At 68.1% G+C, this 55632-nt stretch carries 59 protein-coding genes and 1 tRNA gene (1 of these 60 only partly in view); 20 read left to right on the top strand and 40 right to left on the bottom strand.

All coding sequences use genetic code 11. From position 1 onward, the window contains the following. Together IU459_RS25320 and IU459_RS25315 are read left to right on the top strand one after the other, a co-directional pair. A protein-coding gene (locus tag IU459_RS25320) for an aminotransferase class V-fold PLP-dependent enzyme (protein ID WP_195132066.1) crosses the window boundary here: on the top strand, positions 1 to 20 show its end. The gene continues 1171 nt to the left of window position 1, outside the view; only the last 20 of its 1191 coding nucleotides appear in the window; the start codon falls outside the window, past its left edge; it ends in the stop codon at positions 18 to 20. Between the two features lie 197 nt (positions 21 to 217). Then, a complete protein-coding gene (locus IU459_RS25315; RefSeq protein ID WP_195132065.1) occupies positions 218 to 1870 on the top strand; it encodes a fatty acyl-AMP ligase in 1653 nt (550 codons plus the stop codon). A 3-nt stretch (positions 1871 to 1873) separates the two neighbouring features. On the opposite strand, the gene IU459_RS25310 is transcribed toward IU459_RS25315, so the two are convergent. Both IU459_RS25310 and IU459_RS25305 read right to left on the bottom strand, forming a co-directional pair. Beyond that, positions 1874 to 2377 carry a MarR family winged helix-turn-helix transcriptional regulator gene (locus tag IU459_RS25310; RefSeq protein ID WP_195132064.1) on the bottom strand — a complete coding sequence of 168 codons (504 nt, stop codon included), beginning with the start codon at positions 2375 to 2377 and terminating at the stop codon, positions 1874 to 1876. Positions 2378 to 2567: 190 nt separating this feature from the next. Beyond that, the gene (locus IU459_RS25305) at positions 2568 to 3320 is read right to left on the bottom strand and encodes an alpha/beta fold hydrolase (RefSeq protein WP_195132063.1); all 753 of its coding nucleotides are present in this window, start codon (positions 3318 to 3320) and stop codon (positions 2568 to 2570) included. Between the two features lie 165 nt (positions 3321 to 3485). Between IU459_RS25305 and IU459_RS25300 the strand changes: the two genes are divergently transcribed. Next, on the top strand, positions 3486 to 3722 hold the full coding sequence (locus IU459_RS25300) for a hypothetical protein (RefSeq protein ID WP_195132062.1): 237 nt from the start codon (positions 3486 to 3488) through the stop codon (positions 3720 to 3722). Positions 3723 to 3915: 193 nt separating this feature from the next. On the opposite strand, the gene pth is transcribed toward IU459_RS25300, so the two are convergent. Next, positions 3916 to 4467: an aminoacyl-tRNA hydrolase gene (gene pth / locus IU459_RS25295; RefSeq protein WP_324199015.1), complete on the bottom strand. Its 552-nt coding sequence runs from the start codon at positions 4465 to 4467 to the stop codon at positions 3916 to 3918. Between the two features lie 52 nt (positions 4468 to 4519). Beyond that, a complete protein-coding gene (locus IU459_RS25290) occupies positions 4520 to 5116 on the bottom strand; it encodes a 50S ribosomal protein L25/general stress protein Ctc (protein ID WP_195132061.1) in 597 nt (198 codons plus the stop codon). A 308-nt stretch (positions 5117 to 5424) separates the two neighbouring features. Between IU459_RS25290 and IU459_RS25285 the strand changes: the two genes are divergently transcribed. Further along, the gene (locus IU459_RS25285; RefSeq protein WP_195132060.1) at positions 5425 to 7068 is read left to right on the top strand and encodes a peptide chain release factor 3; all 1644 of its coding nucleotides are present in this window, start codon (positions 5425 to 5427) and stop codon (positions 7066 to 7068) included. Position 7069: 1 nt separating this feature from the next. Here IU459_RS25285 and IU459_RS25280 read toward each other — a convergent pair whose 3' ends face one another. Then, positions 7070 to 7600: a nuclear transport factor 2 family protein gene (locus IU459_RS25280; RefSeq protein WP_195132142.1), complete on the bottom strand. Its 531-nt coding sequence runs from the start codon at positions 7598 to 7600 to the stop codon at positions 7070 to 7072. A 454-nt stretch (positions 7601 to 8054) separates the two neighbouring features. Beyond that, on the bottom strand, positions 8055 to 8927 hold the full coding sequence (locus IU459_RS38690; protein ID WP_324199014.1) for an Abi-alpha family protein: 873 nt from the start codon (positions 8925 to 8927) through the stop codon (positions 8055 to 8057). Positions 8928 to 9121: 194 nt separating this feature from the next. Here IU459_RS38690 and IU459_RS25270 point away from each other — a divergent pair, with 194 nt between their 5' ends. Beyond that, a complete protein-coding gene (locus IU459_RS25270; RefSeq protein ID WP_195132059.1) occupies positions 9122 to 10444 on the top strand; it encodes a DUF445 domain-containing protein in 1323 nt (440 codons plus the stop codon). After that, positions 10435 to 11328 carry an Abi-alpha family protein gene (locus IU459_RS25265; RefSeq protein WP_195132058.1) on the top strand — a complete coding sequence of 298 codons (894 nt, stop codon included), beginning with the start codon at positions 10435 to 10437 and terminating at the stop codon, positions 11326 to 11328. Before IU459_RS25270 ends, IU459_RS25265 begins: the two co-directional genes overlap by 10 nt. On the opposite strand, the gene IU459_RS25260 is transcribed toward IU459_RS25265, so the two are convergent. Continuing rightward, positions 11325 to 11918, bottom strand: coding sequence for a TetR/AcrR family transcriptional regulator (locus IU459_RS25260; protein ID WP_195132057.1), 594 nt, complete (start codon positions 11916 to 11918; stop codon positions 11325 to 11327). The genes IU459_RS25265 and IU459_RS25260 overlap by 4 nt on opposite strands. 77 nt (positions 11919 to 11995) lie before the next feature. On the opposite strand from IU459_RS25260, the gene IU459_RS25255 reads away from it, so the two are divergent. Both IU459_RS25255 and IU459_RS25250 read left to right on the top strand, forming a co-directional pair. Further along, positions 11996 to 12748 carry an SDR family oxidoreductase gene (locus tag IU459_RS25255; RefSeq protein ID WP_195132056.1) on the top strand — a complete coding sequence of 251 codons (753 nt, stop codon included), beginning with the start codon at positions 11996 to 11998 and terminating at the stop codon, positions 12746 to 12748. Between the two features lie 213 nt (positions 12749 to 12961). After that, a complete protein-coding gene (locus tag IU459_RS25250) occupies positions 12962 to 13897 on the top strand; it encodes a 4-(cytidine 5'-diphospho)-2-C-methyl-D-erythritol kinase (RefSeq protein WP_195132055.1) in 936 nt (311 codons plus the stop codon). Between the two features lie 296 nt (positions 13898 to 14193). Here the strand turns inward: IU459_RS25250 and IU459_RS25245 are convergent, their stop codons facing one another. Further along, positions 14194 to 15042, bottom strand: coding sequence for an LLM class flavin-dependent oxidoreductase (locus IU459_RS25245; protein WP_195132054.1), 849 nt, complete (start codon positions 15040 to 15042; stop codon positions 14194 to 14196). 272 nt (positions 15043 to 15314) lie between these two features. Here IU459_RS25245 and IU459_RS25240 point away from each other — a divergent pair, with 272 nt between their 5' ends. Then, complete coding sequence (locus tag IU459_RS25240; protein ID WP_195132053.1) at positions 15315 to 17126, top strand: ABC-F family ATP-binding cassette domain-containing protein; 1812 nt, start codon at positions 15315 to 15317, stop codon at positions 17124 to 17126. Positions 17127 to 17225: 99 nt separating this feature from the next. Next, positions 17226 to 17432, top strand: coding sequence for a heavy-metal-associated domain-containing protein (locus tag IU459_RS25235; RefSeq protein WP_195132052.1), 207 nt, complete (start codon positions 17226 to 17228; stop codon positions 17430 to 17432). 57 nt (positions 17433 to 17489) lie between these two features. On the opposite strand, the gene rsmA is transcribed toward IU459_RS25235, so the two are convergent. The 3 genes from rsmA to IU459_RS25220 form a co-directional block, all read right to left on the bottom strand. Beyond that, complete coding sequence (gene rsmA, locus IU459_RS25230; RefSeq protein ID WP_195132051.1) at positions 17490 to 18371, bottom strand: 16S rRNA (adenine(1518)-N(6)/adenine(1519)-N(6))-dimethyltransferase RsmA; 882 nt, start codon at positions 18369 to 18371, stop codon at positions 17490 to 17492. Positions 18372 to 18432: 61 nt separating this feature from the next. Next, positions 18433 to 19560 (bottom strand): resuscitation-promoting factor, encoded by a 1128-nt coding sequence (locus IU459_RS25225; protein ID WP_228838484.1) that lies wholly within the window; start codon positions 19558 to 19560, stop codon positions 18433 to 18435. A 176-nt stretch (positions 19561 to 19736) separates the two neighbouring features. Further along, positions 19737 to 20564: a TatD family hydrolase gene (locus IU459_RS25220; protein WP_195132050.1), complete on the bottom strand. Its 828-nt coding sequence runs from the start codon at positions 20562 to 20564 to the stop codon at positions 19737 to 19739. A 102-nt stretch (positions 20565 to 20666) separates the two neighbouring features. Between IU459_RS25220 and metG the strand changes: the two genes are divergently transcribed. After that, entirely contained in the window at positions 20667 to 22226 is a 1560-nt protein-coding gene (metG, locus tag IU459_RS25215; RefSeq protein ID WP_195132049.1) for a methionine--tRNA ligase, read from the top strand. 213 nt (positions 22227 to 22439) lie between these two features. Beyond that, on the top strand, positions 22440 to 23108 hold the full coding sequence (locus tag IU459_RS25210; RefSeq protein ID WP_195132048.1) for a TetR/AcrR family transcriptional regulator: 669 nt from the start codon (positions 22440 to 22442) through the stop codon (positions 23106 to 23108). A gap of 9 nt (positions 23109 to 23117) precedes the next feature. On the opposite strand, the gene IU459_RS25205 is transcribed toward IU459_RS25210, so the two are convergent. Together IU459_RS25205 and rsmI are read right to left on the bottom strand one after the other, a co-directional pair. Beyond that, on the bottom strand, positions 23118 to 23870 hold the full coding sequence (locus IU459_RS25205) for an isocitrate lyase/PEP mutase family protein (RefSeq protein WP_195132047.1): 753 nt from the start codon (positions 23868 to 23870) through the stop codon (positions 23118 to 23120). Positions 23871 to 24096: 226 nt separating this feature from the next. Then, the gene (rsmI, locus tag IU459_RS25200; protein WP_195132046.1) at positions 24097 to 24963 is read right to left on the bottom strand and encodes a 16S rRNA (cytidine(1402)-2'-O)-methyltransferase; all 867 of its coding nucleotides are present in this window, start codon (positions 24961 to 24963) and stop codon (positions 24097 to 24099) included. A 231-nt stretch (positions 24964 to 25194) separates the two neighbouring features. Here rsmI and IU459_RS25195 point away from each other — a divergent pair, with 231 nt between their 5' ends. Next, positions 25195 to 26820, top strand: coding sequence for a phospholipid carrier-dependent glycosyltransferase (locus IU459_RS25195; RefSeq protein WP_195132045.1), 1626 nt, complete (start codon positions 25195 to 25197; stop codon positions 26818 to 26820). Position 26821: 1 nt separating this feature from the next. Here IU459_RS25195 and IU459_RS25190 read toward each other — a convergent pair whose 3' ends face one another. Both IU459_RS25190 and arcA read right to left on the bottom strand, forming a co-directional pair. Next, positions 26822 to 27181: a GntR family transcriptional regulator gene (locus IU459_RS25190; RefSeq protein WP_195132044.1), complete on the bottom strand. Its 360-nt coding sequence runs from the start codon at positions 27179 to 27181 to the stop codon at positions 26822 to 26824. A 7-nt stretch (positions 27182 to 27188) separates the two neighbouring features. Next, the gene (arcA, locus tag IU459_RS25185) at positions 27189 to 28478 is read right to left on the bottom strand and encodes an arginine deiminase (RefSeq protein WP_228838483.1); all 1290 of its coding nucleotides are present in this window, start codon (positions 28476 to 28478) and stop codon (positions 27189 to 27191) included. A 145-nt stretch (positions 28479 to 28623) separates the two neighbouring features. Here arcA and soxR point away from each other — a divergent pair, with 145 nt between their 5' ends. Next, complete coding sequence (gene soxR / locus IU459_RS25180; protein ID WP_195132043.1) at positions 28624 to 29109, top strand: redox-sensitive transcriptional activator SoxR; 486 nt, start codon at positions 28624 to 28626, stop codon at positions 29107 to 29109. A 28-nt stretch (positions 29110 to 29137) separates the two neighbouring features. Here the strand turns inward: soxR and IU459_RS25175 are convergent, their stop codons facing one another. The 6 genes from IU459_RS25175 to IU459_RS25150 all read right to left on the bottom strand — a co-directional run bounded on the left by IU459_RS25175 (position 29138) and on the right by IU459_RS25150 (position 36299). Further along, on the bottom strand, positions 29138 to 30265 hold the full coding sequence (locus IU459_RS25175) for a glycosyltransferase (protein WP_195132042.1): 1128 nt from the start codon (positions 30263 to 30265) through the stop codon (positions 29138 to 29140). A 126-nt stretch (positions 30266 to 30391) separates the two neighbouring features. Beyond that, complete coding sequence (locus IU459_RS25170) at positions 30392 to 32233, bottom strand: putative bifunctional diguanylate cyclase/phosphodiesterase (RefSeq protein ID WP_324199021.1); 1842 nt, start codon at positions 32231 to 32233, stop codon at positions 30392 to 30394. Positions 32234 to 32276: 43 nt separating this feature from the next. Then, entirely contained in the window at positions 32277 to 34412 is a 2136-nt protein-coding gene (locus IU459_RS25165) for an Rv1355c family protein (protein ID WP_195132137.1), read from the bottom strand. After that, positions 34402 to 35175, bottom strand: a complete 774-nt coding sequence (locus IU459_RS25160; RefSeq protein ID WP_195132041.1) for a hypothetical protein — start codon at positions 35173 to 35175, stop codon at positions 34402 to 34404. The genes IU459_RS25165 and IU459_RS25160 overlap by 11 nt, the downstream gene beginning before the upstream one ends. Before the next feature lie 249 nt (positions 35176 to 35424). After that, positions 35425 to 35859 (bottom strand): effector binding domain-containing protein, encoded by a 435-nt coding sequence (locus tag IU459_RS25155; protein WP_195132040.1) that lies wholly within the window; start codon positions 35857 to 35859, stop codon positions 35425 to 35427. Further along, positions 35856 to 36299: a GyrI-like domain-containing protein gene (locus tag IU459_RS25150; protein ID WP_067476762.1), complete on the bottom strand. Its 444-nt coding sequence runs from the start codon at positions 36297 to 36299 to the stop codon at positions 35856 to 35858. The genes IU459_RS25155 and IU459_RS25150 overlap by 4 nt, the downstream gene beginning before the upstream one ends. A 219-nt stretch (positions 36300 to 36518) precedes the next feature. Between IU459_RS25150 and IU459_RS25145 the strand changes: the two genes are divergently transcribed. Next, complete coding sequence (locus IU459_RS25145) at positions 36519 to 37283, top strand: uracil-DNA glycosylase (protein ID WP_195132039.1); 765 nt, start codon at positions 36519 to 36521, stop codon at positions 37281 to 37283. Between the two features lie 115 nt (positions 37284 to 37398). On the opposite strand, the gene IU459_RS25140 is transcribed toward IU459_RS25145, so the two are convergent. The 4 genes from IU459_RS25140 to IU459_RS25125 form a co-directional block, all read right to left on the bottom strand. After that, the gene (locus IU459_RS25140) at positions 37399 to 37632 is read right to left on the bottom strand and encodes a hypothetical protein (RefSeq protein WP_040782682.1); all 234 of its coding nucleotides are present in this window, start codon (positions 37630 to 37632) and stop codon (positions 37399 to 37401) included. A 145-nt stretch (positions 37633 to 37777) separates the two neighbouring features. Then, on the bottom strand, positions 37778 to 37963 hold the full coding sequence (locus IU459_RS25135) for a ferredoxin (RefSeq protein WP_195132038.1): 186 nt from the start codon (positions 37961 to 37963) through the stop codon (positions 37778 to 37780). Continuing rightward, positions 37960 to 39429, bottom strand: a complete 1470-nt coding sequence (locus IU459_RS25130; protein WP_195132037.1) for a cytochrome P450 — start codon at positions 39427 to 39429, stop codon at positions 37960 to 37962. Before IU459_RS25130 ends, IU459_RS25135 begins: the two co-directional genes overlap by 4 nt. A gap of 46 nt (positions 39430 to 39475) precedes the next feature. After that, positions 39476 to 40123 (bottom strand): TetR/AcrR family transcriptional regulator, encoded by a 648-nt coding sequence (locus IU459_RS25125; protein WP_195132036.1) that lies wholly within the window; start codon positions 40121 to 40123, stop codon positions 39476 to 39478. 215 nt (positions 40124 to 40338) lie between these two features. On the opposite strand from IU459_RS25125, the gene IU459_RS25120 reads away from it, so the two are divergent. Continuing rightward, positions 40339 to 40482 carry a hypothetical protein gene (locus tag IU459_RS25120; RefSeq protein ID WP_195132035.1) on the top strand — a complete coding sequence of 48 codons (144 nt, stop codon included), beginning with the start codon at positions 40339 to 40341 and terminating at the stop codon, positions 40480 to 40482. Positions 40483 to 40499: 17 nt separating this feature from the next. On the opposite strand, the gene IU459_RS25115 is transcribed toward IU459_RS25120, so the two are convergent. The 8 genes from IU459_RS25115 to IU459_RS25080 all read right to left on the bottom strand — a co-directional run bounded on the left by IU459_RS25115 (position 40500) and on the right by IU459_RS25080 (position 46344). Continuing rightward, positions 40500 to 41012, bottom strand: coding sequence for a carboxymuconolactone decarboxylase family protein (locus tag IU459_RS25115; protein ID WP_228838482.1), 513 nt, complete (start codon positions 41010 to 41012; stop codon positions 40500 to 40502). 21 nt (positions 41013 to 41033) lie between these two features. Further along, complete coding sequence (locus tag IU459_RS25110) at positions 41034 to 41570, bottom strand: VOC family protein (protein ID WP_195132034.1); 537 nt, start codon at positions 41568 to 41570, stop codon at positions 41034 to 41036. 13 nt (positions 41571 to 41583) lie between these two features. Next, on the bottom strand, positions 41584 to 42231 hold the full coding sequence (locus IU459_RS25105) for a TetR/AcrR family transcriptional regulator (RefSeq protein ID WP_195132033.1): 648 nt from the start codon (positions 42229 to 42231) through the stop codon (positions 41584 to 41586). A gap of 81 nt (positions 42232 to 42312) precedes the next feature. Beyond that, a complete protein-coding gene (locus IU459_RS25100) occupies positions 42313 to 43392 on the bottom strand; it encodes a hypothetical protein (RefSeq protein ID WP_195132032.1) in 1080 nt (359 codons plus the stop codon). Between the two features lie 172 nt (positions 43393 to 43564). Beyond that, positions 43565 to 44044, bottom strand: a complete 480-nt coding sequence (locus IU459_RS25095) for an SRPBCC family protein (RefSeq protein WP_195132031.1) — start codon at positions 44042 to 44044, stop codon at positions 43565 to 43567. Then, positions 44041 to 44370: an ArsR/SmtB family transcription factor gene (locus IU459_RS25090; protein ID WP_195132030.1), complete on the bottom strand. Its 330-nt coding sequence runs from the start codon at positions 44368 to 44370 to the stop codon at positions 44041 to 44043. Before IU459_RS25090 ends, IU459_RS25095 begins: the two co-directional genes overlap by 4 nt. A gap of 278 nt (positions 44371 to 44648) precedes the next feature. Beyond that, positions 44649 to 45413: a glucose 1-dehydrogenase gene (locus IU459_RS25085; protein ID WP_195132029.1), complete on the bottom strand. Its 765-nt coding sequence runs from the start codon at positions 45411 to 45413 to the stop codon at positions 44649 to 44651. A gap of 85 nt (positions 45414 to 45498) precedes the next feature. Continuing rightward, a complete protein-coding gene (locus IU459_RS25080) occupies positions 45499 to 46344 on the bottom strand; it encodes a helix-turn-helix transcriptional regulator (protein ID WP_195132028.1) in 846 nt (281 codons plus the stop codon). A 175-nt stretch (positions 46345 to 46519) separates the two neighbouring features. Between IU459_RS25080 and IU459_RS25075 the strand changes: the two genes are divergently transcribed. After that, complete coding sequence (locus IU459_RS25075; RefSeq protein WP_195132027.1) at positions 46520 to 47668, top strand: phage tail tip lysozyme; 1149 nt, start codon at positions 46520 to 46522, stop codon at positions 47666 to 47668. A gap of 416 nt (positions 47669 to 48084) precedes the next feature. Here the strand turns inward: IU459_RS25075 and IU459_RS25070 are convergent. The 5 genes from IU459_RS25070 to IU459_RS25050 all read right to left on the bottom strand — a co-directional run bounded on the left by IU459_RS25070 (position 48085) and on the right by IU459_RS25050 (position 52649). Next, positions 48085 to 48157, bottom strand: a tRNA-Ala gene (locus IU459_RS25070). 91 nt (positions 48158 to 48248) lie between these two features. Beyond that, positions 48249 to 49361, bottom strand: coding sequence for a divisome protein SepX/GlpR (sepX, locus tag IU459_RS25065; RefSeq protein ID WP_195132026.1), 1113 nt, complete (start codon positions 49359 to 49361; stop codon positions 48249 to 48251). 260 nt (positions 49362 to 49621) lie between these two features. After that, complete coding sequence (locus IU459_RS25060; protein WP_195132025.1) at positions 49622 to 50272, bottom strand: GNAT family N-acetyltransferase; 651 nt, start codon at positions 50270 to 50272, stop codon at positions 49622 to 49624. Positions 50273 to 50284: 12 nt separating this feature from the next. Continuing rightward, the gene (gene glp / locus IU459_RS25055) at positions 50285 to 51541 is read right to left on the bottom strand and encodes a molybdotransferase-like divisome protein Glp (protein WP_195132024.1); all 1257 of its coding nucleotides are present in this window, start codon (positions 51539 to 51541) and stop codon (positions 50285 to 50287) included. A 151-nt stretch (positions 51542 to 51692) separates the two neighbouring features. Further along, positions 51693 to 52649: a UTP--glucose-1-phosphate uridylyltransferase gene (locus IU459_RS25050; RefSeq protein ID WP_067476722.1), complete on the bottom strand. Its 957-nt coding sequence runs from the start codon at positions 52647 to 52649 to the stop codon at positions 51693 to 51695. A gap of 68 nt (positions 52650 to 52717) precedes the next feature. Here IU459_RS25050 and IU459_RS25045 point away from each other — a divergent pair, with 68 nt between their 5' ends. From IU459_RS25045 to IU459_RS25035, 3 genes are all read left to right on the top strand, one after another. Continuing rightward, complete coding sequence (locus IU459_RS25045) at positions 52718 to 53323, top strand: 5-formyltetrahydrofolate cyclo-ligase (RefSeq protein ID WP_195132023.1); 606 nt, start codon at positions 52718 to 52720, stop codon at positions 53321 to 53323. A 69-nt stretch (positions 53324 to 53392) separates the two neighbouring features. After that, positions 53393 to 53683: an FmdB family zinc ribbon protein gene (locus IU459_RS25040; protein ID WP_195132022.1), complete on the top strand. Its 291-nt coding sequence runs from the start codon at positions 53393 to 53395 to the stop codon at positions 53681 to 53683. A gap of 87 nt (positions 53684 to 53770) precedes the next feature. Beyond that, positions 53771 to 54436 (top strand): SAF domain-containing protein, encoded by a 666-nt coding sequence (locus tag IU459_RS25035; protein ID WP_195132021.1) that lies wholly within the window; start codon positions 53771 to 53773, stop codon positions 54434 to 54436. A 336-nt stretch (positions 54437 to 54772) separates the two neighbouring features. Here the strand turns inward: IU459_RS25035 and IU459_RS25030 are convergent, their stop codons facing one another. After that, complete coding sequence (locus tag IU459_RS25030; RefSeq protein WP_195132020.1) at positions 54773 to 55441, bottom strand: MspA family porin; 669 nt, start codon at positions 55439 to 55441, stop codon at positions 54773 to 54775. A 66-nt stretch (positions 55442 to 55507) separates the two neighbouring features. Further along, positions 55508 to 55632 (bottom strand): MspA family porin (locus IU459_RS25025; protein ID WP_195132019.1); only part of this gene is annotated, 125 nt, incomplete at its 5' end.

Here is a 55632-nt window from a genome sequence, read left to right as displayed (position 1 = left end):
TGGCCGAGATCCGGGCCTGAGCCACCGGCGAGCTGATGCGCGAGCTGGCCACACGCTCGGGCCGACGCTATGTCGATCGCTGCGCGGCAACCTTCCAGACAGCCTCTTCGCGTCCCTGACCTGCGCCCCTGGAAATGGGGTTAACGCTGCGTCACTATGGCGTGATAGTTGGGGGAGGCCGGTTCCCGGCGACGGTTGGTGCAGAGGAGTTGGGCTTTTGAGCAGGTTCACCGACGAGATGTATGCCACGGCGCGGACCTCCGAGCGGGGTCTGGTTACCGGCGAGCCGGCTGCTCCGATGCGGCGTACCTGGGCGGAAATCCATCGAATCGCCCGGCGGATGGCGGGCGGGCTGGCCGAGGCGGGCATCGGGCACGGCGACGCCGTCGGGGTGCTGGCGGGCATGCCGGTCGATATCGCCCCGGCTTGCCAGGCCATCTGGATGCGCGGCGCGTCGATCACCATGCTGCATCAACCCACCCCGCGCACCGATCTGGTGATCTGGGCCCGGGACACCGAGACCGTGCTGACCATGATCGAGGCGCGCGCGGTCGTGCTCGGCGCGCCGTTCGAGGCGGCCGAGCCGCTGCTGCGCGAACGCGGCATCACCGTGGTGCGCATCGACCAGCTGCCCGAAGGCCCCGACATCGACCCGGTGCCCACCGGCGAGGACGATATCGCGCTGCAGCAGTTGACCTCCGGCTCCACCGGGTCGCCCAAGGCGGTGCGGATCACGCACGCGAACTTCTTCGTCAACGCCTATGCGATGTTCGACCGGGTGAAGTTCCAGCTCGACGGCGACGTGATGGTCAGCTGGCTGCCACTGTTCCACGACATGGGCATGGTCGGATTCCTCAGCGTGCCTATGCAATTCGGTGCCGAAGTGGTGTGCGTGACGCCGCTGGACTTCCTGACCAGGCCACTGCTGTGGGCGGAGCTGATCAGCAAGTATCGCGGAACCGTCACCGCGGCACCCAATTTCGCGTACTCGCTGCTGGCCCGCAGGCTGCGGCAGGCCGACGACGGCGCGTTCGACCTGAGCAGCGTGCGCTACATGTGGAACGGCGCGGAACCGGTGGACCCGGACACCATGGACGCCTTGGCCGCGGCCGGAAAACGCTTCGGGCTCAACCCGATGGCGCTCACCCCGGTCTACGGCATGGCCGAGACCACCCTCGCCGTCTCGGTCCCGGACCCCGGCCACGGCCAGGTGCTCGACGTGATCGACGCCGATCTGCTCGAGGCGCTGGGCAAGGCGGTGCCGGTGCCGGAAGAGCACGGGCACCCGGCCAACATCCGCAGGCTGCCGACGCTGGGCTACCTGGTCGACAACTTGGAGGGCCGGGTCGTCGACAGCGAACGCCAGCCGCTGCCGCCCCGGTCGGTGGGTGTCATCGAATTGCGTGGCCCCGCAGTAACTTCGGGCTACGTGACGATGGACGGATTCCGCCCCGCCCAGGACGCCGACGGCTGGCTGGACACCGGCGATATCGGCTACTTCACCGATGAGGGCCTGATCGTGGTGTGCGGCCGGATCAAGGACGTGATCATCATGGGCGGCCGCAACATCTATCCCACCGACATCGAGCGCGCGGCGACCAGCGTGCCCGGCGTCCGGGCAGGCAACGCGGTCGCGGTGCGCTTGGACGCGGGCCAGAAGCGCGAGACCTTCGCCGTGGTAGTGGAGAGCAACAGCCACCAGAACCCCGAGGAAGTCAAGCGCATCCAGCACGAGATCGTGCACGCGGTCTTCACGGAGGTGGGCGTGCGACCACGCACCGTCGCGGTGCTCGGCCCCGGCGCACTGCCGAAAACCTCCTCCGGCAAGCTGCGCAGGTCCGCCAGCGCGATACATCTGCCGCGCGGGTGACGCTCAGCGGGGTTCGGATGGTTGCCGCAAGGCAGTACCGACTCGATCGCCGCGATGGTGTGCACGCCGTTCGACCGCTTGGACCGCGGGGAATCGGTCGGCGAAACCACGGAGTAGCACGAGTGTGTCGGTCATGGGTTTACCGTCCGTGAGGTCATCGATTGTGCGGTACAACCGCTCTTCGACCTCGGCGACGCGGGTGGAGAGCTGCTCTCCGGCCGACGTGAGCGAGAGCGTAATCCGCCGGCGATCGTCCGCGGCGGATTCTCGCTTGACGAGATCCATGGCGACAAGGCGATCGACGAGCCGGCTGGGACTTCCACCGGTCTCGCAGACCAGCAGCTCGCCGAGGCCGGCCAGGGTCAGCGGTTGATGGTCGGCCAGCACCCGCAGAACCTCAGCCTGGGACGGAGTCAGCCCCAAGGGTCGCAGGTCGGCAGCGAGGATTCGATTGCCTTCGCGCTGGACGGCCAACACGAGATAACGCAACTCTTCGGCCGGCCGCATCGCAAGTCTCCTTCACCCTCCGATATTGATGTCGTGTAATCAAATCACACGGCATTCAGCGATGGGATCAGACCCCGCTATGGCCGTCGTTACGCCGGTCCGCAATGGCCCGCCCGTACCGTCCGCCGGGCCGGCCCAGCCCTGGTAGTGCTCCGCGCGCGCGAAGCACTACCCATCGCTCACTTCTGGCTCATGCGGGTGTCGGGCTAAAGCTCGGCCGGGTGAGGCCGACATCCTGGAGGAAATTTTCGATGGTCTCCGCATAGGTCCGCGGATGCGAGAAACGGAACATGTGTCCAGTGCGGTCCAAGATGACCTCACGGGCATCCGGGATGCCTTCACGCAAAACTGTCGCAGCCTCCTCGCCGATCAGCACGTCGTGCGAAGGGGTGAGAATCAACGTCGGCACCGAGACCTGACCGAGGCGAGAAGTGTAATCGGCGTTCAATGCCGCCACCGCGCGAGCGCCGAACGAGGAGGCGGGCGTGTTCTCCAGGAAGAGCTGGCGACTGTGGCTTTCACTCCACGGAATCTGCCCTTCGCCGTCATGCGGCGAGGCCAGATTGTGGGCGTGCGCACGAAGCGCCATCTGCCGATAGAGCGGGCCGCGCATCTTTCCCATCACACGCATGGCCGCCTTCAGAGCCGGTGACGAAATGGGATTGGCCGCGAATCCCCCCGACAGCACCAAGCCCTGCAGGCCCCGCGGTCGGCGAACCGCAAGAGCCAGGGCGACATTGGCGCCGAAGGAATCGCCGACCAGCACGAACGCGTCCAGATCCGCGACTTCGGCGGCGACCGCGTCGGCATAGGTTTCCATGTCGTTCACGGCTTCGGGCAACCGCATCGTGCGCATCGGCCGACCGGCCAGCGGGGTGAGTTGCTCGAGCTCCCACGGGGCACCGGAGAAACAAGGGACGAAAACAAGGGTTGAAGTGGTCATGCCATTAGATTACACGACATACATGTCGTGTAATCTAATAGGTGAGGCGCATCACACTCCAACGCGGCGCTGGACGCTAGTTGTCATATCTTCTAATTACACGACATCTAAATGGGCCGAGGTCAGCTGCTCGAAAAATGCTGATGACCAGCGAAGGAACAGACAATGATCGATGCGCCGCCGCAACAGATCCTCGCGGTGCTGCTCGACCCGCTCACCCTGCCCGAGTGGAACGCGGCATTGACCACCGTTGCGGGGGCTCGCGTCGCCTTAATGGATGGGGACTATCGGATCACGGTCCTGAGCTTGCCGGGGCATCTCACTTATCGATCGATCCGGTCGCGGATGGTCCGCATCGCGTGGCAGGTAGCGGGTTTCGCGAGATCGGCGACTGGACCCTGACGCCGCAGGGATCCGGGATATTAGTTCGGGGGGAGGCTTCACGCATGAATGGCCACCGACGATTGTCGTTCCACATGCGTACCGCGGCGTGGCGCGGCTGAGACTCGAGCGATCGCCCCAGCGAATCAACATGGCAGGTCGTCGGTAGCCCGATCAGGCTGTGCCGGGGCTGCACATCGAGAGCCCTTGCGGCTCAGTGCAATTGGTTCTGGGCGGTTTCCAGGCCGACGCGCAGCAGCAGTTCCACCGCGTCGGCGGCCTGCTCGACGATCACGGGCACTTCTTTGCGCTCCGGAGCCGAGAACGGCTTCAGCACGTAGTCGGCCGGGTCCTGCCGGCCCGGCGGGCGGCCGATGCCGATCCGGGTGCGCAGGTACTCCTTGGTGGTCAGGGCACTGGAGACGGAGCGAAGCCCGTTGTGCCCGCCCTCGCCGCCGCCGCGCTTGAGGCGGACCGCGCCGAACGGCAGGTCGAGTTCGTCGTGCACGACGATCACCTCCGTCGGCGGCACGGAGAAGAACTTGGCCAGCGCGGCCACCGGCCGCCCGGACAGGTTCATGAACGATCGCGGCTTGGCGATCAGCACTTGACGGCCGTCCAGCCGCGCTTGCAGCAGGTCCGCGCCGGACTTCTTGTGCACGCCGAAACGACCGCCGACGCGCTGCGCGAGCACGTCGGCGACCAGGAAACCGACATTGTGCCTGGTGCGCTCGTATTCCGGGCCGGGATTACCCAGTCCGACCACGAGCGCGGGCCCGGCGGACGAATCGGTGTTGTTCAGCGCTCTGGCTTCCGGGTTATTCGGCGGTCTCGCCCTCGGCCTCACCCTCGCCCGGGGCGGGCTCGCCGGCCGGCGCGGCCAGGACGTTGACGATCAGGGTTTCCGGATCGGCGGCCAGGGTGACACCGGCGGGCAGCGGCACCGCGCCCGCGGTGATCTGGGTGCCCGGCTCGGCGCCCTCGACGGAGACCTCGATCGCCTCGGGGAGGTTCAGCGCCTCGGCCTCGATGGAGATGGTGGTGGCCTCCTGGGTGACCAGGGTGCCCGCGGCGGCGTCGCCGACGACCGTGACGGCCACATCGGCGGTGACCTTCTCGCCACGCTTGACGATGAGCAGGTCGGCGTGCTCGATGTAGCGGCGGATCGGGTGCACCACAACGGATTTGGTCAGCGCGAGCTGCTTCTTGCCGTCGATGACGAGGTTCAGCACCGCGTTGGTGCCGTGCTCGCGCAGAATGGCGGCGAAGGCCTGAGCGTTGACCGACAGGTGCTGCGGATCGGTCTGGTGGCCGTACAGCACGGCCGGAACGTTGCCGGCGCGGCGGGTGCGGCGGGCGGCGCCCTTGCCGAACTCGGTGCGTACGGAGGCTTCGAGAAGGTTGACGTCGGACATGACTGGATCTACTCCTACGGCTCTTCCATGGCGGTCAGCGTTAACCCGTCAGGGGTTGCTCACGCCTGACCGGGGTGGTCTACTCGTCGGGGCGAAGACCGAACGAGGACGGCAGGAAGCCGCGCCGCGTCGATCACGGTGTCGCAAATCTGGTCTGCGGTCACCCTCGCCGAGACAACCCGAACACCATACCCCAGCTCGGAGATGCTCTTTGAATCGGGTGGTCAGCGCCGCGTCGACTCCGGTTCGCGCCGGTCGCGTACGCTGGCGTGGTTGCCGATCGGTCGTCTGCGAAAGGTTGTTTTGCGTTGAGCGCCTCCCCTGAGGGTGTCGTCGCGCCCGCGCCGCGCGGGTTGTCCGCCGAAGTCGCCCGGCGGCGCACGTTCGCGGTGATCTCCCATCCCGACGCGGGCAAGTCCACGCTCACCGAGGCGCTCGCCCTGCACGCCAGGATGATCTCCGAAGCCGGCGCGATCCACGGCAAGGCCGGGCGCAAGTCCACCGTCTCGGACTGGATGGAGATGGAGAAGGCGCGCGGCATCTCGGTCAGCTCGACCGCGCTGCAGTTCAACTACCGCGCCGAGGGCTCCGATGTCGACAGCGTCATCAACCTGGTCGACACGCCCGGTCACTCCGATTTCTCGGAGGACACCTACCGGGTGCTCACCGCCGTCGACGCCGCGGTGATGCTGATCGATGCGGCCAAGGGGTTGGAGCCGCAGACGTTGAAGCTGTTCCAGGTGTGCCGCCACCGCGGCATCCCGGTGATCACGGTGATCAACAAGTGGGATAGGCCGGGCCGGGCGCCGCTGGAACTGCTCGACGAGATCAATGATCGGATCGGCCTCACCCCCACCCCGCTGTTCCTCCCGGTCGGCATCGCGGGCGATTTCCGCGGCCTGCTGCGCCGCGGGCCGGACGGCGTCCCGCTGGAATACATCCACTTCACTCGCACCGCGGGCGGCGCGACCATCGCGCCGGAGGAGTCGATCACCCCGGAGGCCGCCGAGGTGCGCGAAGGCGAGCCGTGGAACACCGCCGCCGAGGAGAGCGAACTGCTCTCGGCCACCGGCCAGGACCACGACCAGGAACTGTTCCTCGCCGGGCAGACCTCACCGGTGATCTACGCCTCCGCGATGCTGAACTTCGGTGTGCGGCAGCTGCTGGAGACCCTGGTCGCGCTCGCGCCGGCTCCCGCCGCACGTCCGGACGTCGGCGGCACACCGCGCGAGACCAGCGAGCCGTTCAGCGCGGTGGTGTTCAAGGTGCAGGCGGGCATGGACGCCGCCCATCGCGACCGCCTCGCGTTCATGCGGATCGTGTCCGGCGAGTTCGAGCGCGGCATGGTGGTCACCCACGCGCAGACCGGACGACCGTTCGCCACCAAGTACGCGCTGACCGTGTTCGGCCGCGAGCGCGCCACCGTCGACACCGCCTACCCGGGCGACGTGGTCGGCCTGGTCAACGCGACCGCGCTGGCCCCGGGCCACACGCTGTACGTGGACAAGAAGGTGGAGTTCCCGCCGATCCCGTCGTTCGCGCCGGAGCATTTCGCGGTGCTGCGCGCGCAGAGCGCGGGCAAATACAAGCAGTTCCGCAAGGCCATCGACCAGCTCGACTCCGAGGGCGTCGTACAGGTACTGCGCAACGACCTGCGCGGCGACGCCTCCCCCGTGCTGGCCGCCGTCGGCCCGATGCAGTTCGAGGTGGTCACCGCGCGCATGCTCACCGAGTTCAACGTGGAGACCACGATGGACCACCTCGGCTACACGCTGGCCCGGCGCACCGACGCGGCCTCCGCGGAGGAACTCGGGCGGCAGCGCGGGGTGGAGGTCTTCACCCGCTCAGACGGTGTGCTGCTCGCGCTGTTCAGCGACAAGTGGCGGCTGCAATACATCGAGAAGGAACACCCGGCGCTCACGTTGGAGCCCCTGGTGGCCACCGCCGACTGAGTCAGCCGGCGGCCTCGGGCTCGGTCCGCAGCGTCGGGCCGGTGGGTTCGCGCTCGACCGACTCGATGCCCTCTTCCCGGGCGATCAGACCCCAGCGGCTGGAGGTCAGCCGCAGGCTCGGCAGATCGCTGAGCGACAGCACCACCTCGTAGGTGCGCTCGTAGCCGGTGTGGGAGATCCGCCAGCGTCCGTCGTCGCAGCGGACATAGCGGTCGTTGTAGAAGGCCGCGCCGCGCAGCAGCATGTTGTGGCCCGGGATGAGCACCGTGTCCGCGAGGTACCAGGTGCCGCTGGCGTTGTCGCCGTCGACATCGATCTCCGGGTGGTCGCATCGGTGCTCGGTGATCACGTGCGGACCGAGCGTGTTCCGCATGAACGCGATGAATGCCTCACGCGACTCGAACTGGAGATATTCGCTGTAGGTCGCGGTCGCCTCGGGGATCATGGTGTCCGCGAACTCGTCCCACGATTTGGTGTCGAGCGTGCGAAGGTACCGGTATTTCAGCCGGCTGATCGCCGCTACGTCGTCCACCTCCCGCTCTTCTTCGCGGCGTCGCGTCCCTCTCGGATCGCCGCGCACCTGCCCGAAGTCGATTGGCCCCGCGTCGAAGCGCAACCGCCCGCCCGCGCGCCGATCGCCGCGGGTCTCCTCACCGGTGCTCGTCCCGCGGCCGCCGCGATCCGATCTGCCTTGGTCGACGTCCTGAGGCGCCCGCTCCGGTATACCGGGATCGATTCCCACACTGCCGCGCTGTTGCCGGCCCGGGTGGAATCCCGGGTCGTCGCGCCCCTGCCCACCGGAGCCCGCGCCCCGGCCAGTACGCACTTGCGCAGCGACGCCCACAGCGGGGTCGCCGCGCCCCTGCCCGCCGGTTCCCTGATCCATACCCTCAACAATCCCACCCCGAGTCGGGAATTGGGAGGGTTGTATCAGATTGCTATCACCGTTAGGGCAACATTCTGGCGAATATATCGACGGGCGGGGGTCAGCTTCCGATCGTGAAGCAGGTGCGGCAGAAATCCTCGCCGAACTCGGTGAGCCGAAGGCTCTTGCGGACGATCTTCGGCGCCCGGCCCGCCTTCTTCAGCGCCGCCTCCACCACGGGCTGCACCTCGAGCACCATGTACCGGCTCAGCACTACCGGATCATCGGAGGTCAGCGTCAGTCCGAGACGGTTGAGGTTGATCAGGTACATCCGCGCGCGGTCCGGGTAGCGCACACCCGCCTGCTCGGGCACCGAGGTGAGATCGCCCTGCACGAGTTCCGAACCGATCCCCAGTGGACGGTTGGTGCGGACGTCCACCGACGGCTGCGGGCCGTTGAGCGCCATGAAGCGCAGGATGCGCGCCTCGTCGGGCGCGAGCTCGTCGAGGATGCGGTCGTAGGCCGGGTGCACGTCCTCGGTGAAGTAGACATCCGCGGACCTGGCCAGCAGCGCGTCACCGCGGCGGCGCAGTTCCTCGGTGGTAGCCGAATGGAGGTGCGAGCCGACCGCGAGCGCCTGCTGCGTGCCATTGGACGTCGGGACGTAGCTGACGATCTCCCGCACCGAGCCCTCGGTGACGCCGAGAGCGCTGCGGGCGATGGAACGCAACGCGTTTCCGGTCCGCTCGGCGATCTCGGCCGAGGACTCGCCGTCCAGCGCCGCCTGGGCGATCTCCTTGGTGACCTCGAAGGTGGTGCCCGCGGCCCACTGGCTTCCGCGCACGACGGTACCCGCGGCCAGCCCTGCCGCGCGGAATACGCCGCGGATCAGCCGCGCTTCGTTGCTGATCTGCCGCTGTTCGACATCCGAACTGCGCTCGACGGCGCGGTAACCGGGCCGGGCCACGTCCCGTCCGGTCCTGTCGTCTGTCACGTTTTCTCCGATATCGCCGGGTGAACGAATCCGCCCCACAGATTACTTCCCCTTGTGTCGCGGGTCATTCGCAACGCCCTGACTCGGACAGTGCGACCGGCGCGCGGCGCACAATAGGGTTTCTTTGCCGAGCGGGTGCTAGTTTTGGGTGCCCGGTGAGGCGGCGATCACCGGGGTGTCGGCAGGAGGGTGTCGTGTTGGAGAGCGTATTCGGAATCCACCCCACGATCCTGCTCGAACTTGTCACCATACCGCTGTTCACCGGTGTGATCGGCTACATCACCAACTGGACCGGCGTGCTGATGCTGTTCAAGCCGGTCGCCTTCCACGGCTTCCGAGTTCCTGGTCTACGCGCGCTGTACCCATTCCTGCCCAAGCGAATTCAAGTTCTCCCGCTGCTCAGTTACGACGGCCGATTCGGCTGGCAGGGCATCGTTCCCTCGCGCGCGGACAAGATGGCCAGCATCGCGGTCGACAAAGGCCTGGCCAAACTCGGCAGCGTCGCCGACTTCTACCGCGAGCTCGAACCGGACAAGCTGGCCGAGCATCTCGCGAGCATCGCCGACACGCAGATCAAGGACATCGTCGAGGAGATCCTGCGGCGCGAGCATCCGCAGCTCTGGTACAACCTGCCCGCGCAGGTGCGCGACGTGGTGCACGAGCGGGTGCGCCAGCAGTTGCCGGAGATCCTGCGCGAGCTCACCGAGGAATTGGGCGCGAATATCGATCAGCTGCTGGACGTGAAGCAGATGGTGATCCGCTACTTCCAGGCCCGTCCGCATCTGCTCAACACGCTGTTCCAGGTGCTCGGCGCCAAGGAATTGCGTTTCATGCAGAACTTCGGTTTCTACTTCGGCGCCCCCATGGGAGCGGTGCTGGTCGCCGTCCTGCATCTGACCGGATGGTCGAGCCTGGTCGTGCTCCCGATCGGCGGCGTGATCATCGGCTGGGTGGTCAACTGGATCGGCATCAATATGATCTTCGCGCCCGCCTATCCGAAGTGGTGGTGCCCGTGGCGGCAGGGCCTGCTGATCAAACGCAAGTCCGAAATCACCGACGGCTACGCGGAATTGGTTTCCAGCCAGGTGATCACGGTGGCGAATATCGGCGACGAGTTGCTCAACGGTCCGCGCTCGGATCGCACCATGCAGATGCTGGAGGACACGCTGCGTCCGGCCGCCGACCGCGCGCTCGGGCCGGCGCGGCCAGCGGTCAAGTTCGTGCTCGGCAGTCGCGAATACGACTCGCTGCAGGCGACGTTGACCACCGAAGCCATGGCCATCGCGCCGATCGCGTTCGCCGACCCGGAGTTCAACATCCGCCAGGGCCGCCAGATCAACGAGTACATCGCCAGGCAGATGTCGGCGTTGTCGCCACCGGACTTCGTCGACATGCTGCGCGCCGCGATCAAGCAGGATGAATGGCTGCTTTTCGTCCATGGCGGTGTGCTGGGGCTGTTCGCCGGATACGCTCATATTCTGATCTTCGGAACGGGAGTGGCGACATCATGGCTGTAGCGGGTCCGGACGACGGCGATCTCGAGGCCGTCGAGCACCGCGACGCGACGGAGGCGAATGCCGAGCCGTCGCAGGAAATCGCCCGGCGGCCTGCTTCCGACATCACTCGCGCCGACGAATCAGCCCGGCTGGTAACGGTTCCCGTGGCCACCGTGCGGGCCGCGACCGGCGTCGCGCGGGTCGCGTGGAGCGCCGTCACGGGCGTGACCGCCTGGGGAGTCGGCACCGCGGTCGGTGTCACCTCGACCGTCGTGCGACGCAGTATCGAGGGCGCACCGCCCCGAGAAGTACTCGCCGAGGCCGAGTCCGAGATCCGTGCCGCGATGCGCCGGGCGCTCGGCATCCCGGCAGCCGCGCAACCGCCCGCCGGCGAGAGCGTGCCGACGCTGCGCGAGCAGGGTGCCGCACTGCTGCGATTGTCGGCCAGCCCGCACGGCGAGGACGAGAACCACCCGGCCTTCGCGGGCATGCTGGCCGAGCTGACCCCGGACGAGGCTCGCATCCTGCGCTTCCTGCACTTGGACGGACCACAGCCCTCGATCGACATCCGCACCGGACGCCCGCGCGCGCTCGGCGTGGAACGCGTCGGCTCGATGCTCACGCTGATCGGCGAGCACGCCGGTCTGCGCTTTCCGAACCGGATTCAGCAGTACCTCACCAACCTGCGCAGGCTCGGATTGGTCGAGCACGCGCGCGAGCCGGTCGGCAACCCGAACCGCTACCAGCTGCTGGAGGCGCAGTCGGCGGTGCGAGAGATGCTGAAGCGTTCCGGGTTCGGCACCAAGGTGATCTACCGCAGCGTGATACTCACCGACTTCGGCGCCGAATTCGTACGCAGCTGCCTGCCGGTGGTCGTGCAGGACGGGCGCGCCTCCGGGCACTAGGTCGCCCACCCCCGCATCGCCAGCTCGGCCACCCGCTCGAGTTCCGCCCGGCTCGCGCCGTCCCTGGCCGCCTGGGACATGCCCTGCATGACCGTGCCGACATAGCGGGCAAGCATGCGCGCGTCCAGATGTCGCGGTAACACGCCCGCGTCGATGTCGGCCTGGATGCGGGCGGCGAAAGTGTCGATGTTCCGGTTGCGCTTGTCGCGGAGCAGCTCACCGATCTCGGCGTTGGTGGTGTTGGCGTCCGCGCTGATCATCAGGCAACCGCGCGGGCAATCCGGCTGGGTGTACTCGGTGGCCGCCTCGCGCAGGATGCGCCGAACCGCCGCCTCGGCGGTCTCCTCCTCGGCCAGCGCCCGGGTGACGAATCCGCCGTAGCGAGCGCCGAAACTTCGCACCGCCTCGGCGAACAGCGTCTTCTTGTCACCGAATGCCGCATACAGGCTCGGCGCGCCGATGCCCATGGCCGCGGTCAGGTCGCTGATCGAGGTGGCCTCGTACCCGCGCGCCCAGAACAGCCGCATGGCCTGTTCCAGCGCCGCGTCCTGATCGAAGGATCGGGGTCGTCCCCGGGGCGTCGTACCCATACCGAGAATTTTATAGCGGTCACTAGAAAATGTGTTACTTTGATTTTTGTAGCGACCGCTAGAGAAAGGGGCCCGGCATGGGCACGCTCACAGGGAAGACGGCATTGGTCACCGGAGCCAGCCGGGGCATCGGACGGGCCATCGCCGAACGACTCGGGCGCGACGGCGCGCGGGTCGCGGTCCACTACAACGGCAATGAGCAGGCGGCGAAGGCGACCGTCGCGGCGATCGAGGCCGCGGGCGGCGAAGCGTTCGCGATCCGCGCCGAACTGGGTGTGCCCGGCGACGCCGCCACACTGTGGGCCACTTTCGACGCACACGCCGACGGGCTGGACATCCTGGTGAACAACGCGGGCATCGATGGCATCCGCGAGCCGATCGCCGGCACCGACGAGGCGGCGTTCGACCGCGTCTTCGCGGTGAACGCCAAGGCACCGTTCTTCATCACCCGTCTCGGGCTGGACCGGTTGCGCGCCGGCGGCCGGATCGTCAACATCTCCACCGGCCTCACGCACGGCGCGCACATGCCGCAGCTGATCGCCTACACCATGACCAAAGCCGCGATCGACAGTTTCACCAGCGTGCTGGCCAAAGAGGTCGGCGCGCGCGGCATCACGGTGAACGCGGTCGCGCCCGGCGTGATCGACACCGATATGAACGCGAGCTGGCTGGCCGATCGTCGAGTCGCGGCGACGGTGGCGGCGATGTCACCCTTCCATCGGGTGGGGCAGTCCGCCGACGTGGCCGACGTGGTGGGTTTCCTCGCCTCCGACGACGCCCGGTGGGTCACCGGACAGTGGATCGATGTCACCGGCGGAGCGCTGCTGTAACGAGCTGAAGCCGCTGCCTCGCCTTCGCTCGGCCCAGCGCAGGCTGCGGACCGGCCTCGCCCTTATGCGGCTGCCTCGGCCTCCGCTCGGCCCGGCGAGGTCTGCGAACGGACTTCGCCTGACTGCGCCCTTATGCGGCTGCTCAGCCTTCGTTGGGCCCAGCGCGGGCTTCGGACGGACTTCGTCCGGCTGCGCCCATTAGGCTTGAGCACCGTGTTGTCCGTAGTGCCGAGTCCCGTCACCGTGCGCGCGCCGTCGAAGGTGAACCTCCATCTCGGAGTCGGCGACCTGCGCGCCGATGGCTATCACGACCTGACCACGGTATTCCAGGCGCTGTCGCTGAGCGACGATCTGCAGATCGCGCCTGCGGCGACGCTCGCGGTCCGAGTCACCGGCGAGGGCGCCACGGAGGTGCCGACCGACCGGACGAACCTGGTGTGGAAGGCGGCCGTCCGGCTCGCGCACCTCGGCGGCCGGGCGCCGCTGGTGGAAATCGCGATCAGCAAAGGCATCCCGGTGGCAGGCGGGATGGCGGGCGGCAGCGCGGACGCCGCCGCGGCGCTGGTCGGCCTGAACGAGCTGTGGGATCTGGGCCTGTCCCGGGACGAGCTCGCCGCGGTGGCCGCCGAACTCGGCAGCGACGTCCCCTTCGCATTACACGGCGGCACCGCGCTGGGCACCGGCCGCGGGGAACGCCTGCTGCCGGTGCTGTCCCGCAACACGTTTCACTGGGTGCTCGCCTTCGCGAAGGGCGGCCTGGCCACTCCGGCCGTTTTCGCCGAACTCGATCGGCTCCGCGAACACGGCGCGCCCCCTCGACTCGGCGAGCCGCAACTGCTGATGCAGGCACTGGCCTCCGGCGATCCACACCAGCTCGCGCCCCTGCTCGGCAACGATTTGCAGGCGGCGGCGCTGTCGCTGAAGCCGGAGCTGCGCCGCACCCTGCGCGCTGGCGTGACCGCGGGCGCGCTGGCCGGGCTGGTGTCCGGCTCCGGGCCCACCTGCGCGTTCCTATGCGAGAGCGAGGAATCCGCGATATCGGTGGCGGCCGAACTCGCGGGCGCGGGCGTGTGCCGCAGTGTTCGGACGGCCAGCGGCCCGGTGCCGGGGGCGCGCATTCTGACCGCCGACACGTCCGGGAAGCACTGAATCGCCGCCGCGCCTGCTCGGACCGCTCGAGCGCTACATCCTGTGCGGCTCAGCGGCGCCCACATCTGCGTGGGCTCCGCTCGGACTCGGCCCGGCTCGAACGGGCTGCCACCTTCTCCAAACGGGCGCATTCATCCGGAGCCAGTGCGCCTTGGGCGAGGACGCCGTGAAGGCTAACGCCCGGCTCGCACGTCGGGCAACCGCGTTTCGCCCGCTCCGGACTGCGACGATTGTGGAGTGCGGTTGCCCCACGAGCGCCCGGCTCGGATTCCGAACGGCCCGGGCAACGACTTCCATCAGGAGACGACGTCGGCCAGCCGATCGACCTGGTCCACATCGCGTCCGTAGCAGTAGAGCATCACCTCGTCGGCGCCGAGATCCTCGAATCGGTCCACAGCGGTGCGGATTTCGTCCGCCGTGGTGAGCATTCCGGAGACCATGGACTCGGCGCGGTCGGTGAACCGGTAGTAGGCGCCCATCGCGGCGCGGGCGTCCTCGATGACCTGCTGCGGTCCGAGCGCCGCGTTCACCTGGGCGACGATCCGGGGCGCGCCGGACCTGCCGTGGTCCTTCCAGGAACGGCGCACGGTGTCGAACAGGCCACCCGCCCACGACGGCGGCGCGGCGGCGAGAAAACCTCCGCCCCAACGGCCCACTCGCTCGAGTGCCGCGGGCTGGAAACCGCCGAACAGGATTTCGGGGCCTTCCGGCCGCAGCGGCGCGGGGCCGACCGGACCGCACTCGTCGCTGTAGGGCGCGCCGGACCACAGGCGGCGCATGAGTGCGAGCTGCTCGTCGAGGCGGCGGCCACGGGTGCGCAGGTCGGTGCCGGAGGCATGGTGGTCGTCGGCGCGTCCGCCGACGCCGAGGCCGAGCACCAGGCGACCGCCGGACATCCGGTCCAGCGTCGCGACCTGTTTGGCGAGCAGCACCGGGTCACGCAGCGGTGCGAGCAGCACTTCGGTCTGGACTTTGATCCTGGTGGTCGCGCCGGCGATCGCCGCGAGCGCGATCAGCGGTTCGGGGTTGTCGTACACCAACCGGTCGAGCAGGCCGAGCGTGCGGAAAGGGCCCGCGTCGGCGCGCCGGGCCCAGTCGAGCAGGGCGGCGGAATCGGAGATGGGCAGGCCGAGGCCGACATGCATGAGGAATCCTCCAGAGGAGCAAAGCGGAATGGGAACGGTGCCGCCAGCCGAACACCCCGAAGCGACGAGGTGGGGCTCCCATTCTGCGGCTGTACTTCTGGGGAGCGCCGGATCGGTTCCTTGGAACGAACATTGTTCGTCGAGACGAATTTAGACGAACGCTGTTCGTTCCGCAAGCGCCCCCGCTCTCCGGGACGGCACCACCTCCACGCTGGTCGGTACGCTGGCCCGGGGTAATCATCGGCCCGCCGCGGCAAGACACGGAAGGATCCATGTCCAACCTGATCAATCTCGAACAGGTCCACAAGAGCTTCGGGATCAAGCCGTTGCTGGACAACGTGTCGCTCGGCGTCCACGCGGGCGAACGGATCGGGGTCGTCGGCCTCAACGGAGGCGGCAAGACCACCCTGCTCGAGGTGCTCACCGGCATCGAGGAGCCGGACAGCGGCCGGGTCAGCAGGGTCGGCGGCTTGCGCATGGCCGTGGTCACCCAGCGCGGCACGCTGCCGGAGGGCGCGACGGTGGGCTCGGTGGTCCTGGCCGGTCTCGCCGACGACGCGATGACCGACGGCGTCGCCGAACACGAATGGGCCGCGAACCCGCGCATTCGCTCGGTGCTGGAGGGCATCGGCATCGCCGATCTCGGCATGGACGCCCTCGTCGACAACCTCTCCGGAGGCGAGCGGCGCCGGGTGGCGCTCGCCGCCGCCTTGGTGCGCGAGCTCGACCTGCTGGTACTGGACGAGCCGACCAACCACCTCGACGTGGAGGGCGTGCAGTGGCTGGCCGCACATTTGCTGAGCCGCCGCAGCGCGCTGGTCGTGGTGACCCACGACCGCTGGTTCCTCGACACCGTCGCCACCAACACCTGGGAAGTGGTCGGCGGCAAGGTGGAGAGCTACGAGGGCGGTTACGGCGACTGGATCTTCGCCCGCGCCGAACGCGCCCGTCAGGCGGACGCCTCCGAGGCGCGGCGGCGCAACCTGGCCCGCAAAGAACTGGCCTGGCTGCGGCGCGGCCCGCAGGCCCGCACCTCCAAGCCGCGCTACCGGGTCGAGGCCGCCGAAGCCTTGATCGCGGACGTGCCGCCGCCGCGCGACAGCGTCTCGCTGGCCGCGTTCGCGCGAAAGCGTCTCGGGCGCGTCGTGGTCGAACTCGAAGACGCCACGCTCGCCACTCCCGACGGCCGGGAACTGGTGCGCGATCTGACCTGGCGGCTGGCGCCGGGCGAACGCGTCGGTCTGGTCGGCGTCAACGGTTCGGGCAAGACGACGCTGCTGCGCGCACTGGCCGGAGACACCGGGCCGAATGGCTCGGCGCTGGCCGCGGGCAAGCGCGTCCAGGGCCAGACCGTGCAGATCGGCTGGCTGCGGCAGGAACTCGACGATCTGCCGACCGAGCTGCGCGTGCTGGAGGCGGTCCAACAGGTCGCGCAGCGAATCATGCTCGGCGACAAGGAGATCTCCGCGGGCCAGCTGGCCGAGCGACTCGGCTTCAGCCCCGCCCGCCAGCGCACGCCGGTCGGCGACCTGTCCGGCGGCGAGCGCCGCCGCCTGCAGCTGACGCGCATCCTGATGTCCGAGCCGAACGTCCTGCTGCTCGACGAGCCGACCAACGACCTGGACATCGATACGCTGCAACAGCTGGAGGACCTGCTCGACAACTGGGCGGGCACGCTGGTGGTGATCAGTCACGACCGCTACCTCATCGAGCGCGTCTGCGATTCCACCTGGGCCCTGTTCGGCGACGGCAAGCTCACCAACTTGCCCGGCGGCATCGAGGAGTACCTCACCAAGCGCGCCGCGCTCACCGCCGGGCGGACCCGCGCGACGGAGCCGGAAGCCAAGCCCGCCGACGCGCCCGCCACCGATTCCGCGGCCTACCGCGCCGCCCGCAAAGAGCTGACCCGCCTGGAACGCGCCATCGACAAACTGTCCGACCGCGAGCAGCGTTTGCACGCCGCGCTGGCCGACGCCGCCACCGAACCGGACAAGCTGGTCACCCTGGGTGCGGAACTCAAGCAGGTCATCGCGGAGAAGGAGACCGCGGAGGAGCGCTGGCTGGAGTTGGCCGAGGGCGTGTAGGTCCGCGCCCACCATTGCGCTACATACCCCAAGGGGGTATGTTTCAGGGGCCGGGCACCCCCCGGGCCGTATGAGCACCACGGAGCGAAGGAGTCGGACATGCCCACTACCACCTACACCGTCACCGGGATGACCTGCGGGCACTGCGTCAGCTCCGTCAAGACCGAGATCGGCAAGATCGACGGTGTGACCAGCGTCGACGTCGACCTCGCCAGCGGCGCGGTCCGGGTCGACAGCACCGCGCCGATCGCCGAAACCGACATCGTCGCCGCCGTCGACGAGGCGGGCTACGAAGTCGCCGTCTGATCCCCTTTTCCGCGTGGCTCCTCGCACACCGCGAGGAGCCACGTGTGCATGGGGGTGCTACGCCTGCGCCGCCAGGCGGACGAAGGCCGCGGTGTCGAGTGTCTCGCCGCGGGCGGTGGGCGAAATACCTGCGGCGAGCAGGCGGCGTTCGGCTTCGGCGGGTGAACCCGCCCAGGCGGCGAGTGCGGCACGAAGAGTCTTGCGGCGCTGCGCGAATGCTGCGTCGACGACCTCGAAGACGCGGCGGCGGTGCTCGTCGTCCATCGGCCACGGCGGCTGGGCGAACCGTTCGATCCGGACCAGACCGGACTCGACCCGCGGAACCGGCCAGAACACCTGGGTGCCGACCGCGCCCGCGCGCCGGACCGCGCCGAAGAAGCCCGCTTTCACACTCGGCACGCCATAGATGCGGCCGCCGGGCTCGGCGGCCAGCCGATCGGCCACCTCGGCCTGCACCATCACCAAAGCCACTGCGATGCTCGGCAATTCGGCCAGCAGATGCAGCAGCACCGGCACCGCCACGTTGTACGGCAGGTTGGCCACCAACGCCGTCGGCACGGCGGGGAGATCCGTGGCGGTGACGCGGAGCGCGTCCGCCTCGACCACCGACAACCGGGCGGCCAGTTCCGGCGCGCGATCCGCGACGGTCACCGGAAGATGCCGCGCGAGCACGGGATCGATTTCGACGGCGACCACCGAATCCACCACATCCAGCAGCGCGAGCGTCAGCGAACCCAGACCCGGCCCGACCTCGAGCACCACATCGGCGCGCCCCACGCCCGCGGCCGCGACGATCCGCCGCACCGTGTTCGCGTCGTGCACGAAGTTCTGCCCGAGCTGCTTGGTCGGCCGGATCCCGAACCGTTCGGCCAGCACGCGCACCTCGGCGGGACCGAGCAGCGCGGCACTTCCGCGAGCGGCAATCTCAGGTTCGGACACCTCGAGAATCTATCAACCGAGTGTCGACACGATCTCTCCCGCTCGGGTGGCGGACGACGCGTCAGCTGATGCCGAGCCTGCCGGTGCAGGCGGGCCAGGCGCCCCAGCCCTGCCGTTGCCGGGTGATCTCGGCGATGGCGATCTGCTCTTCCCTGGTCGCCAGGTCGGCGCGCGGCGCGTACCGCAGACCACCCTGCCGTTCCCAGGTGCCCTGGTCGAACTGCACGCCGCCGTAGTAGCCGTTGCCGGTGTTGATCGACCAGTTGCCGGTCGACTCGCAGCGGGCCAGCGCGTCCCAGATCGCGCCGTCGCGCACCGGCGGCACCTCGGTGCCCGGCTTCGCGCCCTTGCGGACGGTCTTCGGCTGCGCTGCCACGGCCACCGTGGAGCCGATCGGCGTGCGGTCGACTTCCTGGCCGTTGACCATGGTGACCGCGAACGTGACATCCTGGACACCGGGCTTGCCAGGTGATTCCACGACGGTGCGGCTCATGTTCAGGGTCGGGTCTTCGATGACGTTCTCCGGCGGATCCAGCGGCACCGTCTCGGTGTGCCGCTCGACCCGCTTGCGCGTCACCGTGACGCGCAGGCCGTTCGTCAGCGGGGTCGACGCGGCGGGTTCGACGGAGTCCTGCTCGATCAGCGGGATGCCCGCGACCTTCAGGAACTCACCGACCGTGGGTGCGGCAAGGCGAACGTCGACCGGGTTGCCGATGCCGTCGATCAGCGAGACTGTGCGCGGCGTCGCGATGAGCAGCGACGCGCCCTGCAGCGGCAGCTTCTCCTCGCGCGCGGGCGAGACGTACACCTCTTTCGGAACCTTCAGCTGCTCGAGCGCCTCCCCGGCGGTCACGCCGGTGGTCCACACCTTCTGCGTCAAGCCGTCGACCGAGATGTCGACCTCGCGCGCCCGGTTGAGCGTGATCGTGGCGCCGTTGCCGATGTGCGCGGCCAGCGCGGGAGCCACCTTGTCCCGGTCGGTCACGACGAAGCCCGCGGCCTTCAAGACGCCGCGCACGTCGGGCGACATGGTGGTCTGCAGCAGCTTCTCGCCGTCCACGACGACGGTCACCGTCTTGCGGTTCACGATCGCCAGGCCCGCGCCGACGATCAGTGTCAGCAGCAGCGCCCCGACCGCGAGGTACAGCAGCGGGGACCGCGACTGGTTGATCCGCGTAAAGGGTGACATGGTCACAGCACGATAACGAGGGCGCCGTGACCCGACAACCGCAAGCTCCGGAACAGGGGCTTTTCAATATCACGATCGAATATCGACTGCGCAGGTAAATCACGGAACGACATACCAAACGTGACATAGAACACATTTGAGACGGCATCGCTCTCGTGAGCGCGGCCGAAAGGTCCTCAGATGCGGTAGACGCGCCGCGCGTTGGCGGTGGTGATCTTCGCCAACTCCGCGGGATCCTGCCCGCGCAGTGCGGCCAGCGCTCGCACCGTGTAGGGCAGGCAGTACGGCTCGTTGGGCGCGCCACGGAACGGATGCGGGGTCAGATACGGCGCGTCCGTCTCGACCAGGATCTGATCGTCGGGCACCACCTGGGCCGCCTCGCGCAGCTCGTGCGCGTTCTTGAAACTCACCGTCCCGGAGAAACTCAGGATGTAGCCCTCGGCCACACAGGACAGCGCCATGTTCGGGTCAGAGGAGAAGCAGTGGAAGATCACGGTGTCCGGCGGGCCTTCGTCCAGCAGCACGGTCAGCAGGTCGTGATCGGCTTCGCGATTGTGGATCATCAGCGGCTTGCGGATCCGTTTGGCCAGGTCGATATGCCAGCGGAAACCCTCGACCTGCGTCTCGATATCGGCGCAGCCGTCCAGCTTGCCCGGCCAGTAGTAGTCCAGGCCGGTCTCGCCGACGGCGACCACGCGCGGGTCGGCGGCCAGGCGCTCGAGCTCGGCCTTCGCCTCGTCGTCCAGCGCGTTGGCCCTGGTCGGATGCAGTGCGACGGCCGCGAACACGCGATCGTCCCAGTGCGCGGCCCGGACCGCCCACCGCGCGGCGGACAGGTCGTCGGCCACGGTGACCACTTGGCCGACGCCGACCGATGCGGCACGGTCCACGATCGCCGCGGCGGAGGCCGCGTCGGTCGCGCCGCAGGCGTCCAGATGGGTGTGCGCGTCCACGATCGGCGCGAGCGGCTCCGGCAGCTCCGGCGCGGGGCGGGCGGCGCTCATCGACGGCCTCCCCGGCGCAGCGCGGCCGCGTCGACCCGCGGATCGTCGCCGGGGATATTCACGCGAGCGAAGGAATGCACGAGCATTACAGTAGACACCACCATGAGCGAAGCTGACCGCCCCGCCTTCTACATCACAACGGCCATCGCCTATCCGAACGGTGCGCCGCACATCGGGCATGCGTACGAGTACATCTCGGCCGACGCCATCGCCCGCTTCAAGCGTCTCGACGGGTACGACGTGTTCTTCATGACCGGTACCGACGAGCACGGCCAGAAGATGCAGCAGGCCGCGACCGCCGAGAGCATGCCGGTGAAGGAGCTCGCCGCGCGCAACTCCGACGTGTTCGAGGCGCTGGACAAGACGCTCGACATCTCCCTCGACCGCTTCATCCGCACCACCGATGACGACCATCAGGTGGCCAGCGTCGCGATCTGGGAGCGGATGCTCGCCAACGGCGACATCTACCTGGGCAACTACTCGGGTTGGTACTCGGTGCGCGACGAGGCGTTCTACACCGACGAGGAGACCACGGTGCTGGAGGACGGCACCCGCGTCTCCACCGAGTCCAGGACCCCGGTGACCTGGACCGAGGAGTCGAACTACTTCTTCCGGCTCTCGGCCTACCAGGACAAACTGCTCGCGCTGTACGACGAGCAGCCCGAATTCATCGCGCCCGCAACGCGGCGCAACGAGATCGTCAGCTACGTCAAGGCCGGGCTGAAGGATCTGTCCATCTCGCGCACCACCTTCGACTGGGGTGTGCCGGTGCCCGGCCACCCGGATCACGTCATGTACGTGTGGGTGGACGCGCTGACCAACTACATCACCGGCGTCGGCTTCCCCGACACCGAATCCGCCGCGTTCCGGAAGTTCTGGCCCGCCGACGTGCACATCATCGGCAAGGACATCACCCGCTTCCACACGGTCTACTGGCCCGCGTTCCTCATGTCGGCCGGTGTGGAGCTGCCCAAACGCGTGTTCGTGCACGGGTTCCTGTACAACAAGGGCGAGAAGATGTCCAAGTCGGTCGGCAACGTGGTCGACCCGCTGGAGCTGGTCGAGAACTACGGCTTGGACGCGGTGCGCTTCTTCCTGCTACGCGAGATCTCCTACGGGCAGGACGGCAGCTACAGCCACGAGGCGATCGTCGGCCGGATCAACAGCGACCTGGCCAACGAGTTCGGCAACCTGGTGCAGCGCAGCACCAAGCTGGTCGCGCGCGACTGCGGCGGCGTGGTGCCGAAGCCCGGCGAGTTCACCGCCGACGATCGCGCCCTGCTCGACCTCGCCGGCGGCCTGCTGGAGCGCTGCCGCACCGAATTCGACGCGCAGCAGATGCATCTCGCGCTGGAGGCGATCTGGCTGACGCTCGGCGAGACGAACCGGTACTTCTCCGCGCAGGCGCCGTGGGCGCTGGCGAAATCCGGTACGCCGGAGGACCTCGCCCGCGAGGCCACCGTGCTGTACGTGACGCTGGAGGTGCTGCGGATCGTCGCGATCCTGGTGCAGCCGGTGATGCCGGGTTCGGCGGGGCGCATCCTCGATCAACTGGGTCAGCGCGACCGGACCTTCGCCGATATCGCGACCCCGATCGAGCCCGGCCTGACCTTGCCCGCGCCGGAACCCGTTTTTCCCAAGTACGTCGAACCGAAGGATTGACGCGGAGGTGTCGCGTGCCGGAATATCAAGGCGCGCAACACTTTCGCACTGCTCTCCCAGGGCCGAGCCAGGCACCGATCCACCTGCCTTCCCGCAGTGGAATGCGTTGTCGGATAATGAAACACCGGTTCGCGGCCGCGCAGCGCCCCGGGCCGTGTGCGATCGGTACGTCGACGTTCCGTTCGGATCGGTTCCGGCACAGAGAGGGCACCCATGCGCCAGCAGCAGGCGACGACATCTGTTCAGCGGTCCGGCTTCGCCGAGCGCCATCGCGCCGCGCGCGAAGCGGTGCTCACGTCGCAGCGCGGCAGGCTGGTCGAAGCCATGGTGCATTGTGTGGACAGCAAGGGCTATCCCGCGACGACGCTCACCGATCTCGTTGCGCGCGCTCGTGTTTCGCGCACCACCTTCTATGAGCACTTCACCAACAAAGAGGAGTGCTTCGTCGAGGCGGTGCACACGGGGGTCGACATCGTGGCCACCCGGATCGCGGACGAACTCGCGCAACTGCCACCGGACGCCGACCCGTACGCGAAGATCGAGTCCATCGTCGTCACGTTCTGCCAGACCGTCGCCACCGAGCCGGATTTCGCGCGTCTGGTGCTGGTGGAGTCCTTCAAAGTGAACCAGGCCGCCGTCGGCTACCGTGACCTGGCCGTCGACCGGTTCGCCCAGCTGTATCGGCTGTTCTACGACGAGGCGCGCGCGGCGGACCCGACGCTGCCGGAGATCTCGGACGAGCTGATCGCCCTGATCCCGGACGCGATCGGCGAGCGCACGCGCCGCGTCATCATCGCCGAAGGAACCGCACGAGTGCCGGAACTGGCGCCGCTGTTCGTCCAGTTCGTCATGACCACGCTGGGGTTACCCGATCCGGCTTGACCGCCGGGCTCACTTCCAGCGATCGAGCAGGCGGTTGGTCTCCGTGGTCAAAGCGGCCTGGAGGAACGGCCCGAAGGTGATGCGGGCGACGCCCTGATCGGCGAGGGCCGCCTTCTCGGCCAGATCCGGGAGCACGGTGGCGCTGACCGGCAGCGGCAGTTCGCCGGTCAGACGGCGCATGTCGGCGTCGGCGTGGCGGCCCACCGGGAACAGCACGTCCGCGCCCGCCTCGGCGGCCAGCTTCAGGCGTTCGATGGCACGGTCTACGCGGTCGGCCGCGTCGCCGTCTTGGCGCAGGAACAGGTCGGTGCGCGCATTGATCACCACCCGCACGCCCGCGGCGTCGGCGGACTCGCGCAACCGGTGCACCAGGTCGGCATGCTCCTGCCCGGCGCGCAGCCGTTTGCCCTCGCTGTGCACGGTGTCCTCGATATTGAGTCCGATCGCGCCCGCCTCGAGCAGGCCCTCGATCAGCCGCACCGGCTCCAGCCCGTAGCCGGACTCGATGTCGACCGACACCGGGACGTCCACCGCCGCGGTGATCTGTCGCACCCGGGTCATCGACTCGTCGAAGGTCATCCCTTCCCCGTCACCGCGCCCGATCGAATCGGCCAGCGGATGACTGCCGACCGTCAAGGCCGAAAAACCGGCTTCCACCGCGACTTTCGCGGACCAGGCATCCCATACCGTGGGGAATACTCCCGGATCCCCCGGCACATGCAATCCGAGAAACGTCGTGGCCTTGCTCTCCAGAGAAGTCATACCGACGATCTTGCCCCGCGCAGGCCCTCAGGCACACATGAGGCGCGCCACCGAGACGTGGAGCAGCTGGGCGGCAGCCTCCCCTCGTCTTCGCCCGGCGCAGGCTGCGGACGGGCTACGTCCGACCGCGACCGTCGCGCGGCGGCCACAGCGTTCGCTCGACCTGCGACCGCTCAGCCTCCACGCGGCCGGACACGGGAGAACGGACGTCGCCCAGCCGCGCCTGTTACGAGCCGCGGCGGGCGGTGAGGACCGCGTCGTAGAGTTCGCGGCGGGAAACGGCGTGCACGGAGGCGATTTCGGCGCAGGCGTCCTTGAGGCGGAGGCCGCTGGCGGTGAGGGATTCGACCGCGCCGACCAGCTCGGTGGGGTCGGCCGCAACCGGCTGAGCGCCCGCCAGAACCACGGTGATCTCGCCGCGCGCGCCCTCAACCGCCCAGGCCGCCAGTTCGGCCAGGGTGCCGCGGACCACTTCCTCGTAGGTCTTGGTCAGCTCCCGGCAGACGGCCGCGCGACGATCCGGTCCGAGAATCTCGACCGCGTCGGCCAGGCAGTCGGCGAGTCGGTGCGGCGCCTCGAAGAAGACACAGGCGCGCGGTTCTGCGGCCAAGGTACGCAACCATTCCCGGCGCTGGCCGGATTTGCGTGGCGCGAATCCGTCGAAGCAGAACCGTTCCACCGGCAGGGCCGACAAGGCCAGCGCCGTGGTCACCGCCGAGGGGCCGGGCAGGCAGGTCACCGGCAGGTCGCGCTCGACGCAGGCCGCCACCATCCGATAGCCGGGGTCACTGACCGACGGCATACCGGCGTCGGTCACCAGCAGCACGGTCCGACCGGCGGCGATCTCCTCCAGCAACATCGGGATCCGCGCCGTCTCCACATGGTCGTAGAAGCTGACCACCCGGCCGGTGATCTCCACGTCGAGCGCCTTGGCCAGCGACCTGGTGCGGCGGGTGTCTTCGGCGGCGACGACATCCGCCGTCGCCAGCGCTTCGCGCAAGCGCTGCGAGGCATCGCCGACATCACCCATCGGTGTCGCCGCGAGTACCAACCCGCCTGCCGTCACCTCGTCCGCCACCGCACTCCCATCCATTTCGCGCAATCCCCGCCGGTCAGCGTATCCACCGGCCCAAGCGACCCTCCCCGCACGCCTACCCGAACACGTCGGACCTACCCCACTGTGCCCTCAACAGCAGCCCACGAGCGTGTTCCTTCGCCGACGCGGAGTACGCAACAACCGATCTCGATCTCGCGCCACCCGACAGCACGGCCGGAATACCCGGGCAGGCGGAGGAGCGAGGCGCTACAGCATACGATCGGGGGCGTGACTCAGGTGACCGACCAGCGTGCGACCGCACGGTTCGGGACCGTGCCCTCCTGGTCGAGTCCGGCGCCGCTGCGGCCCGCGCCCGACTTCGGGCCGACCGACCGGTTGCGGGGGTGGCTGGTGACGGCGTTCCTCACCGCGATCGCGGCGGTGACGCGGTTCACGATGCTCAACTATCCGACCGACGCGGGCACCCCGGTGTTCGACGAGAAGCACTACGCTCCGCAGGCCTGGCAGATGCTGACCGGCGGCTGGGTAGAGGACAATCCCGGCTACGGCCTGGTGGTGCACCCGCCGGTCGGCAAGCAGCTCATCGCGATCGGCGAGGCGATGTTCGGCTACAACGGCTGGGGTTGGCGCTTCACCGCCGCGATCGCCGGAACCGTGCTGGTGCTGCTGGTGATCCGGATCGTGCGCCGGTTGGCGCGCTCCACCCTGATCGGCGCGATCGCGGGCATCCTGCTGATCGCCGACGGGCTCACCTTCGTCTCGTCCCGCATCGGCATGCTGGACATCTTCATGGCGCTGTTCGTGACCGCCGCCTTCGGTTGTCTCATCGTCGACCGCGACGAGGTCCGCGCCCGGATCGCCAGGGCGGACGCCGAGGGCCGGATCGGCGTGACGGACTGGGGGCCGCGCCTCGGGGTGCGCTGGTGGCGCTTCGGTGCGGGTGTGCTGCTCGGGCTGGCCTGCGGAACCAAGTGGTCCGGCATCTATTTCATCGCCGCCTTCGGCCTGCTGAGCGTCTACTTCGACCTCTCGGCACGGCGGGCCTATCGCGTCCGCCGCCCCTGGCTCGGCGTCAGCGTTCGCGATATCGGTCCGGCGCTCTACGCGCTGGTACTCGTGCCGCTCGGGGTCTATCTGGCAAGTTATTGGGGCTGGTTCGCCAGCGAGACCGGAGTGTACCGGTACATGCCGGGCAATCCATCGGCTCCGACGGACGCGATCGGCACCGGCGGGTTCTGGTCGCACGTGGTGCCGGGTGCCCTGCGTTCGCTGTGGTACTTCAACGCCAGGTCGCTGGAATTCCACACCGAGCTGACCAACTCGGCGGGCAATCATCACCCCTGGGAGTCCAAGCCATGGACGTGGCCGATGGGCCTGCGCCCGATGCTGTACTACTACGCCGACAGCGGCGTCACCGGCTGTGGCCAGACCCAATGTGTCAAGGCCGTGATGCTGATCGGGACGCCCGCCCTCTGGTGGATCGCGGTTCCGGTGCTTGCCTGGATGCTGTGGCGCGCCGTGGTCCGGCGTGACTGGCGCTACGGCGCGGTGCTGGTCGCCTATGGCGCGGCATTGCTGCCCTGGTTCGCCACGCTGGACCGGCAGATGTACTACTTCTACGCCGTCCCGATGGCTCCATTCCTGGTAATGGGCGTGGCGCTGGTGCTCGGCGACATTCTGGGCCCGGCGCGCCCGAGCCCGGTGCCGCGCAGCCCCGCCGGGACCTACCTGTCCGCGCCGCCGAGCGAACGGCGCAGCCTCGGCCTGCTCGCGGTGTGCCTGTATCTCGGGCTGGTGATCGCCAACTTCATCTGGCTGTGGCCCATCCTCACCGCCTTGCCGATCACACCGAGCAACTGGCACGACCACCTCTGGCTGCCCAGCTGGCGGTAGGTCAGGCATCCAACGCCGCCCGCACGTAGCGCAGCGCAGCGTCGTCGTCCAGCCCCAACCGGCGCACCGTCGCGACGTACGCGGTGGCGGCCCGCCCCGCCACGTCCCGCGTCGGGTCGCCCGACGACGCGATGAACGACCCCTGCCTGCCCCTGGTCTCGACCACTCCGTCTGCCTCCAGCTCGCGGTAGGCCCGCGCCACCGTGTTCGGGGCGAGGCCGAGCTGGGCGGCCAGCGCACGGACGGTCGGGATCTTGGTCCCGGCCGTCAGCTCGCCGGACCGCACCTGGGCGATGATGCCGAGGCGCAGCTGCTCGTAGGGCGGCACAGCCGAATCGTGCGACACCGTGATGGTGAACATGGCGTACTCACACGTCGTCTCGGGACAGCGGACAGGACAGGCAGCGGGGTCCACCGCGGCCGGAACCCAATTCCGAACCGGGAATGCGCAGCACCTCGATGCCCGCGTCCTCCAGTCTGGCGTTCGTCATCTCGTTGCGCTCGTAAGCGACCACCACGCCCGGGGCGAGGGCGAGGGTGTTGTTGCCGTCGTCCCATTGCTCGCGTTCTGCGGTGACGCCGTCCAGTCCGGTGTCGATCACCCGCAGCTTGCCGATGCCCATCGCGTCGGCGGCCGCAGGCAGGAACGGGTCGGGCCCGCGCATGGCGACCCGGCCGCCCCCCTGCCGTCCGCCGTAGTCGTCCTCCTTGTGAATCGTGAACGCGCACAGCGAGTCCCGCACCGCCGGGTACATCACCACCGCGTCGGCGTCGACCATGGTGCACACCGTGTCCAGGTGCATGGTCGCGCGGGTCTGCGCGATCGGCACCACCAGCACGGTGTGCGCCAGGTCGTCGTCGAACAGGCTGCGGGCCAATGCTTCCGCCCCCGCGGGCGAGGTGCGCTCCCCGACGCCCACCGCGACGACGCCGTCGGACAGCAGCAGCACGTCACCGCCCTCGATCGGAGCGGTGTGCGATTCGTAGGCGCGCCGCACGCCGAGGAAGCGGGGGTGGAAGGCGTAGATGAGATCGGTGAGCGAAGTCTCGCGACTCCGGGCCGGTAACGCGAGCGAGGTGATCGCGACGCGCGGACCGACCCAGAACGAGGAGTCCCTGGTGAACAGCAAATTGGGCAGCGGATCGATGACGAAATCCGCGCCGTGGTGCATGCGGCGGACCAGGGAGGTGGCGTCAGGTCCGAACGGCAGTTCGTCGAACGTCATGCCCGCCATCAGGATCTCGGCCAATTCCCTGGCTGGGACGCCGCGCAGGAAGGCGGCCAGCTCGTCGGCCAGCGTGTGCCCGAGCCTGCGCGCGTCGACCGCGGCCGAGATGCCCTGGATGCGGGCCGCGCCGCTGACCGCGAGCGTCTCGGCGAGCAGGTCCGGCAGCAGCAGCACCTCGGTGCCGCGTTCGCGCAGGACGTCGGCGAAGGTGTCGTGCTCCTGCTGGGCGCGTTCCACCCAGGGGATGCCGTCGAACAGCAGTTGATCGTTGTTGCGCGGCGTCAGCCTGCGCAGCTCGTTGCCGGGCCGGTGCAGCAGCACCGTGCGCAACGAACCGACTTCGGAGGTCACCGCGAGGCGCGCATCGCCCTGCTCGGGTCCCTGCGGGTCCGGACCCTCGCGCCGCGCGGACACAGCATCTGCTCCCATGATCAGACCGTAGTTCGCCACGGCTCGGAGAGCACGGAATTCTTTGCCGCTGTGCCGCCTCTGCGAGTACTGAGGCCCGTGGTTCCGAATCCCCCTCCCGGCTCACCTAACCTGAAGTATTGTTGAGGTGATTGGAGGAGTGTGCATGTCGACAGCCGATTGGCGGGCGAAAGAGCTGACCCCCGGCCAGCTCTCCGAGCGTAGTGGAGTCGCGGTCTCCGCGTTGCACTTCTACGAACGCGAAGGGCTCATCACCAGCAGACGCACCAGCGGGAACCAACGGAGATACGCTCGCGAGACGCTGCGCCGGGTTGCCTTCATCCGCATCTCCCAGCGCGTCGGCATACCGCTGAGCGAGATCCGGGCCGCCCTCGATCAGCTGCCCGAGGGTCGCACTCCCACCCGGCGCGACTGGGAGACCCTGTCGACCGCCTGGCGTGCCGACCTGGACGACCGGATCACCCAGCTGGTCCGCCTGCGCGACAACCTCACCGGCTGCATCGGCTGCGGCTGTCTGTCACTGGGCAGCTGCCGCCTGGTCAACGAGCACGACCGGCTCGGCTCCGAAGGCCCCGGCGCCCGCGTCCTCGACGTGCACCTCAACTGCCCGTCGAAACCGGCGGCCTGCTGAACCGCGCTCGGCCCCGCGTGGCGTACGGCTAGCGGCCGAGCACAGCGAGCATGCCCGCCACGGCCCGCGGCCAGGTGAACTGCTCGGCGCGGCTGCGCGCGGCCCTGCGCCGCCCGGCCTGCGGCATGGCCAGCACGTCGGTGACCGCCTGCGCGAACGCGGACGGATGGTCGGCGGCGACCGCGCCGCAGTCGGCGGTCACGATATCGGCCAGCGCCGAGGATCGGCTGGCCACCACCGGCGTGCCCGCCGCGAGCGCCTCCAGCGCGGCCAGCCCGAACGTCTCGTGCGGGCCCGGCGCCAGCGAGACATCGGCGGTGGCAAGCAGTTTCGCCACCATCGCCCGATCGGAGATGAAACCGGTGAAATGCACGGCGGGCACCCCGCCGGCCAACTCGGGCAGCGCCCGGGCCCGCCGCTGCAGGGCATCCCGCCGCGGACCGTCTCCCGCGACCACCAAGCGGGCCTCGATGCCCGCCTCGCGCAGCGCGCCGACCGCCTCGATGCTGCGATCCACTCGTTTCTCCACGGACAACCGGCCGCAGTGCACCAGCAGCGGATGTCCGGGCACCCCGAGATCGGCCCGCAGCCTGCGGTCGCGCCGCTGCGGGCTGAACAACTCCAGATCCACCCCCAGTGGGACCAGTTCCACGTTCGAAGCGCCGATCCGCTGGAATTCCTCGCGGGCGAATCGCGTCGTGCACACGACGATGTCGTACTCGCTGGCGGTATGCCGGTTTGCCACGTCGGCGCAGCGCCGCGCCACCGGACCGGGCAGCACCTGGCCGAGCAGCCGGTCGAGGCGCTCGTGCGAGATCATCACGCCGGTCACGTCGCGCCGCCGCGCCCAGCGACCGAATCCGCGCAACGTCAGCCGATCGGAGACCTCCAGCACGTCGGGCCGCAACCCGGCCAGCACGTCGGCAACCCGGCGCGGATCCGCGGCGCGGTAGCCGCCGGTCCATGGAATAGCCAAGGCGGGCAGCGTGATCCGCACGACCCCGGTGGGCAGGATCTCCTCCGACCGCTGCGAACCGGGCACGATCAGCACCACCTCGTGCCCAGCGGCGGCATACCCCTCGCCCAGATGGTGCAGCGCGGTGCGCAGCCCACCCGAACGCGGGCCGTAGAAGTTCGCCAGCTGCACTATGCGCACGACGCCGATCGTGCAGCGGATCTGGTTATCTGCGCCGAACGACACATGAACAGCTGTGAAAGAACAGGCAAAACGGCCGATTCGGCCCGACCGTACCACCTGGGCGTGCGGTCCGGCTGCCGCGATTCAGTGCGCGGGCAGCCCCCGACCGGCCCGGGGCAGATCGAGGTCGAGCGGAATCCGGCCCGCCGAGAGATGGGCTTCGACCTGTTCGGCCGGCATGGGCCGCGCGATGAGAAACCCCTGCGCGCGGTAGCACCCGAGGCCCACCAGGGTGCGCGCCGCCACCGCAGTCTCGACGCCCTCGCCGACGACGCCCAGCCCGAAGGAACCGGCCAGGCCGATGATCGATTTCACGATGGCCAGATCGTCGGTGCTGGCGCCGAGGCGCTGGACGAAGCCCCGATCGATCTTCACCGCGTCCACCGGCAGTGCTTTGAGATGCGACAGCGAGCTGTATCCGGTGCCGAAGTCGTCGATGGCGATCTGTACGCCCATGCGTTTCAGTCCGCGCAAGGTGACCTGGGTCCTGGCCAGATCCTGGACCACGACGTGCTCGGTGATCTCGAGACACACCGAGCTTCCGTCGATGCCGAAAAGGCGCAAGATGTCTTCGATCCGTTCGACGAAGTCGAGGCTGACCAATTGCACCGGCGAGACGTTGATCCGCATCACGACGTTCCCGGCCATCCCGCGGCGGCGCCACTCCGCGAACTGCGCGCAGGCCGACCGAATGACCCAGCGCCCCAGCTCACCCGCCAGGTTGGTGGCCTCGGCCACGGTGACGAACGCGGCGGGCGGCAATAATCCCCTGGTCGGATGCAACCAGCGCACCAGCGCCTCCAGCGCGACGATGCGGCCGGTGCGCAGGTCGACCTCCGGCTGATAATGCAGCAGCAGCGAACCGTCCGATACCGCGCCGCGCAAATTGAGCTCCACATCGTCCTGGAGCTCGAATTGGGCGCGCATGGCGTCGGTGAACACCGCGACTCCGTTGCCACCGCCCGATTTCGCCGACAGCAGCGCGTGATCGGCGCGGCGCAGCACGTCCGCGACGGTGGTTTCACCCGGAATGCCGAGCGCGACCCCGACGCTGGCGCCCCGGCTGACGGACTCGCCGCCCACGGTGACGCGCCGGGCGATCAACTGCTGGATGCGGTTGGCCTCGTACTCCGCGGCCACCGCATCCATGGGTTTGGCGGGAACGATGACGAATTCGTCGCCGCCGAGCCGGGCGATCATGTCGTTCGGGTCCAGGTTTTCCCGCAACCGCGTCGACAGCGTGCGAATGAAGTTGTCCCCGGCGGTGTGACCGAGGAAATCGTTGAGTGCTTTCAAGCGATCCAGGTCGAGGAAAAACGCGGCCACTGGGCCGGGGCTGCCCGCGCGTAGTCGTTCTTCCATATGCTCGAGCAGAGCGCGTCGATTCGCCAGGCCGGTCAAATCATCGTGCAGCGCGATATATCGAAGCCGTTCCTCCGCGACGACCCGCGCCTGCAATTGCGCGAAGAGCGCCGCGATCGCCTTCAGCACGTTGAGCTCGCGATTGCTCCATTCTCGATCGCCCGCTTTGACGAACCCGAGCGCGCCGGTGGGCTCGCCCCGGGACAGCAGCGGCACGGCAGCGGAGGTTACTCCCGCGATACCGGAGGCCCGGCGGACCGTCTCCTGGTAGTCGGCGAACTGCGGGGTCGGACGCGCGACCAAGGGCTCGGTCGAGTTCTCCAGCGCACGGAACACGGGGTCGGCGGTCTCGAAATAGATCACGCCGAGCGGGTCGGGGTCCGGTACGTTCTGCCGGTGCGGCCACTCCGCGACGAGCACGGTTGCCCGGCGTTCACGGTCGGTGTGTCGGACGTAACTGAAGTCCACGTCGAAGTACTCGACCAATTTCGCGAGCACACGCTCGGTCGCGGCGACCATGGTCGTGGCGTCCACACCCATCAGCTCAGAGGCGACCTGAGTCACCAATGAGTCGAGTGTCCGCCGTGGCACATTGTCTCCGATCGCGCTAACTACCGGCGTCGACGCCGAGCACCGGACGCCGCCGACTGCGTACGGTGGCGGCGGAGGCGTAGCTCAGGCGAAGCACCAACGCCATGGTCTCATGCTCGGGCACGTCCAGCAGGTTCAGGAAACGACCTTGAAGTGACGCTAGTGTATCCGCGAACTCGGGGGAAATCGCGGCAAGTTCGCCCGGGCGTCGGGCGTACAGGTATACCGGCGAAATCGGTTGCACACACAATCCGAGGCGCTCGGCCTGCACCCAAACCTGCGCCACCGCCGCGCCCGCCTCGGCATAGTCGCTCAACCCGGGGTCGGCGCCGTCGAATGTCACCGCCAAAATGGCGGAGCTGGATCGCACGCGGTCGGCGGTGTATTTCCCCAGAGCCGCGCCGCCGGACCAGGATCGCAGCTGTGCCATGACGTCGGCGCGCGACACGATCTCGAACGCCGCCCACTCGTCATCGGTGAGTTCGAGGCTGCGAGCATCGATCCCGGTGTCCGGATCGTCGTCCGGCCAGCGGACTTCGGCGAGCATTTCCTCGTATAACCGGGGCGTGAGATAGCGGATTCGATCGGAATCACCCAGCAAACGCGCAGCTTCTTCGATTTCCAACCGACCCACCACCGCGCGCAGGCGCGCACCGGCCGATTCGGCGACCGCCGCAAGGGAATCCAGCACCCCGTCGGCCAGCGGGGCGCCGGTACCGACCCGGCGATTGGTCGCGCGGCGCAGTACGGCCGGATAGTCGGCGGCGAGCTCCGGATTCCGTTCACCGCCGAGCCGCAGCCGCGCGGCGAGCTCGCCGGACCCGGCGGCGCCCTCGCTGAATTCGTACGCGCCGAGGATGCCGTGCGCGGCCGCGGCGACCCGCGCGTTGTACAAGGCGGCGCCGAGCGCGACGGCGCTGCCGCGGTAGCCGACGTCCATCGCCGAGCTGTACTCCGGAGCCAGCTCGATGTGGATATCGCCCGGCCCGGCCCGCAGCGTCCACGGCTGCATGTTTCCCCCGGACGGCGCTCGCTGTGCGCAGGCGAGCACGCTGTCGATGGGTCCGGCGGCCGATTCCGGCGCGACCTCGGCCCAGATCGGTTCGCCGGTCGGCGGCGGGTCGGCCAGCTCGTCGAGATGCCGTTCCAAGTCCACCCGGACGCGACCGGAATCCAGCTTCATGCCCAGGCCGATGCGCCGGACGGCGGCGACCACGCTCGCGGCCCCGAGGGTGACGTCGGCGCCCAACTGCGGCCAGCTGGTCACCGTCTCCCCGACTTCGACCATGCTCGCGCCCAGCCGCGGTGACAGCCCGGCGGCGCCGAGCAGCTTCACCACGAACGGCGCCTTCTCCCTCGGCGTCAGCCCGCGCAGATCCGCGGCGCGAATGTCGCCGAGCAACCCGTGGAACGCCGGACGCTGGGATTCGAGATCGAAACGCTCGACATCCAGCAAACCACGATCGCTGGTCTCCATGAGCAATGGAATGCCGTGCCGAGCCGCTGCCTCGCGGATCACGAGCTTCATATCGAGCGAATCACATTCCTCGACGACGACATCCAGGCCGTCCAGAAAATCGTCCACCGAATTCTCGTCGACTCCGGCCGCGAAGATCTCCACCGGCAGATAGGGGTCCAGTTCGGCAATACGCCGCGCGGTCACCACCGCTTTGTTGACGCCGATGTCGAACAGTGTTCCGGGAACCCGATTGAGATTGGACAACTCGATTTCGTCCAGATCGGCCAAACGCAGCCCGCCACAAATGCCTTCGAGTGCGAGCAGATGCGCGATCGCGTGTCCGGCGCTTTGCCCGATGATGCCGATCGTGCTTTCGGCCAGACGATCCTGCTCGGCTGTGGTGAGTTTGTTCCGATTGCGATCCAGCCGGATCATCCGGAATGTCCGCCGGCCCGGCAGTCCGATCACGGCGGCGCGCCACGGGTAGTAGATCCACCGATCCGCCTCGGGACCTTCCGAGATATCCGGGGCGGCAACCATTTTGCCGAGCTCGGCGCGCAGCGACTCGCGCAGATCGATGAATTCGATGCGCGGATCGTCGCGCAGCGTGGCGAGCGTTCGCGCGTCGCCCGGATCGGTACCGTCCAGGATCAGTGGCCGGTGCAGCGCCACCCGGATGCGGTCACCGCCCATGTCGGCGCCGATCCCCTGTTGCCCGGATACCCCCACACGTGCCATCGGCCGGCCGGGCAGCCGGTACGCCGAGCGCCTCCTGCTCGGCCTGGACCAGGGACCGCTGCGATTCCTCGGCAAATGCCGGGTAGGACCGGGTATCCCACCACAGCGGCACGGTCTGGTAGCGCTCGTCCGGATACGGAACCGCCGGGATCCCCTCGGCGGGCACAGCGCCGCACGACTGATGCCGGCCCACGGTGAACGACGCCACCGTGGCGAAACCGTAGCGCGCGCCGAGCAGGCGCGCCGCGTGCAGCACCGTGCGCGAAATGGCCGCGCTCAGCTCGGCGCGGCGCGGCGCGTCACGGGCGACCCACGCTCCTTTGGCTTCGACCACACCCTCCGGTATTCGATCGGCAATCATCCGCTGCAGCTTGCCCGCTCCGGGATGACCCGCCCATTCGACCAGCGCGTGCGCCTGCCGCGCCGCGGTGTAGGGGCCTTGCATCCGCACGCCGGCGACCATCTCGCCACCCGCGTCGAGCCCAGCGAAGAACAGCGACGTCGATCGGCCATCGGCGATCGACTCGTATTCGAGCGCGTGTTCGACCCCGAAGCGCCGGTAAACCTCCAGCGCACCGCCCAGGTACCGGTGCCAGAGCTCCGGCTGAACGCTCGGTTCGGCGACTGAGAACGCACACTCGGATTGCGCGTCGTAATACCGGAAAACTCCCCGCCCAAGGGAGTTCGTCGGCACGACTGCAATCAGATCCACAGCCATGTTGTTCCTACTCCATCGCCGCGCTGTTACGCGCGATAGTCCAGCCTCATGCAGCACCCCACGGCCCATGAGCCGAGACGAAGTTGCCCAGGGCAGTATCCGTCATCCGACAGGAATTGACCAGCCGTCCGGCTAATCTTCCGGAAACTCTGCGGTACACGTAGTGTTTCCGCAGGTCAGAAGCGGTGCGATCAATATCGGAAATAACGGGGAGACCAGTCGGTTCTACCGTAGCTATCGTTCAGCAAGCTATACGAGGATGGAGATGAACAGTTCCACGGACTCCGGTCCGTGCCAGATCTCGATCTCTTCACGGTAGGCACGGGTGATCTCGGCCGACGCCGTCGCGTCGTCGACCTGCGCCCATACGTCCTCCACCGGATCGTGATAGTCGCCGTTCGGCGCGAAACGCGCGTAGACACCTTTCGGCACGCGTACCAAGACGTCGCCGACCGGCACGGCATCCGGAGACGGATATTCGAAGCACACCACCGCGTTGTAGTTCCCCGCCGGATCCGGCACGTACACCGTGTACATCGGGCGATCCGCGCCCGCCCGGTCGCGCAGCCGGTCCTTGAGGAACTCGATCAGGTCGCTGTTGCTGACCTTGAAGCTCGGGCGCACCCGCGGGACAACCAACCCGCCGTAGATCGCCTCGGCGCGAACCGCGATCGCATAGCTCATCGCGCCTCGACCGCCAGGTAGAGATCGATCTTGTAGGCGTGCGGATAACACTCGAAATCGCCGGTATAGGTCCGCTTGATCTGGTTGTGCTCCTCGGCGTAGGCGATCTGCGTCCACAGGTCCGTCATCACCTGCGGGAAGTTACCGACCGAAGAGAACCGCGCATAGGCGCCGCGCGGCAGGCGCGCCACCAGATGCCCGCGGGTGACGTCCTCGAAGGACGCGCACTGATAGCCGACGATCTGCGTGTTGTAGGTGCCGAGCTCTCCGCTGTAATCGGTGTATGCACTGGCCAGCGGTCCGCCGAGTTCCTGGTGCAGCACAGCCGCCCAGGCGGCCTCCAGGTCGCGGTCACGCAGTTCCCCGAGCGCACGCTTTGGGCTGCGCACCGGTAACCCGGCAACCCACGTCTCGTCCCGCTCGACGATTTCAAACTGCATGGAAGACTCTTTCGAATGAAGCCGGCGGTGAGCTACCCGCATCCGGTCGGTCGGAACCGCCATGCTACCAACCCGGACCGCGTGGTACCGATCACATGTCCGGCTCGATATCCGCCCCGTCACGCCGCTGAACTGGACAGATGTCCGAGGACTTCGGTCAGGGTAGGACGGATCGGCTATGAACAACCGATGCCCGCGGCACCATCGAATGGAGTTCTGATGAACAACAGCTCGATCTCCGGCCGCGTGTGCCGCAGCATCGCCGAACTCGACGCCGCGGTCGCGGACTGCTTCGCCTGCCCGCGCCTGGTCGCCTGGCGCGAACTCGCGGCCGAGCAGAAGCGTCCCGCCTTTCGCGACCAAACCTACTGGGCGCGAGCTGTTCCCGGATTCGGGCCGGATGACGCGCGCATGCTGATCGTGGGACTCGCGCCCGCGGCGCACGGCGGCAACCGGACCGGGCGCATGTTCACCGGCGACCGCAGCGGGGATGTGCTCTACGCCGCGCTGCACGCCGTCGACTTGGCCAATCAGCCGACCTCGACGAGCATCGATGACGGCCTGCGGTTGACCGGCGTGCGGATCACCGCGCCGGTGCACTGCGCACCGCCGGACAACAAACCGACCCCGGCCGAACGAGACCGGTGCAGCCACTGGCTGGACACCGAAGTCCGCCTGCTGACCCCGACCTTGCGCTCGGTAGTGGTGCTCGGCGCGTTCGGGTGGCAGGCGCTGTTCCCGGTGCTGGCGCGGGCCGGTTGGGTCGTGCCCCGTCCGCGACCGAAATTCGGCCACGGCGCGCACGTGGAACTGGCCGCGACCGACGTGGAACGGACGCCGCTGCAGGTGTTCGGCTGCTATCACGTCAGCCAGCAGAACACCTTCACCGGGCGACTCACCCCGGCCATGCTGGAGGTGGTGCTCAGCGACGCGGCGGCGGCCGCAGGCATCGATCCGCGACGGGCGCCCGTTCCGCGCGAGTGAACCGGACCGGCGCTTCGATTCAGCCGCTCAAGGGCTCACGACTGCGCCTCGCTGACGCTCGGCTCCGTCGTGCGCGAGGGCGCACTGTGTTCTCGGTTCGCTCGCTGACGCTCGCTCACACGTGATCGACCAGCGCTGGGTGACCTGCCTCGTGAGCGCAGTGAGCGCAGCAGAAATACTCACCGCGCGCCTCGACGCCGTGCCCGAGGATTCGGCACGAACAGTGCGTGCAGGTCGGGGCCATCGCGTTGATCGCGCATTCGAAGCTGTCGAAGATGGCGGATTCGCCGTCCCGCGTGATGGTGAACGTCTTGTCGTACTCGTTGCCGCAGGTGGCGCAGGTGGCCATGAGGTATCACCGGTCCTCTCGAGTCGATGGACAGCTCGTCGAGATTCGCGGTACCCGCCGGAGACGACGCAAAACGGAGCGCGGCGGACAGACGCTTGGCATGCGGTCGACGAGCAAGCGGTAGCGCCCTCTGGGTTCGGTGACCTCAGGCCAGGCGTAGCGCTTGCACGGGGCAGCTGTCCACGACGAGCTCGAGCAGCTCGGGCTCCGCGGCAACAGTGTCGGAGACCGGCGCGACAATCCCGTCGTCACCGACGCGGAAAAACTCCGACGCCAGCGCCTCGCACATGCCATGGCCCGCACAGACGCCGCGGTCGGCGATGATCCTCATCGGCCGATCCGCTCCAGCCGGATCGGCAGACCGTCGGCAGGCACCGGGCCGGTCCCAGCGACCAGCGGCACCCGGTAACCGTCCGGGACAGTCCAGCGGTATTGCAACAGCATTTGATGCACAACCGCTTTCACGGTCATCCCGCCGAAGTAGAGGCCGATGCACTTGTGCGCGCCACCGCCGAACGGCGCCCATGCGAAGCGATGGGATTTGTCTTCGCGGCGGTGGTCGGCGAAACGCTCCGGGTCGAACTCGTCGGCATCGTGCCAGTAGTCCTCGGTGCGCATGATGGCGTAGGTGCCGCACAGGACGAGCGTCCCTTTCGGGAGGTAGTAGCCGAGGATGTCGGTGTCGGTCACCGTCTCGCGGATCTGCTGGGCCACCGGCGAATAGATCCGCAACGCCTCCTTGAACGCGAGATCGAGCGAGGGCAACCGGTCCAAATCGTCGTAGCCGAGCGCGGGCTTGCCCAGCGCGACGGATTCGGCGCGCAGCCGCTGCTGCCATTCCGGATGTCTGCCGAGTTCGTAGACCAGCATGGACGCGGCGATGGTGCTGGTGTCGTGGGCGGCCATCATCACGAAGATCATGTGCTCGACCACCTCGGCGTCGGTGAAGGTCTCACCGTCCTCGGTGCCGGCCCGGCACAGCACGGAGAACAGGTCGTTGCCCTCGCCCGCCCGTTTGGCGGGCAACGCGCGGCGGAAGTGCTGTTCGAGCACCTGCCGTCCGCGCAAGCCGCGGGCCCACACCCCACCGGGGACGCCGGTCCGGATCAGCGCCGCCCCGCCGCGCACCGCGTCCTCGAAGGCACGCTCCAGCCGGGCGGCCTCCGCGCCGAGCTCGGCGCCCGCGAAGACCTCGGTGGCCTGCTGGAGCAGCAGCTTCTTGATCGCGCGATAGACGCGGAAATCCGGGCCCGGCCGCCAGTCCGCGAGGCCGCGGGTGATCCGCGGCGTGGTCAGGTCGAGATAGCCGATCAATCGCGGCCGGGTGAAGGCCTGCTGCATGATGCGCCGATGGAACAGGTGCTCGTCGAAATCGCGCAGCAGCAGTCCGCCGCGAAAGAACGGGCCGATCAGGAATTCCCAGCCGCGCTGGGCCGACAGCGCTTTGTTGCGGTCCAGCATCACCGCCTCCAGCCCCTCCGGGCTGGCGATCCCGACCATGCGGCGTCCGAGCAGGCCGAACCACTGGATCGGCCCCAATTTCTCCGATCGCGTCCGCGCGAAGTGGATCGGGTCGGCCAACGCCTGCAACGTGTAGCCGATTCCAGGCAAGCCGAAGTCGCCCGGCACCGGTTTCAATCCGCTGCCCGGCGGAGGATCGGCCAGCGGCCGGACCGGCGCCGGATAGCGTTCGGCGAGCCGCGCAGCCGCCCGCTGCGCATGCCAGGCCCACGTGGCCCGCGCTTGGCGGACCGTACCGGAGACCTCGTTGATCGATTGGGGCACAAGCAGACTCATGGCGGCCATCCCTTCGCGACACTGCGACGGTTCGACCATACTCGTCTCATCGAACGGCCGGATCCGCCCGCACCAGCTTCGTGATCAGTTGCGACATCAGCGGTTCCCGCAAATCCGGTAGGCCGCCGAAATCACCCGCGACGATTCGGTTGGTCGCCAGCGCGACGACCGCGCCGATCACCGCCTCGGCCACCACCCGCTGATCCGGCAGGTTCGCGCCGAACGCCGCGGCGAATCCATCCACCAAACCGGACTGCGTCGCCAATCGCCGCTGCAGCACTGCCGTCCCGGCCGCGTACACCTCTACCAGGAAGACCTTGGCCACCTCGGGTTCCTGCGCGAGCGTCGAGAGGTACGCCTCCAGGGCCCGATCGATGCGTTCCAGCGCGGGACCGTCGGTCGTGAGCGCCGTCCCGATCCGGGTCATCACGATCTCGACGGCCATGTCGTAGGCGGCGAGAAAGCATGCTTCCTTGTTCGCGAAATGCTGATAGAACGTCATCCGCGAGACACCGGCACGCTCGAGCACGTCCGCGACCGTCACCGCGGCGTACCCTTTCCGCGCCGCGGCCTCGATCATCCCGACCAGCATGCGAGCCCGCTGCGCGGCCACCACTTCGTCCGGCGCGATCCCATGGTTGCCGCCGTGCAGTTTCCCGCCCGCCCGCGCCTTCAGCAACGATCCTCGCTCCACGTTCCGATGCTATGCACTCGCGCGGCCGGCTGTGGCCGTAAATCCGCCTGGCGAAAGGCGCGAGTCGCAAGATCGCCGCGCCGGAGGTTCGACGTGAAGTCTCTTGACCAGGGGCACACCGGAATATAACTTGCTAGTCAACAAGTAAGCTTATTCCAGAGCGGTGCTCGCGACGCCCACGCACCGGCAACACCTCGAGATGGACAACCGCACCAATGACAGAAACCCTGCGCGCACTCGTCGGAGGCACCGGTCCCGATTGGGAGATCCGGGAGCTCCAACGGCGAGCCGAGCCGGACCTGCTGATGATCTGCGCCCACGACCCCTCGATGTTCGAGCACGCCAGGGCGACGCAGTAAAGGTTTCGGTGGCCGTCTCAGAAGGCTTCTCCATCGGTCGTGATGTCGAAGGCGTTGAGGAAGTTACAGACCAGTTGATAGAAGCCGACGGTGAGCACGAAATCCGCCAGCTGGCTGATCGAGAAGAACCGCAGCGCCTCCTCGCGGTCCGGCTCGCCGAGGGTGTGGTCGGTCAGCAGCCGATCGGTCCAGCGCAGCACCGCCGCTTCCTCTGGCGACAACCCGGCGAGGTCGCCTGTCGCGGTCGCGGCGATCGCGGTCTCGCCGAGTCCGACCGCGCGCGCGAAGCGTTCGTGATGGTGTAGCTCGTAGGCGGATTCGTAGGCGTGCCCGACGCGCAGGATAGCCAGTTCTCGCAGGGCCATCGGGACCGAGTTGGTCTGCAGCATCGCATCGGCCATGGACAGGAAGCTCACCGCCATGCCGTGCGAGTGCGCCACCATCCGGTAGATGTTCGCCTGATGGGTGGTCAGCGCCTCCTGCAGGTCGCGGGGCAGGGTCGAGAGCTCAGGGTATTCCACAGCAGCCATGTGCCGGTTCTCCTCGTCCGCTCAGACCAGCTTGTCGATATCGCCGCGGATCGGCTCGCTGCCGTCCCAGGTGTCGGCGACTTCTCGGATGTATCGGAAGAACTGGCCTTTCGGTCCGCTGATATCGGAAATCTCGATGACGTGCCCGAACGTCTTCTCCGTGTCGAGGTAGGCGAATCGCCCGTTCGCACCGCCGATGGAACCTTCGTGCCCGACCTCGTAGCCGAGCGCGCGCACCTTGTCGTAGAGCGCCTGGTAGTCGTCGGTCCAGTAGGCGATGTGCTGGAGCCCTTCCCGGCCGGAGTCGAGGAATTCCTTGTACAGCGACGGCGCGTCGTTGCGCGGCTGGATCAACTCGATCTGGAGGTCGCCGGAATTCGCCAGGGCGACACTCATTTTCATCGGTGAGTCGGCTCCACGGTAGGTGAAGAAGTCCGTCTGCACGTCGTGGACATAGAACCAGGGGCCGATGCCCTGGTCGATCCATCGCTGCATCTCGGCGTTGATATCGCGGACAACGTAGCCCAGCTGGGCGATTCGCCCGAAGATCCGACTCATGGCTGGCTTCTTTCTATCCTGATAGTGATGTGCTCTCCGCTGAGGGGCGGAGACGTTGGACGAGCATCTGCTCGATCTCGCGACGGCTCGCGTCGAGATCGATGTTCGGGTCGAGCATCGATTGCAGGGCGACCCCGCGCAGCATTCCGATGGCGACCGTCGCCATTCCCGCCGGATCGACCTCGCGACTGAGTTCGCCCGAGGCTTGACCCAGCTCGATACGCTTCGTGAGTTCGTCGCGAAACTCACGGTCGGAGTCGACCATCGCCTGATGAATCTCCGACGGATGGGAGACCGCGTCGGCCCACAGCACCAGTCTCGCCCGGTGCATAGGCGGGAAATCGGCGACGATGGCCATATAGGTCCGGATGAATTCCAGGACAGCGTCCAGGGCCGATTCGGATCCGCTGTCGTTCACGAGCGCGTCCTGGAATCGGTGGGCCACCGCGGCGACCAGCCGTTCCATCATCGCGCCCTTGGAGCCGAAATGATGGGTGACCAAACCCCGGCTGTAACCGGCCCGGTCACCGATCGCGGCCAGCGTCAACTGGGCCGGACCGATCTCCCCGATCAGCTCGGCCGCCGCGTCGAGCAGTCGCCGTTCGGCCTCCGTACGCCGCTCTTCCTGGGTACGACGCTCGGGTGCGTCACCTCGGCTCATTGTCTTCCTCCCGTCCACTACCTGTCGGTATGACGGTAATCATGGGCGACCGGCGATCGACTGCCCGGCGGCCCAGCACGCTCACGTCCTGCCGCTGCCGCGGTGTGTGATGCGCTTGTGCACGAAGGTCGGCGCCGTTCCGGGGTTGGTCCAGCGGCGGGTCAGTTCGCTGGAAGGGAAGAACTGCGGGAAACGCGGATCCCGCTCGGACAGGTCGACGATGGATCGTTCCAAGATCAGCGAGTTGTACTGGGCGGCCAGCGTTTCGATGGTGTTGGCGTTCAGCACCACGCCCTGACCCCATTCCTCGGCCCAGCGCCGCACTCCGAGCAACTTGGAATGCTGCGGGACCAGGCATTCGGCGGCGATCGCATTCTCGCTACTGGCCCAGATACCGCTACTGGTGTTGAGTACCAAGGTCTGGTTTCCGGTGGTGTGACCAGGTGTGGCGACGATGGCGATGCCGGGACCGACAACCACGTCACCGTCGATCGGAACGATCGCTTCGGCGCGCAGATCACGATAGGTGTCCGGCTGGTACCACGGACGCTGTTGCGGATGCAGATGCTCCAACGCCGTCAGCTCCGAACGCTGCACCAGCAGTCTGGCATTCGGAAAAATGGGCTGAAGCGGTTCCGTCGCGCCCAGGTCGGGCTGCGGGGTCGTGGTACCGAGCCAACGCCGCACGTCCTGCGTATGCAGATGATCGAACACCAGATAGTCGACCTCGGCCGGATCGATGTTCGCGGCCCGCAGATGGGTGACCACGTCACCATGGCGCTGCACGAGCAACGTCTCCAGCGGACCGGGCGCACGCTTGGACAACGCGGCGAAGTACGGCGTGTTGGTGCCCAACTCCACGTCACTGGGTTCGAACAGCAGCGTGCGCCGCCGCCCATCGGCCTCGGTCCAGCGCACCACCAGCATCCGATTGGTGATCGCCACGAACGGCGCCGGAGCCATCGACGCCCGCCACAATCCGAAGCGGGTCGGATACGGAAGGGTGATCAGGTCGTAGGTGTCGACGGAATCGGGAGTCCCGCCTGCACGCAGCTCGGACCGCAAATCCGCCGCACAGGACGGTATCCGCGCCAAAGCCGCCCCCGGATCCAGCCCTGGATCGCGCAGCGGCGCGAGCCAACCGACACTCGTGCCGACCATAGGACTCCTCTCGCAACTTGCTTGTCGCCTAGCAAGTTACTGACCCATGCCGCTTCCGTCAACACCCACCGCCGCATCTCGGCGCCCCTGCCGCGACATGCCCACGTTGTGGCATGAGCACGACAGGGATGCGCGCGGGTGGCGATGACTGGAATGGCCGGCTCGGCGTGCCTCAGACTTGCGCTTCAGCGGTTTTGGCGAACAGTTCGAGCATGGTGCTCCATCCACCGCCGCGTTCGACAATCGTGTCGTGAATGGCTTTGCCGTCGACGAGGCGGTCGAGATGGCGGTGTTCGAGTTCGACGCTGGTTCGGCCGGGGCCTTCCGGGGTGAAGCGGACTTCGATCTCGCTCGCATGCGCGGGATCGGGGTCGTATTGCCAGTGGCCGTTGATCTGCCAGGTCACGACGAGCCGGTGGGGCGGCTCCCAGGTGAGCACGCGGCCCCACTCGCATTCGGTGCCGTCGACGCCCCGCTCGTACCAGCGTCCGCCTTCGCCGGATTCGAGGATCGCCTCGGCCAGCTCCGCTTGGCCGATGTGGTACGCGGCGGGCCACCAGCTGCCGAAGGATTCGGTGAAGAAGGCGAAGGCATTCTCGATCGGCATCGCCACGCTGGCTTTGCCCTGCAGGGTGGGAAGAGTCGTGGTCATGAGGTCTCCTGTTCGGGATCGGCCGCCGCGTCCGCGGCCTTCTGAAAACTGGTCAGGGCGTCGTCCCAGATCCGCTGGAAGTACGCCTGGATCGCGGCCAGCCCGTCCGGGTTGATCCGGTAGATGCGCCGCGTGCCCTCCGGTGTGGCCACCACCAGTCCCCCGTCCTTGAGCACCCGCAGATGCTGGGAAACGGCCTGACGGGTGATCGGTAACGACTCCGCCAGTTCGCCGACCGATGAGGGTCGGCGTGCGAGTCGTTCGAAGATCGCCTGCCGCATCGGGTCCCCGAGGATCGTCAGCTCGACGTCTTTGAAAGCAGCCACGTACGTAAGTCTCCGCTTTCAAAGCGGAATTGACAAGGGTTTCGCCATGGGATTTCTATGCCGCGGTGTACTCGCTGATCCAGCATGCGGCCAGCAGTCCGGAGGTGGCGGTGAGGATCGCGGCCGCGACGACGGTGGCTTCGAGACCGAGCCAGTCGGCGAGGATGCCCGCGATCCGCGCGCCGACGGCGTAACCGATGTCGCGCCAGAAGCGGTAGGCGCCGGAGCGTTCGCGCGCCAGCTGGGGTGTGCGTGGTCGGAGACCGCGAAGCGCCGGATTACAGCATGCCCGCCGGGATGGCGGAGATCAGGCCGCCGTCGATGAGCAGGTCCTGTCCGTTGACATAGGACGCTTCATCGGAGGCGAGGAACGCGACCGCGGCCGCTATCTCGCCGGGGTCGCCGATGCGGCCCGCCGCGACCCCGCTGCCGATGGCAGCCTGGGCCTCGGCCGAGATCTCGGCCCGGAACGCCGGCGTGTCGACGTAACCGGGGCTCACCGAGTTGACCCGGATCCTCCTGGGCGCGAGTTCTGCCGCGAGGGTCCGGGTCAGGTTGTGCACCGCCGCCTTGGTCGCCGAGTAGAGAGCGGCGGAGGGCATCCCGCGGTACAGCCCGAACGACGAGTTGATCACGATCGCGGCCTGGTCCGAAAGCAGCGGCAGCGTCTTCTGGATAGTGAAGAACGCTGCTTTGAAGTTGATGTCCACGACTCGGTAGAACTCCGCCTCGGTGACCGCTTCGATAGGCTGGAACGCGCCGATCCCCGCGTTGGCGAACACCACATCCAGCCGCCCATACCGGTCGTGAACGGCTGTCGCCAGCTTATCGAGATCGGCGAGACTTGCCGCGTCACCGGGGATGCCGAGCACCCGGTCGCCGAGTTCCTCGACTGCGGCATCGAGCCGGATCTTGTCGCGTCCGGTGACGACGACCTGCGCGCCTTCGGCGAGCAACCGGTGCGCGGCGGCCAGACCCATGCCGCTGGAACCTCCGGTGATCAGTGCGATCTTGCCGTCGAATCGGAAGCTGTTCTGCGTCATGGCCCCAGCGTGCCAACCCGTGCCGCGGACAAACAGTGCGCAGTTATCGTGGGTTCGGCACCACCACGTTCCGGCCACGCCCTGGTCAGGCGGGGGCGGCGAGACGGACGTGCTGCAGTCGTTCGAGTCGAGCCGCGGTGTCGGTACCAGGCTGTGGGTTGTAGAGAACGAGATGCCAGCAGGGATGGTCGGCGACCAGCAAGGTCGTCGCGTCGAAGAACAACTCACCTGCCTCGGGATGGCGCAGCGCGTTCACCGCCTGGATCGGGACGCCGACCTCGTGGCGCGCCCATAGCGCCGCGAATTCGGCGCTTACCGCGCTGAGGTCGTCCACCACGCGACGGAACTCTGGGTGATCGGCGCAGTGCGCCGTATCAGCGCGATAGGCGGCCACGACCGCGGGAGCCGCCGCCGCCCAAACATCGCGCATGGCTCGGTATCGGGGGTTGGTGAAGAACGTGACCAAGCAGTTGGGTGCGGCATCGCCGAAGCCGAACACCGTCCGGGCGGTATCGTTGAACGCCAGCACATTCCAGTACCGGTCGCGCAACACCGCGGGTCGTCGCTCCCACCCGTCGAGCAGTTGCCGCACTTCGGGAGTTACCTCGGCAGCGGACGCCCCACCAGCGGGCGGCGGGTTGAGACCCGCCAGCAGATACAGGTGCACCCGCTCCGGCTCACTCAACAGCAGGGCCCCGGCGATCGCGTCGAGCACTTCGGCCGAGACCGTGATGTCGCGCCCCTGCTCGAGCCACGTGTACCAGGACACCCCGACCCCCGCCAGCGCGGCGACCTCTTCACGCCGCAGCCCAGGAGTACGCCGCCGCCCCGCCGCGACCAGACCGACATCACCCGGCGCGAGCCGCGCCCGGCGCGAGCGCAGGAAGTCACGGAGCTGCTCGCGGCGCCGATGTGCGGGTTCGCTGGTCATGATTCACGGTAACAACGACAGCACGCACAACTCCACGTCCACAGTCAGCTGATCCTCGGGTTCGAAACAAGCTGTGGGCATGCGGCTCGCATCTCGGCAGGCGTTCCCAGACCCGGGAACATTTGATAATCGACGTTGTTGCGAAATTGTCTGCCCAGGCGAGAGCGAGGCGCCGATGAGCCCCGACGGCACCAAGCGGATGGGCGATTTGCACGAGCTTCCGGTCTGCGCACCGGCGGGATTGAAAGCTCTGTTCACCGCGGCCGAGGGAATTATTCAAACCCAGATCAAGCTGCTGGGGTCGGGCGCACCGTCCAAGGCTCCCGATCTGCGTCAAATGCTGCGCGATCAGGGAATCGCCAAACCCGAGGACCAGTCGACGTTGATCGACAAATACGGCGAGAACGAGGACGAGGTGCGGAAGGCCATGTCGGGCATCAGTCGGACGGACGAGGGCATCGTCGTGAAAACCGCTGGGATCGGTGAGGTCGTGACGAAGGCCTACGGTGCGATCGACACCTCCGTGGGGGAACTCAACAGGAAGATCGATGCCGCCCACAACGCGGTGCGAACCAAGACCGACAGCGAAGGCAACCCGGTGCGGGATGCGCATGGCAACGTCCAGAAGGAACTGCCCAAAGAAATAATCAACGGCCTGTTCACAGGTGTCTGGGATACGTTGAACACGACATTTGACCAGGTCAGGGGCGTCTCGGACCGGGCAGCGACCGAGGCGCTCAAGATCGGCGGCGACGAGCCGAGCTTTACCTCCAAAACCGGCGGCAACGGCGGCGGCACTCAGCCGGTCCCATCTCCCACTTCGGGGTACAACGGAAACACCCCGTGGACACCCGAATCGATGGGCACCGCCATAATTCCCACCAAGGACAAGCCCACGGCGATGGCAATGATGGAATATCTCATCAAGGAACACAACTTCACCCCTGCGCAGGCAGCGGGAATCGTCGCCAACGCGAAGTTCGAGTCAGGTTTCCGGGTCGATGCCACGGGTGACAACGGAACGGCCAAAGGCATCTTCCAGTGGCGTTTCGACCGAGAGGCGGGACTCAGGACGTTCGCGAGCAGGCCAGGCGAGAGTCTCGGCGACTGGAGAACCCATGTCGATTACATGGTTGCGGAATTGCGCGGCGGGAACTATCAGCGCGCCGACACCCTTATCAACTCGAACAGCAACGACCCCCGTGCGGTGGCGGCGGCATTCGACGAGCACTACGAGCGGAGCTCCGGATCCACGATCAACGCTCGGCGCGACTACGCAGCGGGACTCCTGAACGAGTGGAACTCCCAGCCGAGTGTCGTCTGATGTCGGATAGGTGAGCGCGCGTTCCAGCCGTAGCTCACCGGCGTGCTCTCCACGAACACTCGCCTCCCGGTGCTTTGCCCCAGGAGGAACGAGCCGCCAGTCTGCCGGACCGTCGATCAACCAGATCGACGCCGAGTTCTACCCGCACGTCACCACCAACGTCCCAGGCTGTGCCGACTCGGCAAGCACTCGATACCGCGACAATGCACACGAGCGGACGCCTCCGGTGGCCGGGACTTTCTCGGAACCCGGCCTGACCTGCCCGGGAACTTACTCGAACCATGACCACCCAACGCAACCACAAGCACGGGGGTCCGGGGGCAAAGCCCGCCGGGCGGGGCGTGGGGGTTGCACCCCCACAAAACACGCGGAACGCAAAAGGCTCATGCTCTCCATGAGCATGAGCCTCCGATGCGTGGAGCTAAGGGGAATCGAACCCCTGACCTTCTCGATGCGAACGAGACGCGCTACCAACTGCGCTATAGCCCCGTGCGGCTCCGGGGAACCGCGCTGTGACACTGTATCAGGCCGGGCCATCAGACTCCGAATCGGTGGCCTGACCTGCCCGGATGTGTGCTGGTTACTCGCCGGCCGCGCGGCGGACGTCGCCGGTGGCGCGGCTACGCAGGGCGCGGGCGGTGGCGGGGTCGAAGGGGTCGAGGTGGTCGAACAGGGGGTCTTCGTCGTCGGGGTCGACCAGCGCGGAGCGGCGGCGGAGGGCGCGGGCGGTGTCGCGGTCCATGGCGCCGTGCGGGACGGCGGCTCGGCGTGCCTGCGGATCGGCTCCGCCGCGGCCGCGGTTGAGGCGGGCGGCGCGCTTGCGGCGGATCTCCTCCTCCATTCGCACTTGCTTGCGCAGGTAGGCCAGGTAGGTCACGAGCACGACCGAGGAGAGCCCGGTGCCCCACCACAGCAGGGGCGTCAGCACGAACGCGAGCGCGCCGCAGAGGATGGCGGTGAGCACCAGGCCGAGCACGGCGCGCTGGCGGAAGGTGTAGCGGGCGGCGCGGGCGATGGCGTCGGCCTCGGGGTCGAAGCCGCCGCGGCCGCGGCGAGTGGGGACGAAATCCGTTTCGTCCGTATCGGTCTCGTCGTCTTCCGGATAGGTGACGCGGGCGGGCGCGGTGGAGCGCGCAGGCGGGATTCTGGCCGCGGCCAATTCTGGGTTGTGTGCGCCCACGCCGTCATCATCGGTTGCCGCGTCGATCTTCGCAGCAACTTCGGCCGCTTCCACGTCGTCGTCCGAGTCGTCCGCGGCGCCAAGCGGGTGGTCGGAGTCGGCCGCATCGACGTCGTCCGGGTCGATATCCTCCGATTCGATGTCGGCCGCGTCGATGTCCTCCGATTCGGCGTCAGCGATGTCGGATGCCGCGGCGTCCAAGGGCACGGGAAGATTGTCCCCGTCGGTCTCGGTGACGGGCTCGTCGGCCGGTGTCGTCATCCGGTCCTCCGCATCATCGCTATGGGCATACTCTCTCGATACGCGGCGAGGCCGCCAGTTCGGATCGGTTTCGTGCCCGGCGGCCGGGCCCTTTCTTCTGAGCCGTCGTTTGCCTCCGCCGCGGTGCAGGACCCGGGTCGCCAGCGCGGCATCGGTGGTCCGGCGGATCCGAGGGTGGCGGTCGGCGAGCATCGGGAACAGGACGAAGACCCAGAGCACGACAAGACCGATCCACAGGATCGAATTCGGCATCGCGTCAGCACCTCCGTCCCGCCTGGATTTCGTCCGGCTCGGCCCGCGAGCGGCGCGTGATACGCCGCGCTCGTCCGGCTCCCCGTCCGACGCAATCGCGTCGACGCCGGACACCCGCAGGCTCCCTGCCGATGACGCAAGACGCACCATCGACGTCCGTAGGCTAATTCCGGGTAGCACCAAGTTCCCGCAGGCGCGCCGTGCACATCCGCCACACCTGTCACATTTCCACCAATGCCACCGTGTTCGGTAGCCCCGCGCTACAGCAGGGTGACGCGCCCCTCGCGCACCAGCCGGTCCAGAACCGTCCCCACTACCTCCTCGATGGTCATGCCGACCAGGAGGTGATCGCGCCAGGCGCCGTCCACGTCGAGGTAGCGCCGCAGCAGCCCCTCTTCGCGGAAACCGACGTTGCGGAGCACCGCCTGACTGGCCAGATTCTCCGGTCGTACGGTCGCCTCGACCCGGTGCAAGCCCACCGGACCGAAGCAGTGGTCGAGTCCGAGCGCCAACGCCGCGGTGGCGACGCCGTGCCCGCTGAGATCCTTGGCCACCCAGTAACCGATCCAGGCCGAGCGCAGCGCCCCGCGCACGATATTGCCGACGGTCAGCTGCCCGCTGAACACGCCGTCCACTTCGATCACCAGGGGGATCATCGCGCCGCGGCGAGCCTCCGCCTTCAGGCTCGACCACAGCGAAGGCCAATTGGACGCGTGGTTGCGCGCCTCCCAAGCCCCGCGGCCGGTCGGCTCCCAAGGCTCGAGATGTTCCCGGTCCCGCAGCCGGATCCGGCTCCACGCCGCCGCGTCGCGCAGCCGAACCGGACGCAGAGTCACCCGTCCCGCGGCCACCCGGACCGGACCGAGTCGCGCGGGCCACCCCGGATGCTGCGTGACCCGGAAAACGTTCATCGCGTCCACGTCTCAGCCGCGCTGCGCGAGAAAGGCCACCTGGACCTCGTCACCGGTGCGGATCTCGGTGTCGTCCGGGTCGATCACGATCAGGCTGTTCGCCTCGGCGAGGGTGGCGAGCAGGTGCGAGGACGAGTTCGCGCTGCCCAGTGGCTGCACCAGGTATTCGCCGGTCGCCTCGTCTCGCATGAGTTGCGCGCGCAGGAATCCCTTCCGCCCGGCCATGGAGCTGATCGGCATGATCGTGCGCGCGCGGATGATCCGGCGCATGGGATGCCTGCGCCCCAAGGCGATCCGGATCAGCGGCCGCACCATCACCTCGAACACCACCAGCGCGCCGACCGGGTTGGAGGGCAGCAGGAAGGTCGGCACCTCGTCTCGGCCGAGCTTGCCGAAGCCCTGCACCGAACCGGGATGCATGGCCACCCGGGTGATCTCGAGCTCGCCGAGCCCCTCCAGCGCCTCCCGGATCTGCTCGGAGGCCCAGCCGCCGACCGCGCCCGCGATGACCACGACCTCGGAGCGCACGAGCTGCCCCTCGACCACGTCACGCAACCGGCGCGGATCGGAACTCACGATGCCGACCCGGTTCACGTCCGCGCCCGCGTCCCGGGCGGCCGCGGCCAGCGCGTAGGAGTTCACGTCGTAGACCTGGCCCGGGCCGGGCGTGCGGTCGATGTCGATCAGCTCCCCGCCCACCGAGATCACCGATAATCGCGGTCGCGGGTGCACCAGGACCTTGTCCTGTCCGACCGCGGCGAGCAGACCGACTTGCGCCGCGCCGATGATGGTTCCCGCCCGCACCGCGACATCGCCCGGCTGGACGTCGTCGCCGACGCGCCGGACGTAATCCCCGGAGCGCACCGGCTCGTACACCTTGATCCTGGCCCGTCCACCGTCGGTGAAATCCAATGGGAGAACGGCGTCGGCCAGTGTCGGCATCGGCGCGCCGGTATCCACCCGGACGGTCTGGCGCGGCTGCAACCGGATCGGCTGACGCGATCCGGCGACCACCTCGCCGACGACGGGAAGGGTCAGGTCGACGAGATTGCCTTCCTCGTCGCGGATGTCGGCGCCCGCGGAGGCGACGTCGACGCTGCGCACCGCGTAGCCGTCGATCGCGGCCTGATCGAAACCGGGCAACGGACGCTCGGTGACGACGTCCTCGGCGCACAGCAGCCCCTGGGCCTCGGAAATCGCGACCCGGACCGGCCGAGGCGCGACCGCCGCGGCGGTCACCTTGATCTGCTGATCCTCAACCGAGCGCATCCAGCCCTTCCTGATCCTCTCCGCACTCCATCCGATTCCGCCTGCGCCGGCGCGCGGGATCGCACCGCGGCGCAAGCGCGTTCGCGCGCACCGCGGTGAACCACCATTCGTACCCGACGGTCCGCTCTCGGCGAAACCCCGGACGGGCCCGTCAGTCGTCGGTAGTCAGCTGCGGATCCCAGTCCGGACCGAGGCGGTGCTGCAGCCACTCCCGAAGGGCGGGGCCGTATTCCTCTCGTTCCAGTGCGAAATCGACCGCAGCACGAAGATAACCGCCCGGGTTGCCCAAATCGTGGCGCGACCCACGGTGCACCACCACATGAACCGGATGTCCTTCGGCGATCAGCAGTGCGATGGCGTCCGTGAGTTGCAGCTCGCCGCCCGCGCCGGGCTCGATGCGGCGCAGCGCGTCGAAGATGGCGCGGTCCAGCAGGTAGCGCCCCGCGGCGGCGAACGTCGACGGCGCGTCGGCGAGCGCGGGCTTCTCCACCATTCCCTTGACGCGCAGCACGTTCGGGTTCACCGCGTCCGGCACCGGCGCAACGTCGAACACGCCGTAGGCGCTTACCTCGTCCTTCGGCACGTCGATGGCGCACAGCACCGTCCCGCCGCGCTTGCGGCGCACCCGGCTCATCACATCGAGCACACCGCAGGGCAGCACCAGGTCGTCGGGCAGCAGCACCGCGATCGCGTCCTCGTCGGCGTCGAGGGCTTGCTCCGCTTGGGCGACCGCGTGGCCGAGGCCGAGCGGCTCCTCCTGGACCACCGAGGTGACGTCGAGCAGCGCAGGCGCCTTGCGCACCTTCTCCAGCAACTTGTACTTGCCGCGCTCGGCGAGCGTGCTCTCCAGCACCAGGTCCTCGACGAAGTGGGCGACGACGCCGTCCTTGCCCGGCGACGTGACGATCACCAGGCGCTCGGCGCCGGAGTCGGCCGCCTCGCTGGCGACCAGCTCGATGCCGGGGGTGTCCACCACCGGAAGGAGCTCCTTGGGCACCGTCTTGGTCGCGGGCAGGAACCGTGTTCCCAGCCCCGCCGCGGGCACCACGGCCGTGCGGAAGCACGACACCACCGCGGTGTCACCGGGCTGTCCGGCCTTTGCTGTCATGCGCATACCCTATCCATCCATCACGCCGCCGGCTCGGCGTCGCGCCGACCCGGTACCGGGGTGAGCCTATGGTGATCACTGTGAAGATGCCCGGCGAGCGCGATAAACATGCATGGCGCATCGAACTGGCGGCCCGGCGAGCTGTGATGAGTGCCACTGACCACGCGGACGAGGCGCTCGCCTTGGCCGCCGCGGTCGCCGCGCTCGGCGCGCGGGAGTGGGTCTGCGCGTATGTGCCGGTCGACCTGGAGCCGGGCTCGACGGCCATGCTGGACGCGCTGCGGACCGGCGGCGCGCGGGTGCTGCTGCCCGTCACCGGGCCGCCTGGGCCGCTGAGCTGGGCCGAGTACACGGGCGCGGATGCCATGCGCCGCGCCCGCTACGGACTGCTGGAGCCGATCGGCACGGTGCTGCCTCCGGCCACGGTGGCCAGGGCCGAGGTGATCCTGGTTCCCGCGCTCGCGGTGGACCGCCGCGGCGTCCGGCTCGGCCGCGGCGCGGGCTACTACGACCGCACCCTGCCTGCCGCGCGCCCGGACGCGCGGCTGATCGCGGTGGTAAGGGACGACGAGCTGGTGGAGCGGTTGCCCGAGGAGCCGCACGATCGGCGCATGGGCTGGGCTCTGACACCGAGCGGCGGCCTGCGAAGACTCGGCGATAGCGCCGGGGAATGAAATGCCGATTGGCGGTGTTGGCACTGTCGCCTGTAGAGTGCCAGGTTGACGAATACCGCGGAGGATCCTGTGCCAACTTACTCGTACGCGTGCACCCAGTGTGACAACCGCTTCGACATCGTTCAGTCCTTCACCGACGAAGCTCTGAGCGTCTGCTCGGAGTGCTCGGGAAAGCTGCGCAAGCTGTTCAACTCGGTCGGCATCGTCTTCAAGGGCAGCGGCTTCTACCGCACCGACAGCCGCGGCGGCGCGTCCACCGCGAGCGAGCCCGCGAAGTCCGACAGCGGTTCCAGCTCGTCTGCCGACTCCAGCGCGTCCAGCAGTTCCACCCCGGCCGCCAGCACGGCTGTGGCCAGCTGATTCGACGTTTTCCACAGCCTCGTCGCTTATCCACAGTCAGCCCTGATGCCGGGCGGGCAGGTGTGAGTTCGGCCATAGGATCCGGCCATGACTCGCGCACTTGCCGACCTGGGCCGGGGCGGCTGGAATCCCTCCGGGTGGGAGCGCCCGCCCTGGGCCGACGCCGTCCTCGTCCGACGGATACTCGCGGCCGTCCTCGCCGTACTCGCGGCCGCCCTCTTCGTGCGTGGTGATCCCGGCACCGACAGCACGACGGTCGTGATCGCGGCACGGGATCTGGCGCCCGGAGGGCTGCTCGAGCCGGGCGACCTGCGCTCGGCGCCGCGCGAAGCGGGCACACTGCCCGCGGGCGCGGTCACCGATCCCGCCGTTCTCGTCGGCGCGACGCTGACCGGTGCGGTCCGTCAGGGAGAAGTCTTCACCGACCTGCGCGTCGTGGGTCCAAGGTTGGCCACGGCAGCCACCGGAGCCCGGGACGCCAGGATCGTTCCCATTCGCCTCGCCGACACCGCGGTCGCGGACATCCTCCGTGCCGGCGATCGCGTAGACGTGATCGGCGCGGAAGAATCGAACTCACCGGGCGCCCGGCCTGCCCGCACTCTGGCCACCGATGCCGCCGTCATCCTGGTCTCGCGCACGGGCGCCGAACGGGGCACCGCCGAACGCGTGGTCTTGGTTGCGATGGACGCCGAACACGCCGCCACCGTGGCCGGGGCTTCGCTGCGCACCGCGCTCACCGTCGTCTTCCATTGACGTACCAGCGGACTGGGCGACGAAGTTCGCCGGGGCTCGCCATTCGGCCGATGAGCATCTGCCCACCGGCACGCGAAGACCGCAGCGCGGGACCGCTCAACTCCACACGAAGTGGAGACATCGGCAGTGCTCGTTGCTGCCCGCCACGCATCCGAAGAAGCGTTTCCGGCCTGATGGACCCACACCCAAGGTGCTGATTCAGATTCGCTATCTGCTCGCCGAAGGTTCGACCAGCGCGCGGCACGAGATCTGACCTCGCTTATGGCACACACAGCGGAACGGGCCCGTCGTGACGGCGACGGGCCCGTTCGTATTGTGCGGGTGGGTGTTCGGCGCTCAGCCGAGGCTGAAGGGCTGACCCCACAGCGTCACCCAGGTGATGACGTTGTCGGTCTCCACCTCGACGCTGACGAAAGCCCGCGCCTGGGCGTAGCCGCCGCAGCCGTTCAGGCCGATGGTCTCATCGGCCCAGGTGACCGAACCGCTGGTGCCCTTGAACGCATTCCGGGTCTTGTGCGATTCATTACCGAAGTCATCGGCCTGCTCCAGATCGAGCACGTAGAACGACTTCGCCTGACCCGGACCCAGCGACAGGTTGCCGCCACTATTGGCGCCGACGCCACCGGTCACGGTGTCGCCGCTCCAATCGACATTGCCGTCCATACCGCCGGTGGCGCCGCCGCCCGCGATGTTGACCTGGCAGCCAACGGTGTAACCGGGGAAGATCTTGCCCCCGGCCGTACCCGACAGTTCCACCTGCGCGCTACCGGACACCCACGCATTGCGGTGCAGCGGCGTCGAGCCCATGGACGGGCTGATGGTGGCCGACTCGCCGGCCAAGCGAATCGTCACGACGGTGCCGTCCGAGAGAGTCTTGACGAGTTCCCCGCCCGGCAGCGGGACGAAGGTGTCGGCGTTCGCCGCACCTGTCGAGAGCAGACCCACGGTGATAGCCGCGGACGCGCACAGCCCCGCCGCGCGCGCCAGCATTTTGCGATCGAACATGATAGTAGTACCCCTAGAGGATCGAGTTCGCTTCAGCGAAAAGAGATTTGACAGGTCCGACCAGCGTCAGCCGATGCTGAACGGCATCCCGTAGAGGGTGGTCTTCGAGTAGTGATCGCCGATGATCTCGACAACCGTGTACGAACGCGCCTGCGCGTAACCCGCGCAGCCCTGGATCTGAATCTCGGCAT

Source organism: Nocardia amamiensis (assembly GCF_015477605.1).
GTDB lineage: Bacteria > Actinomycetota > Actinomycetes > Mycobacteriales > Mycobacteriaceae > Nocardia > Nocardia amamiensis_A.
Note: the sequence above shows the minus strand (reverse complement) of the source record. Positions and strands in the feature narration are given on the sequence as shown.

Bases quoted from the DNA above. Each gene is read 5' to 3' on its own strand.
- IU459_RS25310 (WP_195132064.1), bottom strand. From the start codon at position 2,377: ATGCGGCCGGCCGAAGAGTTGCGTTATCTCGTGTTGGCCGTCCAGCGC.
- IU459_RS25305 (WP_195132063.1), bottom strand. From the start codon at position 3,320: ATGACCACTTCAACCCTTGTTTTCGTCCCTTGTTTCTCCGGTGCCCCG.
- IU459_RS25300 (WP_195132062.1), top strand. From the start codon at position 3,486: ATGATCGATGCGCCGCCGCAACAGATCCTCGCGGTGCTGCTCGACCCG.
- IU459_RS25290 (WP_195132061.1), bottom strand. From the start codon at position 5,116: ATGTCCGACGTCAACCTTCTCGAAGCCTCCGTACGCACCGAGTTCGGC.
- IU459_RS25265 (WP_195132058.1), top strand. From the start codon at position 10,435: ATGGCTGTAGCGGGTCCGGACGACGGCGATCTCGAGGCCGTCGAGCAC.
- IU459_RS25260 (WP_195132057.1), bottom strand. From the start codon at position 11,918: ATGGGTACGACGCCCCGGGGACGACCCCGATCCTTCGATCAGGACGCG.
- IU459_RS25255 (WP_195132056.1), top strand. From the start codon at position 11,996: ATGGGCACGCTCACAGGGAAGACGGCATTGGTCACCGGAGCCAGCCGG.
- IU459_RS25245 (WP_195132054.1), bottom strand. From the start codon at position 15,042: ATGCATGTCGGCCTCGGCCTGCCCATCTCCGATTCCGCCGCCCTGCTC.
- IU459_RS25240 (WP_195132053.1), top strand. From the start codon at position 15,315: ATGTCCAACCTGATCAATCTCGAACAGGTCCACAAGAGCTTCGGGATC.
- IU459_RS25235 (WP_195132052.1), top strand. From the start codon at position 17,226: ATGCCCACTACCACCTACACCGTCACCGGGATGACCTGCGGGCACTGC.
- IU459_RS25225 (WP_228838484.1), bottom strand. From the start codon at position 19,560: ATGTCACCCTTTACGCGGATCAACCAGTCGCGGTCCCCGCTGCTGTAC.
- IU459_RS25220 (WP_195132050.1), bottom strand. From the start codon at position 20,564: ATGAGCGCCGCCCGCCCCGCGCCGGAGCTGCCGGAGCCGCTCGCGCCG.
- metG (WP_195132049.1), top strand. From the start codon at position 20,667: ATGAGCGAAGCTGACCGCCCCGCCTTCTACATCACAACGGCCATCGCC.
- IU459_RS25210 (WP_195132048.1), top strand. From the start codon at position 22,440: ATGCGCCAGCAGCAGGCGACGACATCTGTTCAGCGGTCCGGCTTCGCC.
- IU459_RS25205 (WP_195132047.1), bottom strand. From the start codon at position 23,870: ATGACTTCTCTGGAGAGCAAGGCCACGACGTTTCTCGGATTGCATGTG.
- rsmI (WP_195132046.1), bottom strand. From the start codon at position 24,963: ATGGATGGGAGTGCGGTGGCGGACGAGGTGACGGCAGGCGGGTTGGTA.
- IU459_RS25190 (WP_195132044.1), bottom strand. From the start codon at position 27,181: ATGTTCACCATCACGGTGTCGCACGATTCGGCTGTGCCGCCCTACGAG.
- arcA (WP_228838483.1), bottom strand. From the start codon at position 28,478: ATGGGAGCAGATGCTGTGTCCGCGCGGCGCGAGGGTCCGGACCCGCAG.
- soxR (WP_195132043.1), top strand. From the start codon at position 28,624: ATGTCGACAGCCGATTGGCGGGCGAAAGAGCTGACCCCCGGCCAGCTC.
- IU459_RS25165 (WP_195132137.1), bottom strand. From the start codon at position 34,412: ATGGGCGGTGACCGCATCCGGGTGGCGCTGCACCGGCCACTGATCCTG.
- IU459_RS25160 (WP_195132041.1), bottom strand. From the start codon at position 35,175: ATGGCTGTGGATCTGATTGCAGTCGTGCCGACGAACTCCCTTGGGCGG.
- IU459_RS25155 (WP_195132040.1), bottom strand. From the start codon at position 35,859: ATGAGCTATGCGATCGCGGTTCGCGCCGAGGCGATCTACGGCGGGTTG.
- IU459_RS25150 (WP_067476762.1), bottom strand. From the start codon at position 36,299: ATGCAGTTTGAAATCGTCGAGCGGGACGAGACGTGGGTTGCCGGGTTA.
- IU459_RS25145 (WP_195132039.1), top strand. From the start codon at position 36,519: ATGAACAACAGCTCGATCTCCGGCCGCGTGTGCCGCAGCATCGCCGAA.
- IU459_RS25140 (WP_040782682.1), bottom strand. From the start codon at position 37,632: ATGGCCACCTGCGCCACCTGCGGCAACGAGTACGACAAGACGTTCACC.
- IU459_RS25135 (WP_195132038.1), bottom strand. From the start codon at position 37,963: ATGAGGATCATCGCCGACCGCGGCGTCTGTGCGGGCCATGGCATGTGC.
- IU459_RS25130 (WP_195132037.1), bottom strand. From the start codon at position 39,429: ATGAGTCTGCTTGTGCCCCAATCGATCAACGAGGTCTCCGGTACGGTC.
- IU459_RS25120 (WP_195132035.1), top strand. From the start codon at position 40,339: ATGACAGAAACCCTGCGCGCACTCGTCGGAGGCACCGGTCCCGATTGG.
- IU459_RS25115 (WP_228838482.1), bottom strand. From the start codon at position 41,012: ATGGCTGCTGTGGAATACCCTGAGCTCTCGACCCTGCCCCGCGACCTG.
- IU459_RS25110 (WP_195132034.1), bottom strand. From the start codon at position 41,570: ATGAGTCGGATCTTCGGGCGAATCGCCCAGCTGGGCTACGTTGTCCGC.
- IU459_RS25105 (WP_195132033.1), bottom strand. From the start codon at position 42,231: ATGAGCCGAGGTGACGCACCCGAGCGTCGTACCCAGGAAGAGCGGCGT.
- IU459_RS25100 (WP_195132032.1), bottom strand. From the start codon at position 43,392: ATGGTCGGCACGAGTGTCGGTTGGCTCGCGCCGCTGCGCGATCCAGGG.
- IU459_RS25095 (WP_195132031.1), bottom strand. From the start codon at position 44,044: ATGACCACGACTCTTCCCACCCTGCAGGGCAAAGCCAGCGTGGCGATG.
- IU459_RS25085 (WP_195132029.1), bottom strand. From the start codon at position 45,413: ATGACGCAGAACAGCTTCCGATTCGACGGCAAGATCGCACTGATCACC.
- IU459_RS25080 (WP_195132028.1), bottom strand. From the start codon at position 46,344: ATGACCAGCGAACCCGCACATCGGCGCCGCGAGCAGCTCCGTGACTTC.
- IU459_RS25075 (WP_195132027.1), top strand. From the start codon at position 46,520: ATGAGCCCCGACGGCACCAAGCGGATGGGCGATTTGCACGAGCTTCCG.
- sepX (WP_195132026.1), bottom strand. From the start codon at position 49,361: ATGCCGAATTCGATCCTGTGGATCGGTCTTGTCGTGCTCTGGGTCTTC.
- IU459_RS25060 (WP_195132025.1), bottom strand. From the start codon at position 50,272: ATGAACGTTTTCCGGGTCACGCAGCATCCGGGGTGGCCCGCGCGACTC.
- glp (WP_195132024.1), bottom strand. From the start codon at position 51,541: ATGCGCTCGGTTGAGGATCAGCAGATCAAGGTGACCGCCGCGGCGGTC.
- IU459_RS25050 (WP_067476722.1), bottom strand. From the start codon at position 52,649: ATGACAGCAAAGGCCGGACAGCCCGGTGACACCGCGGTGGTGTCGTGC.
- IU459_RS25045 (WP_195132023.1), top strand. From the start codon at position 52,718: ATGGTGATCACTGTGAAGATGCCCGGCGAGCGCGATAAACATGCATGG.
- IU459_RS25035 (WP_195132021.1), top strand. From the start codon at position 53,771: ATGACTCGCGCACTTGCCGACCTGGGCCGGGGCGGCTGGAATCCCTCC.
- IU459_RS25030 (WP_195132020.1), bottom strand. From the start codon at position 55,441: ATGTTCGATCGCAAAATGCTGGCGCGCGCGGCGGGGCTGTGCGCGTCC.